56 protein-coding genes are annotated in these 42,588 nt (G+C 33.9%); 52 read left to right on the forward strand and 4 right to left on the reverse strand.

The genetic code is table 11. The annotated features are described in order from the left end of the window. The 48 genes from K1X44_03470 to K1X44_03705 all read left to right on the forward strand — a co-directional run. On the forward strand, positions 1–523 hold a 523-nt coding region (locus tag K1X44_03470; GenBank protein MBX7146351.1), incomplete at its 5' end, for a branched-chain amino acid ABC transporter substrate-binding protein. A gap of 150 nt (positions 524–673) precedes the next feature. Further along, entirely contained in the window at positions 674–1,132 is a 459-nt protein-coding gene (gene rpiB, locus K1X44_03475; GenBank protein ID MBX7146352.1) for a ribose 5-phosphate isomerase B, read from the forward strand. Between the two features lie 84 nt (positions 1,133–1,216). Next, a complete protein-coding gene (locus K1X44_03480) occupies positions 1,217–2,482 on the forward strand; it encodes a serine hydroxymethyltransferase (protein ID MBX7146353.1) in 1,266 nt (421 codons plus the stop codon). 67 nt (positions 2,483–2,549) lie between these two features. Next, on the forward strand, positions 2,550–3,008 hold the full coding sequence (gene nrdR, locus K1X44_03485) for a transcriptional regulator NrdR (GenBank protein ID MBX7146354.1): 459 nt from the start codon (positions 2,550–2,552) through the stop codon (positions 3,006–3,008). Between the two features lie 35 nt (positions 3,009–3,043). Beyond that, positions 3,044–4,168 (forward strand): bifunctional diaminohydroxyphosphoribosylaminopyrimidine deaminase/5-amino-6-(5-phosphoribosylamino)uracil reductase RibD, encoded by a 1,125-nt coding sequence (gene ribD, locus K1X44_03490; protein MBX7146355.1) that lies wholly within the window; start codon positions 3,044–3,046, stop codon positions 4,166–4,168. A gap of 20 nt (positions 4,169–4,188) precedes the next feature. Further along, a complete protein-coding gene (locus tag K1X44_03495; GenBank protein ID MBX7146356.1) occupies positions 4,189–4,779 on the forward strand; it encodes a riboflavin synthase in 591 nt (196 codons plus the stop codon). Beyond that, positions 4,776–5,891: a 3,4-dihydroxy-2-butanone-4-phosphate synthase gene (gene ribB / locus K1X44_03500; GenBank protein MBX7146357.1), complete on the forward strand. Its 1,116-nt coding sequence runs from the start codon at positions 4,776–4,778 to the stop codon at positions 5,889–5,891. Before K1X44_03495 ends, ribB begins: the two co-directional genes overlap by 4 nt. A 38-nt stretch (positions 5,892–5,929) precedes the next feature. Next, entirely contained in the window at positions 5,930–6,382 is a 453-nt protein-coding gene (gene ribH, locus K1X44_03505) for a 6,7-dimethyl-8-ribityllumazine synthase (GenBank protein ID MBX7146358.1), read from the forward strand. A gap of 13 nt (positions 6,383–6,395) precedes the next feature. Beyond that, positions 6,396–6,890 carry a transcription antitermination factor NusB gene (nusB, locus tag K1X44_03510; protein ID MBX7146359.1) on the forward strand — a complete coding sequence of 165 codons (495 nt, stop codon included), beginning with the start codon at positions 6,396–6,398 and terminating at the stop codon, positions 6,888–6,890. 3 nt (positions 6,891–6,893) lie between these two features. Further along, positions 6,894–7,883 (forward strand): thiamine-phosphate kinase, encoded by a 990-nt coding sequence (gene thiL, locus K1X44_03515; GenBank protein MBX7146360.1) that lies wholly within the window; start codon positions 6,894–6,896, stop codon positions 7,881–7,883. 261 nt (positions 7,884–8,144) lie between these two features. Beyond that, the gene (gene rpsL / locus K1X44_03520) at positions 8,145–8,516 is read left to right on the forward strand and encodes a 30S ribosomal protein S12 (GenBank protein ID MBX7146361.1); all 372 of its coding nucleotides are present in this window, start codon (positions 8,145–8,147) and stop codon (positions 8,514–8,516) included. 14 nt (positions 8,517–8,530) lie between these two features. Beyond that, the gene (gene rpsG / locus K1X44_03525; GenBank protein ID MBX7146362.1) at positions 8,531–9,001 is read left to right on the forward strand and encodes a 30S ribosomal protein S7; all 471 of its coding nucleotides are present in this window, start codon (positions 8,531–8,533) and stop codon (positions 8,999–9,001) included. Positions 9,002–9,024: 23 nt separating this feature from the next. After that, positions 9,025–11,103 (forward strand): elongation factor G, encoded by a 2,079-nt coding sequence (fusA, locus tag K1X44_03530; GenBank protein ID MBX7146363.1) that lies wholly within the window; start codon positions 9,025–9,027, stop codon positions 11,101–11,103. 40 nt (positions 11,104–11,143) lie between these two features. After that, on the forward strand, positions 11,144–12,334 hold the full coding sequence (tuf, locus tag K1X44_03535; protein MBX7146364.1) for an elongation factor Tu: 1,191 nt from the start codon (positions 11,144–11,146) through the stop codon (positions 12,332–12,334). Positions 12,335–12,374: 40 nt separating this feature from the next. Further along, on the forward strand, positions 12,375–12,689 hold the full coding sequence (gene rpsJ / locus K1X44_03540; protein MBX7146365.1) for a 30S ribosomal protein S10: 315 nt from the start codon (positions 12,375–12,377) through the stop codon (positions 12,687–12,689). A gap of 22 nt (positions 12,690–12,711) precedes the next feature. Beyond that, positions 12,712–13,410, forward strand: a complete 699-nt coding sequence (gene rplC, locus K1X44_03545; GenBank protein MBX7146366.1) for a 50S ribosomal protein L3 — start codon at positions 12,712–12,714, stop codon at positions 13,408–13,410. A gap of 12 nt (positions 13,411–13,422) precedes the next feature. After that, positions 13,423–14,043, forward strand: coding sequence for a 50S ribosomal protein L4 (gene rplD, locus K1X44_03550; GenBank protein ID MBX7146367.1), 621 nt, complete (start codon positions 13,423–13,425; stop codon positions 14,041–14,043). Continuing rightward, complete coding sequence (locus K1X44_03555) at positions 14,040–14,387, forward strand: 50S ribosomal protein L23 (GenBank protein MBX7146368.1); 348 nt, start codon at positions 14,040–14,042, stop codon at positions 14,385–14,387. Before rplD ends, K1X44_03555 begins: the two co-directional genes overlap by 4 nt. Before the next feature lie 3 nt (positions 14,388–14,390). Further along, entirely contained in the window at positions 14,391–15,218 is an 828-nt protein-coding gene (gene rplB, locus K1X44_03560; GenBank protein ID MBX7146369.1) for a 50S ribosomal protein L2, read from the forward strand. A 37-nt stretch (positions 15,219–15,255) separates the two neighbouring features. Beyond that, positions 15,256–15,534 carry a 30S ribosomal protein S19 gene (rpsS, locus tag K1X44_03565; GenBank protein MBX7146370.1) on the forward strand — a complete coding sequence of 93 codons (279 nt, stop codon included), beginning with the start codon at positions 15,256–15,258 and terminating at the stop codon, positions 15,532–15,534. Between the two features lie 6 nt (positions 15,535–15,540). Further along, positions 15,541–15,924, forward strand: a complete 384-nt coding sequence (rplV, locus tag K1X44_03570; protein MBX7146371.1) for a 50S ribosomal protein L22 — start codon at positions 15,541–15,543, stop codon at positions 15,922–15,924. Further along, positions 15,924–16,604, forward strand: a complete 681-nt coding sequence (gene rpsC, locus K1X44_03575; protein ID MBX7146372.1) for a 30S ribosomal protein S3 — start codon at positions 15,924–15,926, stop codon at positions 16,602–16,604. The genes rplV and rpsC overlap by 1 nt, the downstream gene beginning before the upstream one ends. Before the next feature lie 26 nt (positions 16,605–16,630). Then, positions 16,631–17,050, forward strand: coding sequence for a 50S ribosomal protein L16 (rplP, locus tag K1X44_03580; GenBank protein ID MBX7146373.1), 420 nt, complete (start codon positions 16,631–16,633; stop codon positions 17,048–17,050). A 4-nt stretch (positions 17,051–17,054) separates the two neighbouring features. Next, complete coding sequence (gene rpmC / locus K1X44_03585; protein MBX7146374.1) at positions 17,055–17,243, forward strand: 50S ribosomal protein L29; 189 nt, start codon at positions 17,055–17,057, stop codon at positions 17,241–17,243. An 18-nt stretch (positions 17,244–17,261) separates the two neighbouring features. Next, positions 17,262–17,522: a 30S ribosomal protein S17 gene (gene rpsQ / locus K1X44_03590; GenBank protein ID MBX7146375.1), complete on the forward strand. Its 261-nt coding sequence runs from the start codon at positions 17,262–17,264 to the stop codon at positions 17,520–17,522. Beyond that, positions 17,519–17,887 (forward strand): 50S ribosomal protein L14, encoded by a 369-nt coding sequence (gene rplN / locus K1X44_03595; GenBank protein MBX7146376.1) that lies wholly within the window; start codon positions 17,519–17,521, stop codon positions 17,885–17,887. The genes rpsQ and rplN overlap by 4 nt, the downstream gene beginning before the upstream one ends. 15 nt (positions 17,888–17,902) lie before the next feature. Continuing rightward, positions 17,903–18,226, forward strand: a complete 324-nt coding sequence (rplX, locus tag K1X44_03600) for a 50S ribosomal protein L24 (GenBank protein ID MBX7146377.1) — start codon at positions 17,903–17,905, stop codon at positions 18,224–18,226. A 13-nt stretch (positions 18,227–18,239) separates the two neighbouring features. Then, the gene (rplE, locus tag K1X44_03605) at positions 18,240–18,779 is read left to right on the forward strand and encodes a 50S ribosomal protein L5 (protein ID MBX7146378.1); all 540 of its coding nucleotides are present in this window, start codon (positions 18,240–18,242) and stop codon (positions 18,777–18,779) included. A gap of 52 nt (positions 18,780–18,831) precedes the next feature. Continuing rightward, positions 18,832–19,137, forward strand: a complete 306-nt coding sequence (gene rpsN / locus K1X44_03610; GenBank protein MBX7146379.1) for a 30S ribosomal protein S14 — start codon at positions 18,832–18,834, stop codon at positions 19,135–19,137. 16 nt (positions 19,138–19,153) lie between these two features. Then, positions 19,154–19,552 (forward strand): 30S ribosomal protein S8, encoded by a 399-nt coding sequence (rpsH, locus tag K1X44_03615; protein MBX7146380.1) that lies wholly within the window; start codon positions 19,154–19,156, stop codon positions 19,550–19,552. A 23-nt stretch (positions 19,553–19,575) separates the two neighbouring features. Beyond that, the gene (gene rplF / locus K1X44_03620) at positions 19,576–20,109 is read left to right on the forward strand and encodes a 50S ribosomal protein L6 (protein ID MBX7146381.1); all 534 of its coding nucleotides are present in this window, start codon (positions 19,576–19,578) and stop codon (positions 20,107–20,109) included. Positions 20,110–20,120: 11 nt separating this feature from the next. Then, entirely contained in the window at positions 20,121–20,483 is a 363-nt protein-coding gene (gene rplR / locus K1X44_03625; GenBank protein MBX7146382.1) for a 50S ribosomal protein L18, read from the forward strand. 32 nt (positions 20,484–20,515) lie between these two features. After that, positions 20,516–21,082: a 30S ribosomal protein S5 gene (gene rpsE / locus K1X44_03630; GenBank protein MBX7146383.1), complete on the forward strand. Its 567-nt coding sequence runs from the start codon at positions 20,516–20,518 to the stop codon at positions 21,080–21,082. Positions 21,083–21,092: 10 nt separating this feature from the next. Continuing rightward, complete coding sequence (gene rpmD, locus K1X44_03635; protein ID MBX7146384.1) at positions 21,093–21,305, forward strand: 50S ribosomal protein L30; 213 nt, start codon at positions 21,093–21,095, stop codon at positions 21,303–21,305. 22 nt (positions 21,306–21,327) lie between these two features. After that, positions 21,328–21,798, forward strand: a complete 471-nt coding sequence (gene rplO / locus K1X44_03640) for a 50S ribosomal protein L15 (GenBank protein MBX7146385.1) — start codon at positions 21,328–21,330, stop codon at positions 21,796–21,798. A 39-nt stretch (positions 21,799–21,837) separates the two neighbouring features. Continuing rightward, positions 21,838–23,202 carry a preprotein translocase subunit SecY gene (gene secY, locus K1X44_03645; GenBank protein MBX7146386.1) on the forward strand — a complete coding sequence of 455 codons (1,365 nt, stop codon included), beginning with the start codon at positions 21,838–21,840 and terminating at the stop codon, positions 23,200–23,202. Further along, positions 23,199–23,882, forward strand: a complete 684-nt coding sequence (locus K1X44_03650; GenBank protein MBX7146387.1) for an adenylate kinase — start codon at positions 23,199–23,201, stop codon at positions 23,880–23,882. The genes secY and K1X44_03650 overlap by 4 nt, the downstream gene beginning before the upstream one ends. Positions 23,883–23,987: 105 nt before the next feature. Continuing rightward, entirely contained in the window at positions 23,988–24,362 is a 375-nt protein-coding gene (gene rpsM, locus K1X44_03655) for a 30S ribosomal protein S13 (GenBank protein MBX7146388.1), read from the forward strand. Between the two features lie 38 nt (positions 24,363–24,400). Beyond that, positions 24,401–24,796 (forward strand): 30S ribosomal protein S11, encoded by a 396-nt coding sequence (gene rpsK / locus K1X44_03660; GenBank protein MBX7146389.1) that lies wholly within the window; start codon positions 24,401–24,403, stop codon positions 24,794–24,796. Between the two features lie 60 nt (positions 24,797–24,856). After that, positions 24,857–25,888, forward strand: coding sequence for a DNA-directed RNA polymerase subunit alpha (locus K1X44_03665; protein MBX7146390.1), 1,032 nt, complete (start codon positions 24,857–24,859; stop codon positions 25,886–25,888). A 22-nt stretch (positions 25,889–25,910) separates the two neighbouring features. Next, positions 25,911–26,339, forward strand: coding sequence for a 50S ribosomal protein L17 (gene rplQ / locus K1X44_03670; GenBank protein ID MBX7146391.1), 429 nt, complete (start codon positions 25,911–25,913; stop codon positions 26,337–26,339). 147 nt (positions 26,340–26,486) lie between these two features. Beyond that, a complete protein-coding gene (locus K1X44_03675; protein ID MBX7146392.1) occupies positions 26,487–27,884 on the forward strand; it encodes a Do family serine endopeptidase in 1,398 nt (465 codons plus the stop codon). An 11-nt stretch (positions 27,885–27,895) separates the two neighbouring features. Continuing rightward, positions 27,896–29,191 carry a replication-associated recombination protein A gene (locus tag K1X44_03680; protein MBX7146393.1) on the forward strand — a complete coding sequence of 432 codons (1,296 nt, stop codon included), beginning with the start codon at positions 27,896–27,898 and terminating at the stop codon, positions 29,189–29,191. Between the two features lies 1 nt (position 29,192). Beyond that, positions 29,193–29,570, forward strand: a complete 378-nt coding sequence (gene crcB, locus K1X44_03685) for a fluoride efflux transporter CrcB (protein MBX7146394.1) — start codon at positions 29,193–29,195, stop codon at positions 29,568–29,570. A gap of 3 nt (positions 29,571–29,573) precedes the next feature. Then, positions 29,574–30,548 carry an RluA family pseudouridine synthase gene (locus K1X44_03690; protein MBX7146395.1) on the forward strand — a complete coding sequence of 325 codons (975 nt, stop codon included), beginning with the start codon at positions 29,574–29,576 and terminating at the stop codon, positions 30,546–30,548. Between the two features lie 95 nt (positions 30,549–30,643). Then, complete coding sequence (locus K1X44_03695; GenBank protein MBX7146396.1) at positions 30,644–32,704, forward strand: AsmA family protein; 2,061 nt, start codon at positions 30,644–30,646, stop codon at positions 32,702–32,704. Continuing rightward, entirely contained in the window at positions 32,701–33,399 is a 699-nt protein-coding gene (locus K1X44_03700; GenBank protein ID MBX7146397.1) for a hypothetical protein, read from the forward strand. Before K1X44_03695 ends, K1X44_03700 begins: the two co-directional genes overlap by 4 nt. A 139-nt stretch (positions 33,400–33,538) precedes the next feature. After that, a complete protein-coding gene (locus K1X44_03705; GenBank protein ID MBX7146398.1) occupies positions 33,539–35,524 on the forward strand; it encodes an AsmA family protein in 1,986 nt (661 codons plus the stop codon). A gap of 14 nt (positions 35,525–35,538) precedes the next feature. On the opposite strand, the gene K1X44_03710 is transcribed toward K1X44_03705, so the two are convergent. The 3 genes from K1X44_03710 to K1X44_03720 are packed head-to-tail and all read right to left on the reverse strand — an operon-like array spanning position 35,539 to position 38,080. Next, the gene (locus tag K1X44_03710; protein ID MBX7146399.1) at positions 35,539–37,209 is read right to left on the reverse strand and encodes a thiamine pyrophosphate-binding protein; all 1,671 of its coding nucleotides are present in this window, start codon (positions 37,207–37,209) and stop codon (positions 35,539–35,541) included. A 29-nt stretch (positions 37,210–37,238) separates the two neighbouring features. After that, positions 37,239–37,583 carry a hypothetical protein gene (locus tag K1X44_03715; GenBank protein MBX7146400.1) on the reverse strand — a complete coding sequence of 115 codons (345 nt, stop codon included), beginning with the start codon at positions 37,581–37,583 and terminating at the stop codon, positions 37,239–37,241. A gap of 11 nt (positions 37,584–37,594) precedes the next feature. Beyond that, positions 37,595–38,080 carry a YajQ family cyclic di-GMP-binding protein gene (locus tag K1X44_03720; protein MBX7146401.1) on the reverse strand — a complete coding sequence of 162 codons (486 nt, stop codon included), beginning with the start codon at positions 38,078–38,080 and terminating at the stop codon, positions 37,595–37,597. Between the two features lie 125 nt (positions 38,081–38,205). On the opposite strand from K1X44_03720, the gene K1X44_03725 reads away from it, so the two are divergent. The 3 genes from K1X44_03725 to K1X44_03735 are packed head-to-tail and all read left to right on the forward strand — an operon-like array spanning position 38,206 to position 40,838. Then, the gene (locus K1X44_03725; GenBank protein MBX7146402.1) at positions 38,206–39,213 is read left to right on the forward strand and encodes a DUF1611 domain-containing protein; all 1,008 of its coding nucleotides are present in this window, start codon (positions 38,206–38,208) and stop codon (positions 39,211–39,213) included. Continuing rightward, the gene (locus K1X44_03730) at positions 39,210–40,202 is read left to right on the forward strand and encodes a dipeptide epimerase (GenBank protein ID MBX7146403.1); all 993 of its coding nucleotides are present in this window, start codon (positions 39,210–39,212) and stop codon (positions 40,200–40,202) included. The genes K1X44_03725 and K1X44_03730 overlap by 4 nt, the downstream gene beginning before the upstream one ends. 33 nt (positions 40,203–40,235) lie before the next feature. Then, on the forward strand, positions 40,236–40,838 hold the full coding sequence (locus tag K1X44_03735) for a hypothetical protein (protein ID MBX7146404.1): 603 nt from the start codon (positions 40,236–40,238) through the stop codon (positions 40,836–40,838). Positions 40,839–40,879: 41 nt separating this feature from the next. Here the strand turns inward: K1X44_03735 and K1X44_03740 are convergent, their stop codons facing one another. Next, positions 40,880–41,224: a nuclear transport factor 2 family protein gene (locus tag K1X44_03740; protein MBX7146405.1), complete on the reverse strand. Its 345-nt coding sequence runs from the start codon at positions 41,222–41,224 to the stop codon at positions 40,880–40,882. 661 nt (positions 41,225–41,885) lie between these two features. On the opposite strand from K1X44_03740, the gene K1X44_03745 reads away from it, so the two are divergent. Beyond that, positions 41,886–42,419, forward strand: coding sequence for a hypothetical protein (locus K1X44_03745; protein MBX7146406.1), 534 nt, complete (start codon positions 41,886–41,888; stop codon positions 42,417–42,419). The last annotated feature ends 169 nt before the right edge of the window (positions 42,420–42,588 follow it).

A 42,588-nucleotide genomic window follows, 5' to 3' on the forward strand; every position in this document is an offset into this window, starting at 1 on the left:
TGAAGCGTACACATCTGGCGAAAAAGATTTTTCTGCTCTTATTAGTAAACTTAAAGAAGCTAAAATTGATGTTATTTATTTAGGTGGATATCATAATGATGCGGGCCTTATTGTACGTCAATCACGTGAACAAGGACTTCAAGCCAATTTAGTTGGGGGTGATGCCCTAAATTCTGGAGAATTTTGGACAATTAGCGGACCTGCTGGTGAAAATACACGTTTTAGTGATGCATCATCTGCTGTTAATCTCCCTGCAGCTAAAGAGGTTGTTGAAAAATTCCGTAGCCAACAATATGAACCAGAAGGGTACACTTTATCAAGCTATGCCGCAGTTCAAGCATGGGCAGCGGCTGTTACAGCTCTTAATGATACAGATGACCATAAGGTTGCAGATTATTTTCGTAGCCATTCAATTGAAACAGTTATGGGTAATCTTTCTTGGGATGAAAAAGGTGATATTAAAAACCCAAGTTATGCATGGTATATTTGGTCAAATGGTAAATTTAGCCAAGAAACCAAATAACATTACGTAATATATTTTTTTGCAAAGGCCGCTTTTTCAAAAAGTGGCCTTTGTAATTTTTACTTTTTATCCGTAAAAAACTTTGCAATCTTTGATGAAGATTGGTAGATTATTCTTATTCTATAACATTAGGATCCTTTGAGGATAAAAATGAATAATAAAAATAATTATTTTATTATCCTGGGTTCAGATCATGCTGGCTATGATTTAAAGGAAATATTAAAATCTTATTTAATAAGCATGAATTATGAAGTTCAAGATATAGGTGTTCATAATAAAGATTCGGTAGATTATCCTGATATTGCTGAATCTGTTGTACAATTAATTAATCATAATCCTAAAAATTTAGGGATTTTAATTTGTGGTAGTGGGATAGGTATGTCTATTGCAGCTAATCGTCATAATTTTATAAGAGCAGCACTTTGTTTTGATCCTTTGTCTGCACAATTATCTAAATTCCATAATAATGCTAATGTTTTATGTTTAGGCTCAAGAATAATAGGTGAAAGTTTAGCTAAAGCTTGTGTTGACTCGTTCTTAAATACAGAATTTGAAGGGGGAGATAGACATATAAGACGTCTTAAAAAATTAGAAAAGCATAATAATTAAGATAAAATTATATTTAATGAAGAAATATTGATATTTGATATAGGACAAATAATAGTGAATTTTTCAACACCTCCTTATAAAACAATTTTTAATACACCATTAGAAAAATGTGATCCTGAGATTGATCAAGCTATCAAGAAAGAGCTTGATAGACAGCAAAACCAATTGGAATTAATTGCGTCAGAAAATATTGTATCTTTGGCCGTTTTAGAAGCCCAAGGTTCTGTGTTAACCAATAAATATGCAGAAGGCTATATTGGTAAACGCTATTATGGGGGATGTGAATTTATTGATCAGGTAGAAATGTTGGCTATTGAAAGAGCAAAAAAAATATTTAATTGTTCTTTTGCTAATGTCCAACCCCATTCTGGAGCACAAGCTAACCAGACAGTTATGCTTGCTTTACTACAACCAGGAGATTGCATTATGGGAATGGCTTTATCTGCTGGTGGACATTTAACCCATGGGGCGGCACCAAATTTATCTGGAAAATGGTTCAAAGCTATTTCATATGGTGTGACGCAGCAAGACAACATAATTGATTATGAAGAAATTGAAAAACTTGCAATGGAATATAAACCCAAATTAATTATTGCAGGTGGGTCTGCTTATCCTAGAATTATTGATTTTAAACGTTTTAAAGATATTGCTCATAAAGTAGGTGCATATTTAATGGTGGATATGGCCCATTTTGCTGGATTGGTAGCTGGTGGTGTCTACCCTAATCCATTACCCTATGCTGATATCGTGACAACAACGACCCATAAAACACTACGTGGTCCACGAGGTGGCATGGTTTTAACAAATAACGAAGAACTGGCAAAAAAAATTAATTCTGCCCTTTTTCCTGGATTACAAGGTGGTCCGCTTATGCATGTTATTGCAGCAAAAGCGGTTGCTTTTTATGAAGTTTTACAGCCTTCTTTTAAAGAATATGCAAAATCTGTGGTTAATAATGCGCAAATTTTAGCTAGTAATCTTAAGAAAAATGGTTTTGATATGGTTTCTGGGGGTACAGATAGTCATTTGATTTTGGTTGATTTAAGATCAAAAAAAATTACCGGCAAACAAGCGGAACATGCTTTAGAGCAAGCAAATATAACGTGTAATAAAAATGCTATTCCATTTGATCCTGAAAAACCAACAATTATATCTGGTATTAGATTAGGTACACCAGTTTTAACAACTAGGGGTTTTGGTCCAGAAGAATTTAAAATAACAGCTGATTTTATATCAGAAATAGTAGATAGTTTAAATGAGAGTAGTGAAATACAAATGGAAAAAAGAAAACAAATTAGATTACATGTTCAAGATTTATGTAAAAAATTTCCTATCTATCAAACTATTTAACTGTAAATTAATGTTATTTTTTCATAAAATCATAGAATCATAAGCTAATAAAACACGTGGGGGAAAAGTGCGCTGTCCATTTTGCGGTAATGACGATACACAAGTAAAAGATTCTCGTCCAACTGATGATAATGTGGCGATTAGACGTCGTCGTCAGTGTCCAGGTTGTGGGGCGCGTTTCACAACATTTGAAAGAGTACAACTTCGTGAATTGACGGTTGTAAAGGGGAATGGAGATAGAGAAAATTTTGACAGAGACAAAATATTACGTTCTATGCAAATAGCTTTGCGTAAAAGACCAATTGATGCAGACCGTCTAGAGCGTGTTGTCAGTAGTATTGTAAGAAGATTGGAAAGCGCTGGTGAACCCGAAGTACCAAGTAAATCTATTGGAAGTTTAGTAATGGATGCCTTATATAATTTGGATCAAGTAGCTTATGTTCGTTTTGCTTCTGTGTACAGAAATTTTAGAGAAACGAAAGATTTTGAAGATTTTATTGGCAAGTTAGTTGTAGACCAAGAGTAATTGGTTTTATATATTTTTATCGTTGGTTTAAATTTTTGATACAAACCTTTTTAGATAATTCATATATGAATATGGCTTTGTCCCTAGCTGAACGAAGGTTAGGAAGGACATGGCCCAATCCATCTGTTGCTTGTGTTTTAATTAAAAAAAATATTAAAAATAATTATTATGTTATAGGCCGGGGATGGACACAATTAGGTGGCAGACCACATGCAGAAATTGAAGCATTAAAAAATGCTCATACTTCAGTTAAAAATGCTACAGCCTATGTTACACTTGAGCCTTGTGCCCATGTTGGTGAAACCCCTTCTTGTGCAGATGCATTAATTGACGCAGGGATTCGTCGTGTTGTTATTGCCATGTCTGATCCTGATCCACGTACAAACGGCCAAGGTATCCATAAACTAAAAGCAGCTGGTTTGGAAGTTGTTGAAAATATAGGTTATGAAAAAGCTTTAGAAATTAATGCAGGTTTTGTTAATAGATTTTTATATCATCGTCCTTTGGTAACGCTAAAAATTGCGTCTACTCTTGATGCAAAAATAGCAAATCAAGATGGGCAAAGCCAATGGATTACAAATGAAAAAGCACGTCATTATGGTCATCTTTTACGTTCCCAAAATGATGGAATTTTAATAGGTGCTAAAACAGTACTGCGTGATAATCCATATTTGACTTGCAGATTACCAGGTCTTTTGAAATTTTCACCAGTACGATTTGTTCTTGATCCAAAGCTTAATATTTCTTTAGAATCTCATATTGTTCAAGAGGCACAGAAATATCCAACCTATTTTTTTACTTTACCAAATGTTGATGAAAAGAAAAAACAAGATTTAATTTTACTAGGGGTAAAAATTATTGAAGGTATAGAAGAATCTGCCACTCAGAATTTATGTCTTAAAGACGTATTAGAAAAAATTATGAAAATAGGTATTACAAGAATTTTAGTGGAAGGTGGTAATAAATTAAATACTAATTTAGTTAAGCAAAATTTGGTTGATAGAATTGTTTGGTTTCGGGCGCATTCTATTATGGGATCTGATGGATTATCTGCACTTGGATCTTTACCAAATGTGAAGCTTGATCAATTACCAAAATTGGTATTTCAATCAAAACTATTGATTGAAGATTGTAGTATTGAATTTTATAAAAGTAATTAAATATAATAAAGGAATAATATTTGTTTACTGGTATAATAACAGATCTAGGACATATTCAGTCTATACAAAGACGAGATATTATGTATTTAGAGATTAGAACAAATTATGATATAAAAACTATAGCTATGGGTGCTTCGATAGCGTGTCATGGTGTTTGTCTTACTGTTATTAAAAAAGACCATAATTGGTTTGCAGTTGAAGCTTCAAATGAAACCCAATCTTGTACGACCGTAGGGGATTGGTATATAAATATGCCTGTTAATTTAGAACGACCACTTAAACTTGGGGATGAATTAGGTGGTCATTTAGTTTTAGGGCATGTAGATGGTATAGGTGTTGTCCAAGATATAAAAGAAGATGGTGGTAATATAAGACTTGCAATTAATATATTAAAAGATGGCTTATTAAAATTTATTGCGCCAAAAGGTTCGATTGTTGTTGATGGAATTTCTCTTACAATTAATCAAGTAAAAAATAATATTTTTGACGTCAACATAATTCCTGCAACACAAAAGGCAACAAATCTACAATTTATAAAAGTTGGGCAAAAAGTAAATTTAGAGATAGATTTAATAGCAAGATATCTTGCAAATCTTATTAAAAAGGAATGATTATGACTTTTAGTGAGATAATTTCTGAAACAGAAGAAATTATTAATGAAGCCAAAAATGGTAAAATGTTTATTTTGGTGGATGATGAAGAACGCGAAAATGAAGGTGATTTGGTTCTTCCAGCTCAAATGGTAACACCACAAGCAATCAATTTTATGGCTAAGAATGGCCGTGGTTTAATATGTCTTGCTCTTACTAAAGAGCGGGTTGATTATTTAAAAATTCCTTTAATGTCTACTCAAAATGGAACAAGACATCAAACAGCTTTTACCGTTTCCATTGAAGCAAGAGAAGGTGTAACTACGGGAATTTCAGCTGCAGATCGCACACATACTATTCAAGTAGCTATTGATCCGATGAAAGGTGCCCATGATATAACAAGCCCGGGCCATATTTTTCCACTTGTTGCTCGTGAGGGAGGTGTATTAGTCAGAACAGGTCATACAGAAGCTGCTGTTGATATTGCAAGATTAGCTGGTCTTAATCCTTCAGGTGTAATTTGTGAAATTATGAATGATGATGGAAGTATGGCGCGCCGTAATGACCTTATTCAATTTGCAGAGCTTCATGGATTAAAAATTGGTACAATTGCAGATTTAATTGCCTATAGAAGACGTTATGATCGAATTATAGAACGATCGTTAGAAACAACAATTCATACGCGCTATGGTGATGAATTTAAGATGTTTGTTTATGTTAATCGTGTCGCTTATGCTGAACATATTGCTTTGATTAAAGGGGATATTACAACATCCGATCCCGTTTTGGTTCGTATGCATGCTTTGAATATACTTGATGATGTGTTAGGAGATAAATTTAATAATAAAGATCACGAATTACAGAATGCGATGCAATTGCTTGCCAAAGAAAAAAGGGGTGTTCTTGTTTTAATTAGGGAGCCATTACCAACAAGTTTAAGTGATCATGTACGTTCGAGGATTGAAAAAAATACAAAATTGCCTAATGAATTAAGAGATTATGGAATAGGTGCCCAAATATTATTAGATTTGGGTATTAAAAATATGATTTTATTATCAAATAATGATCGTACATTAATTGGATTAGAAGGGTATGGATTAAAAATTGTTGAACGTCGTGCAATAATTATTTAACGAATTACCTATATTATAGTTATATTAGGAGGAATTTAATGGTTAATTTAAATGACGTTAAACCGCATATTATGATTGTACAGGCAAAATTTTATCCTGATATTGCTGATGAATTATTGTTGGGTGCGACAACTTTTTTAACACAAACTAAATCAACTTGGAAAATTTATGATGTGCCGGGTGTTTTTGAAATAGCAGCAGCTATGAGTATGGCCATTAAAAGTAATCGACGTTTTGATGGTTTTTTAGCATTAGGTTGTGTTATAAGGGGGGAGACTACCCATTATGATCAAATTGTGACAGAAAGTGCTCGTGCCTTACAAAATCTTGCTGTACAACATGGAATTGCTTTGGGATATGGAATTCTTACCGTGGAAAATTCTGAGCAAGCATGGGCAAGGGCAAAAACTACAGAAAAAAACAAAGGACGTGAAGCAGCCCAAGCTTGTGTTATGATGGCGGGACTTAGAAAAAAATTAGGGTTTTTATAATAATATTAATTTGATGATTGAAAAAATAGATTTTGACAAAAAAAAAATTATAGGCCGACGGAGCGCACGTTTGGCCATAGTACAAGCTTTATATCAAATGAACTTTACAGGTAAAAATGCTGCTTATGTTATTAATGAATTTAAAAACTACCGTTTTGTTAAATCTGATCAAGAAGATTTTTATAGCCAAATAGATTTTGATTTTTTTTCTTTTATTTTAAAGGGTAATGAAATATCAAAAAAAGAAATAGATAGCCATATCGCAAATATTTTGGATAAAGATTGGAATTTAAAGAGAATTAATCAAATATCTTATGCAATTTTGCGGGCAGGGGCGTTTGAATTTTTGGAATGCCCCGATATTCCTACTAAGGTTATTATTTCAGAATATGTAGATATAGCTCATGATTTTTTTGATGATAAAGAAATAGGATTTGTAAATGGTGTTTTAGATAATCTAGCACAGATGCTTCGATCCAAGGATACGTCAAAAAAGAAAATTCATTGATTTATGAAAAAGCTTAATGAATTTGAAATAATAAATAAATATTTTGCACCGCTTACTTATAAAGAACAGGGTGCTTATAATTTGAAAGACGATGTTGCTGTTTTACCTATTTTTGAAAAAGGTAACTGGGTTATTACAACCGATTCTCTGGTAGCAGATGTTCATTTTTTTCAAAATGATCCAGCTGATTTAATTGCACGTAAAATGTTAAGGGTTAATCTTTCTGATTTAGCATCAAAAGGTGCACAGCCTTTATATTATTTAATGACATTAGCTTTACCTCATTCAATTCAAGAATCTTGGATAGCTGATTTTGCGGAAGGGCTTGCCCAGGATCAAGAACAATATAATGTTTCTTTAATTGGGGGTGACACGGTAGCAACGCATGGTCCAATTACACTTTCTGTAACAGCGTTGGGTTTGCACAATGGTTATATGATACCAAGAAGAGATAAGGCCAAAATTGATGATTTGATTGTGGTTTCAGGTACAGTTGGAGATTCAGCTTTAGGATTAATGATTTTGAAAAAGAAACTAATTTATTCGTTAGATAAACAAGATAAAGATTATTTAGTTAATAAATATAAATTACCGCAACCTCAGATTGAGCTAGGTTTAATAATGTCTGCCGATAATTTATGTTCATCTTGTTTAGATATTTCGGATGGTTTTATTGCTGATCTGAATCATTTATGTCAACAATCAAATGTTGGCGCTGTTATTTATGAAAAATTATTACCTGTAAGTCAGGCTGCACAGTTTGTCTTAAAGGAAAATCCATCCTTATTGATGACTATGTTAAGTGGTGGAGATGATTATGAGCTTTTATTTACAATTTCAAAAGAAAAATATGATTTATTTTTAAAACAAATAAAGAACAAAAATATATCTTTAACGATTGTAGGTAAGATTACAAATGATAGAACTATTTCAATTATAGATCAAAATGGAAAAATGCTACCTTATCACAAAATGGGATATCAGCATTTCTAAAAATTTAAAATCTGAATAAAACAAAAAAATATCATTTTTCTATTACGAACACTTGACGAAACCATCTAAGGCTTTTATTATCCCCAGAACTTGGAGAGAGTCGGCTGTAGATTTGAAATCTAAACGCGGTTCTTATAATGATGCATGATAATATAATTTAGCGTCTATTGCTGTTTCTATGTTATGATGTTTTAGTAAGACCGCTCGAAGGATACTTCGTAGCGGTTATTTAATATTAGAATAAGGAAATAAAGTTTAAGAATGCCAACGATTAATCAATTAATCCGTAAACCGCGTGAAGCCCAAAAAGCACGTAATAAAGTTCCAGCTTTACAAGCTTGTCCGCAAAAACGTGGTGTTTGTACGCGTGTTTATACGACAACTCCAAAAAAACCTAATTCTGCTTTACGTAAAGTCGCACGTATACGACTAACAAATGGGCTGGAGGTTACAAGTTATATTCCTGGTGAAGGTCATAATCTTCAAGAACACTCTGTTGTTATGATAAGAGGTGGGCGTGTTAAAGACTTACCAGGTATTCGTTATCATATTATTCGTGGAACACTTGATACGCAAGGTGTGAAAGACCGACGTCAAAGACGTTCTAAATATGGCGCGAAAAGGCCTAAATAAGGAAAGGAATTATAATGTCACGCCGTAGAGCCGCACAGAAGAGAGAAGTTTTACCCGATGCCAAATTTGGCGATTTTGTGGTTGCAAAATTTATTAATGTTTTAATGTATGATGGTAAAAGATCTACTGCAGAAACTATTACGTATTCTGCTTTTGATCAAATTCAAAAGAAATCGAGCCAAGATCCTTTACAGACTTTTCATGATGCATTAAGTAATGTTTCCCCTAATTTAGAAGTAAGATCTAGACGTGTAGGCGGTGCAACTTATCAAGTACCTGTGGAAGTTAGACATGATCGTGCGCAAGCTTTGGCAATTCGTTGGATTATTTCCGGGGCACGCGGTCGTTCTGAAACAACAATGGTTGATAGGGTTGCTGGTGAAATTCTTGATGCTGCAAATAATAGAGGATCTGCTGTTAAAAAGCGTGAAGATACACACAAAATGGCTGAAGCAAATAAAGCGTTTTCACATTATCGTTGGTGATTTTTTAAAGAGTTAATAATATTATGTCACGTACTACACCACTTGATCGTTATCGTAATATTGGGATTATGGCCCATATTGATGCAGGTAAAACTACGACTACAGAACGTATTCTTTATTATACAGGTCGTTCCTATAAAATAGGTGAAGTCCATGAAGGTACCGCCACCATGGATTGGATGGAACAAGAGCAGGAACGCGGTATTACTATTACATCTGCAGCAACAACATGTTTTTGGCGTGATCATCGTATTAATATTATTGATACACCTGGTCACGTCGACTTTACTATTGAAGTAGAGAGATCATTACGTGTTCTTGACGGTGCTGTTACTGTTTTTGACAGTGTTGCTGGCGTTGAGCCCCAATCAGAAACTGTTTGGCGTCAGGCTGATAAATATCATGTTCCACGTATTTGTTTTGTAAATAAAATGGATCGTATTGGTGCAAATTTTTATCGCTGCGTTGATATGATTGTTGATCGTTTGGGTGCAAAACCTCTGGTTTGTTTGTTACCAATAGGATCAGAAAGCGAATTTGTTGGTGTTGTTGATCTTGTTCAAATGAAAGGAATTATTTGGAAAGATGAATCTTTGGGGGCAGAATTTGTTATAGGTGATATTCCCCAAGATATGAAATCCAAAGCCCAAGAATATCATGATAAACTTGTTGAAATGGCTGTTGAAGTAGATGATGCAGCTATGGAAGCGTATTTAAATGGTACACATCCTGATGTGGAAACCTTAAAAAAGCTGATTAGAAAAGGTACTATTTCAAGTACTTTTGTACCAGTTCTCTGTGGTAGTGCTTTCAAAAATAAGGGTGTCCAACCTATGTTGGATGCTGTTATTGATTATCTTCCTTCTCCTTTGGATATTCCTGCTACTAAAGGGACATCACCTGATAATAATGAACAAGAATTAACACGTAAATGTTCAGATGATGAACCATTTAGTGGTTTAGCCTTTAAAATTATGACTGACCCTTTTGTTGGTTCTTTGACTTTCGTTAGGGTTTATTCCGGGGTGCTTCAATCAGGAACCCAAGTCGTTAATACGATTAAAGATAATAAAGAGCGTGTTGGTCGTATGTTACAAATGCATGCTAATCACCGAGAAGATATTAAAGAGGCGCGCGCTGGTGATATTGTTGCATTGGCGGGTTTGAAAAATACAACTACGGGTGATACGCTTTGTGATCCAGCCAACCCAATTATTTTAGAAAGAATGGAATTCCCAGAACCTGTTATTGAGGTTGCTGTTGAACCCAAGAGCAAAGCTGATCAGGAAAAAATGGGTATGGCTCTTAATAGATTGGCCCAAGAAGATCCGTCATTCCGTGTCAGTACAGATATAGAAAGCGGTCAGACGATTATTAAAGGTATGGGTGAACTTCATCTGGAAATTATCGTTGATCGTATGAAGCGTGAATTTAAAGTTGAAGCGAATGTAGGTGCACCCCAAGTTGCGTATCGTGAAACAATTACAAAATCGATTGAGCATGAATATACCCATAAAAAACAATCAGGTGGTGCAGGTCAATTTGCAAAAGTCAAAATCAGATTTGAACCATCAGAACCCGGTGCTGGTTTTAACTTTGAAAGTGCTATTATTGGTGGGGCTGTCCCCAAAGAATATGTTCCAGGTGTAGAAAAAGGATTGAAAGCTGCCAAAGAAACTGGGGTTATTGCTGGGTTCCCAGTTATTGATTTGAAAACGACTTTGATTGATGGGGCTTATCATGATGTTGATTCTAATGTATTGACATTTGATATTGCAGCGCGTGCTTGTTTTAGAGAGGCTATTGCAAAAGCGGGTCCTAAATTACTTGAACCTATGATGCGTGTTGAAGTAGTGACACCTGAAGATTATATGGGTGATGTTATCGGTGATTTGAATAGCAGACGGGGGCAAATCAGCGGCATGGATAGTCGTGGAAATGCAAGGGTTATAACGGCAATGGTCCCATTGGCAAGTATGTTTGGTTATGTTAATACATTAAGATCAATGAGCCAAGGAAGAGCCCAATATACGATGCATTTTGATCATTATGAACAGGTGCCTCAAGCGGTGGCGGATGAAGTAAAAGCCAAAATGGCATAATTTTTAAACAAAAACTTTATATTTATGGAGTGATTAGGAAATGTCTAAAGCTAAATTTGAACGTGTAAAACCACATTGTAACGTTGGTACAATTGGTCACGTTGATCATGGAAAAACAACGTTAACAGCTGCAATTACCAAAGTATTAAGTGAAGCAGGTGGCGCACAATTTATGGCTTATGATCAAATTGATAAAGCTCCTGAAGAAAAAGCTCGTGGTATTACAATTTCTACAGCCCACGTTGAATATGAAACAGCAAATCGTCACTATGCACACGTTGACTGTCCAGGTCACGCTGACTATGTAAAAAATATGATCACAGGTGCGGCGCAAATGGATGGTGCCATATTGGTTGTTTCTGCAGCAGATGGTCCTATGCCCCAAACACGTGAACATATTCTTTTAGCAAGACAAGTTGGGGTGCCAGCTCTTGTTGTTTTCTTGAATAAGGTTGATATGGTTGATGATCCAGAACTTTTAGATCTTGTTGAATTAGAAGTGAGAGAATTATTATCATCTTATAATTTTCCAGGCGATAAAATTCCTATTGTTCGTGGTTCTGCTCTTTGTGCGTTAGAGGGACGTGAACCCCAATTAGGTAAAGATGCTATTATGTCATTAATGAAATCAGTTGATGAATATATTCCTCAACCTGATCGTCCAAAAGATCGTCCATTTTTGATGCCAATTGAAGACGTATTTTCAATTTCTGGTCGTGGTACTGTTGTAACAGGACGTGTAGAAAGAGGTATTGTAAAGGTTGGTGAAGAAATTGAAATTATTGGATTGCGTCCAACACAAAAAACAACTGTTACTGGTGTTGAAATGTTCCGTAAATTGTTAGATAGTGGTGAAGCTGGTGATAATATTGGTGCATTGTTACGCGGTACAAAACGTGAGGAAGTTGAACGTGGACAAGTTTTAGCAAAACCAGGTTCAATTACACCACATACAAAATTCAAAGCAGAAGCTTACATTCTCACTAAAGAGGAAGGTGGCCGTCATACCCCATTTTTTGCTAATTATCGTCCACAGTTTTATTTTAGAACAACAGATGTGACTGGTGTTGTAAATCTACCTGCCGGAACAGAAATGGTTATGCCAGGCGATAATATTGCCATGGAAATTCAATTAATTGCGCCAATTGCTATGGATGAAGGATTACGTTTTGCTATTCGTGAAGGTGGTCGTACAGTAGGTGCAGGAGTTGTTGCTTCTATTATCGAATAATTGGAAGTGTATTTTTAAGATTAAGGTAAAGGTATAGTTAATGGAAAATCAAAATATTCGTATAAGGTTGAAAGCTTTTGATCACAGATTGCTTGATCAATCAACAAACGAAATTGTTCATACAGCAAAGCGTACAGGTGCACGTATTTGTGGGCCTATACCTTTACCTAATCGTGTAGAAAAATTTACGGTTTTACGCTCACCCCATGTTGATAAAAAAAGTCGTGAGCAATTTGAAATTAGAACACACAAAAGGCTTCTTGATATTATTGACCCAACGCCACAAACAGTAGATGCATTAATGAAATTAGATCTTGCTGCTGGCGTTGATGTTGAAATTAAATTAAAGAATTAGTGAAGTAAAAAGGAAAAAATAAATGCGTTCTGGATTGATTGCAAGAAAGTTAGGTATGACACGCATTTTAGATGCAGAAGGATTACAAGTGCCTGTTACTGTTCTTGTGCTTGAACAATGTCAAGTTGTCAATGTGCTTGCTAAAGAAAAAAATGGGTATGATGCCATACAATTAGGTGTTGGAAAAAGCAAAGTAAAAAACGTTTCCAAAGCCATGCGTGGACATTTTGCCAAGGCTAAAGTTGAACCTAAAAGAAAACTATTAGAATTTAGAATTGATCCTAAACATGTTATACCAGTTGGAGCAGAATTAACTGCTGGGCATTTTGTTGTTGGCCAATATGTTGATGTATCTGGATATACGATTGGTAAGGGTTTTGCTGGTGCTATGAAAAGACATAATTTTGGTGGGTTACGTGCATCACACGGTGTGTCGGTATCTCATCGTAGTCATGGATCAACAGGTAATAGACAAGACCCTGGTAAAACTTTCGCTGGAAAAAAGATGGCAGGTCATCTTGGTGATGAAAAAGTTACTATTCAAAATTTATATGTTGCTGCAACGGATAGTGAGCGTGGAATTATTATGTTAAAGGGTGCGGTCCCTGGGGCTAAAGGATCGTATGTTATTGTTAAAGATGCTGTTAAGCGTCCTTTGCCAAAGGAAGTACCTTTGCCTGCAGCATTAAAAGATAGTTCTGTAACAAACAATGCAGCTTGATAAGGTGTAATGATGAAGTGTCCGGTTATTTCTCTTGATAATAAATCAGTTGGTGAAATTGAACTTTCTGATGAAATTTTTATGGTACCAGTTCGTAAAGACATTTTGGCTAGAATGGTTAATTGGCAATTAGCGAAAAGACGTGCGGGTACACATAAAGCCAAGCAAATTGGTGATATCAGTGGTACAACAAAAAAACCATATAATCAAAAGGGTACGGGTCGTGCGCGTCAAGGCAGTTTGCGCTCCCCTCAATTTCGTGGTGGGGCCGTAATTTTTGGACCTGTTGTTCGTAGTCATGCCCATGATTTACCTAAGAAAGTTCGACGTTTGGCACTTAAAACCGCACTTTCAGCAAAAAAAGCAGAAGGTAAATTAATTGTGCTTGATGATGCTAAAATGACAACTAACAAAACCAAGGATTTTTTACAAAAAATTAAGAAACTTGGATGGGATTCTGCCTTAATGATAGGTGGTGCAGAATTAGATAATAATTTACGTTTTGCTGCGTCAAATGTCCCAAATTTTGATTTATTACCTCAACAAGGTATTAATGTGTATGATATTTTACGCAGAAATTTTTTGGTTTTAACACGTGACGCAATTCAGCATTTGGAAGCTAATTTAAAATGAAAAAATCTACGAAAGAAAAAGAAGTTAAAACAACTTCAACTCCATCTGAGCTCAGTGAAATTTCTATGTATGATTTAATTCGCCACCCTGTTGTGACAGAGAAAGTTACATTGTGCTCCCAATACAATCAAATTGTTTTTCGTGTACCTTTGGATGCCAACAAAACTCAAATTAAACAAGCTGTTGAAAAAATATTTAGTGTTAAAGTTAAAGCTGTGAACACATTACGCCAACAAGGAAAACGTAAAATGTTTCGGGGTAGACCAGGGGTCAGACCAAGTTATAAAAAAGCTATGATTACCTTGGTCGAAGGCCATTCAATTGATATAGCAACGGGAGTATAATTTATGGCGCTTAAAACATATAAACCCATTACTCCAAGTTTACGTCAATTAGCAATTGTTGACCGATCAGATTTGTATAAAGGTCGCCCATTAAAATCTTTAACTGTAGGGTTGAAAAAAACCGGTGGGCGTAACAATCACGGCCATATTACAACACGTCATATTGGGGGTGGGCATAAACGTCGTTATAGATTGATTGATTTTAAAAGACAAAAAAATGATGTTTTTGCTACTGTTGAACGTATTGAATATGATCCTAATCGTACAGCTTTCATTGCACTTATCCGTTATGAAGATGGTGAATATAGCTATATCTTGGCACCTCAAAGATTAAATGTTGGTGATAAAGTTGTATCTGGTGAAAAAGCTGATATTAAACCAGGCAATGCTATGCTCTTAAAAAATATCCCTGTGGGTACTGTGGTTCATAATGTTGAATTAAAACCAAGATCTGGTGGTCAATTAGCACGTGCAGCAGGTTCTTATGTACAAATTGTTGGTAGAGATGGGGAGCATATTATTTTAAGAATTAGCTCAGGCGAAATTCGTAAAGTTAGTTCGGAATGTTTTGCGTCAATTGGTGCTGTATCAAATCCAGATCAACAAAATATAAATATTGGCAAAGCAGGACGTAAACGCTGGCTTGGTGTAAGACCAACAGTACGTGGTGTTGCTATGAATCCGATTGATCATCCACATGGTGGTGGTGAAGGTCGTACATCTGGTGGTAGACATCCAGTTACCCCATGGGGTAAGGGAACTAAAGGTAATAAAACCAGACATAATAAAAGAACTGATAACATGATCATGCGTAGGCGTGTTCGTAAATAAATAAAGAGATATTAGGTTTTAAGGAGTAATTTAATTCATGGTACGTTCAGTTTGGAAAGGTCCTTTTGTTGATGGATACTTATTAAAAAAAGCAGAAATTAGTCGTGCTTCGGGACGTAATGAAATTATTAAAACATGGTCAAGAAGATCAACTATTCTTCCTCAGTTTGTGGGATTAACTTTTGGTGTTCACAATGGCCATAAATTTTTACCAGTTTTGGTGACAGAAAATATGATTGGTCACAAATTTGGTGAATTTGCACCAACCAGGACTTTTCATGGTCATGCTGGTGATAAAAAAGTAAAAAGGGCATAAGAAATTATGAGTAAAGAATCTTCATCCAAAAATAAAAAAGCGGATAAGCAAGTTAAAGCGGTTGCCAAAAATTTACGAGTTGCACCTCGCAAATTAAATCTAGTTGCTCAAGCTATTCGTGGGTTGGCAGCACAAGCAGCTTTGGCCCAATTGACTTTTTCACGCCGTCGTATTGCTAAAGATGTTAAAAAAGTTGTCCAGTCGGCAATTGCTAATGCAGAGAACAATCACCAATTGGATGTCGATCGTCTTTATATTGAAGAAGCATCGGTTGGACGTGGTTTAGTTATGAAAAGAATGCATGCCAGGGCTAAAGGACGCGGTGTTCGGGTTGAAAAATTTTTAAGTCACTTAACCGTTGTTGTAAGTGAAAGAGAAGGAAGAGCATAATGGGACAAAAAATTAATCCAATTGGTCTTAGAGTTGGTGTCAATCGTACTTGGGATTCCCGCTGGTTTGCAGATAAAGATTATGCAAAATTATTACATGATGATTTTCTTCTTAAAGATTATTTGAATAAAAAATTACAACAAGGATCAATTAGTAAAGTTGTTATTGAACGTCCTGCTAAAAAAGCGAGAGTTACAATTTATACATCAAAGCCTGGAGTAATTATTGGTAAAAAAGGAAGCGATATAGAAAAATTACGCTCTGATTTAGCTAAAATTACAAAAACAGAAGTAAGTTTAAATATTGTTGAAATACGCAAACCAGAAATTGATGCAAAATTAATTGCTGAAGGTGTCGCCCAACAATTGGAACGCCGTGTGGCGTTTCGTCGTGCCATGAAAAGAGCGGTGCAATCTGCGATGCGTTTGGGCGCCCAAGGTATTAGAATTAATTGCAGTGGCAGATTAGGTGGGGCAGAAATTGCCCGTATGGAATGGTATCGTGAAGGACGCGTACCACTTCATACCTTAAGAGCTGATATTGATTTTGGTGAAGGTATTGCCAAAACAACTTATGGAATTTGTGGTGTAAAGGTTTGGGTTTATAAAGGTGAAATTATGGATCATGATCCTATGGCCCAAGATAAACGTTTGCATGATCATGTTATGGCACGTCAATAATTAATTAGGAATGTTAAGGTTATATTATGCTTTCTCCAAAACGTACAAAATATCGTAAAGCGCATAAAGGGCGTATACATGGTAAAGCCAAAGGTGGTACAGCACTTAATTTTGGTGCATATGGCTTAAAAGCTACAGACCCAGGTAGAATTACGGCACGCCAAATTGAAGCGGCACGAAGAGCTATCACAAGGCATTTAAAACGATTGGGGCGTATTTGGATACGTATTTTTCCAGATGTACCTGTGTCAACAAAGCCTGCAGAAGTAAGAATGGGAAGTGGTAAGGGTAACCCAGAATTCTGGGTAGCTAGAGTGCACCCAGGAAGAATTATGTTTGAAATTGATGGGGTGTCTATGGATATTGCCAAACAAGCTTTTCAGCTTGCTTCAGCAAAATTACCTATAGGGACTAAATTTGTTTCTCGTCTTGGTGAGGGAGGGTAAATTTATGAAATTAAAAGATTTGAAAGTGAAAACACCAGATCAATTAAAAACTGAACTGTTATCTTTTAAAAAGGAAGCTTTTAATCTTCGTTTTCAAAAAACGAGTGGGCAACTCGAAAATACAGCACGTGTCAAACACGTACGCCGTAATATTGCACGTATTTATACTTTATTAAAACAAAATCCGAATTAATCGCAGGGAAGTTTTAAAATGCCAAAACGAATTCTTCAAGGAATAGTGGTAAGTAATAAAATGAACAAGACAATTGTCGTTAAAGTTGAGCGTCGCGTAAGACACCCAGTTTATGGCAAATTTATTAGTCGTTCAAAAAAATATTCTGCACATGATGAAAACAACAATCATCAAATAGGTGATAATGTGACCATTCGTGAATGTAGACCATTATCAAAAACAAAACATTGGGAAGTTATTGCTGATGTTAATATTTCAGCAGGGGCGCCAAAATCATGATTCAAATGCAAACAAATTTAGATGTGGCTGATAATTCTGGCGCACGTCGTGTTCAATGCATAAAAGTTTTGGGTGGATCGAAACGTAAATATGCTTCTATTGGTGATATTATTGTTGTTTCCGTTAAAGAAGCAATTCCTCGTGGCCGTGTTAAAAAAGGGGATGTTCATCAAGCGGTTATTGTAAGAACCTCAAAGGATATTCGCCGGCCAGATGGAAGTGTTATTCGTTTTGATAAAAATGCTGCAGTATTAATTAACAAACAAGGTGAACCAATTGGTACACGGATTTTTGGCCCTGTTACACGTGAATTACGTGCGAAGAAATTTATGAAAGTTATTTCTTTGGCACCAGAAGTTTTATAAAAATTAGAGGCAAACATGTTAGCTAAGACTAAAATAAAAAAAGGTGACCAAGTTATTCTTTTAAGCGGTAAAGATAAAGGCCGTAAGGGAGAAGTATTAAAAGTATTGCGTGAAGAAAGCCGTGTAATTGTTCAAGGTATTAATATGGTGAAACGTCATACAAAACAATCTGCCCGCTCTACAGGTGGAATTCTTGAAAAAGAATCTTCGGTGCATATATCGAATGTTGCTCATATTGATCCAAGTAGCAATAAACCAACACGTGTAGGATACAAAACTCTTTCAGATGGTCGCAAAGTAAGATTTGCTAAAAAATCTGGTGAAACAATAGATCGTTAATAGGTTAAATATTATGACACGTTTATATGAACATTATCATGAAGTTATTCATCCAAGTTTGATGAAAGAATTTAATTATAATAATAAATTTGAAGTCCCATATTTGGAAAAAATTATTATTAATATGGGTGTGGGTAAAGCCACCCAAGATGCAAAACATCTAACGGCGGCATTTAATGATTTAATTGCCATTGCAGGACAAAAACCTGTGATGACAAAATCACGTAAATCTATCGCAACTTATAAATTACGTGTTGGTATGGATATTGGATGTAAGGTTACCTTAAGACGGACACGTATGTATGAATTTTTGGATCGATTGGTTACCATTGCTTTGCCACGTGTACGTGATTTTCGGGGTGTTTCTAGTAAAAGTTTTGATGGACGCGGTAATTATGCGCTTGGATTAAAAGAACAAATTGTTTTTCCAGAAATTAATTATGATAAAATTGATCAGGTTAGAGGTATGGATATTGTTATTGTAACAAGTGCAAAAACAGATAAAGAGGCCAAAGCTCTTTTACGTGGCTTTGATATGCCTTTTATGAATTAAATTTTGAAAGTGTGATCATCATGTTAAGTAATTTATATTTTAGAGGTATTTAATGGCAAAAAAAAGTTCAATTGAGCGTAATAAAAAGCGTGAGAAGTTGGCGGCTAAATATTCTATGCGTAGAAAAAAACTTAAAACTTTAGCAGCAGATCCTAATTGTTCAATGGAAGAACGTTTTTCAGCGCAACTTAAATTGGCTGAATTGCCAAGAAATTCTTCTAAAGTACGTATCCGTTTAAGATGCGCACTTACTGGAAGATCTCGTAGTGTTTATCGCAAATTTAAATTATCTCGTATCATGCTTCGTGAATTGGCCTCAAGAGGACAAATCCCTGGTATGGTTAAATCAAGTTGGTAAAGGAGGCATTTGTCTAATGTCGATGACAGATCCATTGGGTGATATGCTCACTCGTATTCGTAACGGTCAAAAAGCTAAACAGCAAATGGTTTTAAGCCCCGTTTCTAGATTGAGAGCACGTGTACTTGAAGTATTAAAACGTGAAGGTTATATTCGTGACTTTGCGGAAATTAATGAAGAAGGCCATAGAAATAATTTTCGGATTGAATTAAAATATCATGAAGGAAAGCCCGTTATTCAAGAAATTACCCGTATTTCAAAACCTGGTAGAAGAATTTATACTAAAATCAATGAATTGCAAAAATTCTATAATGGTCTTGGTATATCTATTCTATCGACACCCCAAGGTGTAATGTCTGATAATGAAGCTCGCGCTGCTAATGTTGGTGGTGAAGTTCTTTGTCGTGTATTTTAATTATTTTGTAAAAGGGCATAATAATGTCTCGTGTTGGTAAAAATCCTGTATCTATACCCAGTGGTGTAACTGTTAAAGTTGCCAATGATAGTATAACAGCCAAAGGTAAATTAGGTGAGATAACATTCAATATCGATGATTTGGTTAACGTATCTGTTGAAGATAATAATATTTTTGTAAAGCCAACAGCCGAAACAAAAGAATCCAGGATTATGTGGGGTACATCAAGAAATTTGATACGTAATATGGTTACAGGTGTTTCTGTTGGATATAACAAAGTATTAGAAATTGAAGGCGTTGGATATCGTGCTGCTGTACAAGGAAAAAATTTACAATTGCAGTTGGGGTTTAGCCATGATGTGATTTACCCAATTCCTGAAAATATTACAATTAAATGTGAAAAACCTACAACGATTGTTATATCAGGTTCTAGCAAACAAAAAGTAGGTCAAGTTGCAGCTGAAATTCGTTCTTTCCGCCCACCTGAACCTTATAAAGGTAAGGGTATACGTTATAGTAGTGAATTTATCCGCCGCAAAGAAGGCAAGAAAAAATAAGGTATAGAAAAATGTCTCATATACAACATTCCAGAATACGTCGTAAACTACGTGTACGTACCCAGATACGTAATAAATCTGCAGGTCGTCTTCGGTTAACGGTTTTTAGATCTAATAAACATATTTATGTTCAAATTGTTGATGATGTTAAAGGTGTAACCATGGTTTCTGCATCAACAATAGAAGCAGAGACAAAGAAAAACATTAAAAAAACTTCGTCTGTAGATGCTGCAAAAACTGTTGGCAATTTAATTGCTAAAAAAGCGGTAAGTGCTGGGATTAAAGAAGTTGTTTTTGATCGTGGAAGTTATTTATATCATGGGCGTATTAAAGCATTGGCAGATGCAGCTCGTGAAGGTGGCCTTTCTTTTTAATTAGAGTAAATTTATTACTAAAGGATTTTATTATGGCACGTGGAGAAAAAGCAGAAAAAACCGAACGCAAGGGACGAGAAGAAAGTGAGTTTGTTGAAAAACTCGTGAGTATAAATCGTGTCGCGAAAGTTGTAAAAGGTGGTAGACGATTTGGTTTTGCAGCTTTAGTTGTTGTAGGTGATGGCAAGGGACGCGTAGGTCATGGATCTGGTAAAGCCAAAGAGGTCCCGGAAGCAATTAGAAAAGCAACTGATCAAGCAAAAAAAGCAATGGTACGTGTGCCATTACGCGAAGGAAGAACCATACATCATGACACAATCGGTATATATGGCGCAGGGCAAGTGGTTTTACGGACAGCAAAATCTGGTACAGGTATTATTGCAGGTGGTCCTTTGCGTGCGGTATTCGAAGCTTTGGGTGTTCAAGATGTTGTAGCAAAATCTATAGGTTCATCAAATCCACATAATATGACAAGAGCAGCTTTTGTGGCGTTGTTAGCAAGTAATTCTCCTCGCCATGTGGCTAATAGACGTGGTAAAAAAGTAGCAGAAATTCTTGGTAAAAACCGTTCTTTAGAAGCGAAAGCAGTGAATAATTAGGAGAAAGTAAATGGCTAAAGGACAAAAAAACCAAGCACAATTTATAAAAATTACGCAAATTGGAAGCCCTATAGGTAGGCAAACCTATCAAAGGGATACATTAAAAGGTTTAAAACTAAATAAACTTCATCGTGTAAGTATTTTAGCTGATACCCCAGCTATTCGTGGTATGATTAACAAAGTTCAACATTTAGTAAAAACAGAACAAGTCGATACTAAATAATTATATAAATTAGGAATAGATTATGAAACTTAATCAATTATCAGATAACGCTGGATCAAGAAAAAGTATCATGCGTGTTGGCCGTGGTATTGGATCAGGTAAAGGTAAAACAGCAGGTCGTGGGGGTAAGGGGCAAACGGCAAGAACGGGTGTTGCTATTAATGGATTTGAGGGTGGTCAAATGCCCATCTATATGAGAATGCCTAAACGTGGATTTAATAATATTTTTTCTAAAAACCTTTCTGTTGTAAAATTAGGTAGAATTCAACAAGCGCTTGATAATGGTAAGCTTGATGCATCTAAAGTTATTACTGAGCAATCATTGAAAGAAGCAGGAATTATAAAAAAAATTAGAGATGGTGTAAAAATTCTCTTAGGAGGGGATTTTAAAACAAAAAACATTAATTTTTCTGTTTATGAAGCTTCTGCTTCTGCTCTTAAGCATATTGAAAAACTAGGTGGAAAAATTGATATTGTATCCAAAAAAAGCTAACAACGTATTTTATTTTCATTTTAATAATTAGGTTTTTCTATGTCCTCAGCAGCAGAACAACTTGCCGCAAATATAAATTTTGGTGCTTTTGCTAAAGCTACAGAACTTAAAAAAAGGCTTTGGTTTACACTTATTGCTTTAATTGTTTATCGTTTAGGTACCTATATACCTTTGCCTGGAATTAATACAGTTGTTTTGGTTATTTTATTTAAAACTAATGCAGGTGGTATATTAGGTATATTTGATATGTTTAGCGGTGGGGCACTTGGACGTATGACCATTTTTGCTCTTAATATTATGCCTTATATTTCATCTTCTATTATTATGCAGCTTGTTGTTAGTTTATCACCACAACTTGAAGCTTTGAAAAAAGAAGGGGAAGCAGGCCGTAAAAAAATTAATCAATATACCCGTTTAGGTACGGTATTATTAGCAGCTGTTCAAGCTTATGGTATTGCTGTGGGATTAGAAGGATTAGGTAATGGGGGGGCAAGTGCTGTCCTTGAACCTGGGTTATTTTTTAGATTTAGTGTGGTTGTGACCTTGGTTGGTGGCACATTATTTTTAATGTGGCTAGGGGAACAAATAACAGCGCGAGGTATTGGGAATGGTATTTCTTTAATTATTTTTTCTGGTATTGTTGCCCAACTTCCTCATGCGCTTGCAACTTTGCTTGAAATGGCAAGGGTTGGCTCAATCTCATTATTAGGAAGCCCATTTCTTGCTGTTATTGGTGTCGTCGTTTTAATAGGGTCTGTTATTATTGGTATCGTTTATTTTGAAAGAGCACAGCGGCGTCTTATAGTTCAATATCCTAAAAGACAAGTTGGGAATAAAGTATTTGGTGGTGATAGTAGCCATTTACCTTTAAAATTAAATAGCGCGGGTGTTATACCACCTATTTTTGCCAGCTCCCTTTTATTATTACCTCTTACTTTTGTAGGATTTCAAAGTAACCAAGGAAATACAAGTGAATGGTTACAGTGGATTGCCCAGCATTTAGGACATGGGAAACCGCTTTATATATTGTTATACGTTTTATTAATTGCATTTTTTGCATTTTTTTATACGGCAATTGTTTTTAACCCTGTTGAAACAGCTGATAATTTGAAAAAAAATAATGGATTTATCCCAGGATTAAGGCCAGGAAAAGCAACATCAGATTATCTAGATTATGTTTTAACACGTCTTACGGTTATTGGTGCTGCTTATTTAGCTGTTATATGCGTTTTTCCTGAATTATTAATGTCTGGAACATCCTTGCCATTTTACTTTGGTGGTACCAGTTTATTAATTGTTGTTTCTGTAACCATGGATACGGTTGCCCAAGTTCATTCGCATCTTTTGGCCCACCAATATGAAGGGTTAATTAAAAAAGCAAAACTTAAAGGTCGTAAAGGATGATTGTTATTCTTTTAGGTCCCCCTGGTTCTGGTAAAGGGACCCAGGCTAAAAGATTAGAAGAAAAATACCATCTGAAACAACTTTCGACAGGTGAAATTTTGAGAGCTGAAGTTGCAGCTTCTAGCGAAATTGGAAAAAAAGCTAAAAGTATCATGGATGCAGGACAATTTGTACCTGATGATATTTTGATTAATATTATAGACAGTAAGGTCCAAAAGGGAAATGCCGGATATATACTTGATGGATTTCCAAGAACATTAAATCAAGCAGAAGCATTAGATCATATGCTTCATGTAAAAAATATGGCTGTTGATGTGGTCATTAATATGGTTGTTGATGAAAATATTTTAATAGAAAGAATAACTGGGCGTTTTAGTTGTGTGCATTGTGGGGCCGTATATCATGAAAAGTTCAAATTACCTTTAAAAAAGGGTATTTGTGATATTTGCCACCATAAAGAATTTACAAAAAGAAAAGATGATTCTCTTGATGTTATTCAGGAAAGATTAAAAATATATCATCATCAAACATCACCTATTTTGCCCTATTATCAAAAAAAGAATTTAGTTAAGGATGTTGATGCTATGGAAAAAGTTGAAAATGTTACGAATAAAATTGACCATATAATAAAAAATTGCTTTAAAACAGATAATAGTGAAGGTTTTTATATGGTTAATTAATATACGTGTTGACTTTAATTGGGCATTTTTTATAATGCGTTATTTTAAGTCAAGCGATTTTTCGTAAGCTTTTTGTTCATTATTTATATTTTAAGGAGAAACTAAGTGGCGCGTATTGCTGGTGTCAATATTCCAACACAAAAAAGAGTATTGATTGCGTTAACTTATATATACGGAATTGGTCGTACAAAGGCACAAGAAATATGTGAGAAAGTTGGTATTTCTGCCGAAAAACGTGTCAATAAATTGACCGATGAAGAAATTGTTCGTATACGTGAAGTCATTGATAAAGATTATCATGTCGAAGGTGATTTAAGACGTGAAGTGTCCATGCATATTAAAAGATTAATGGATTTAGGTTGTTATCGTGGATTAAGACATCGTAAAGGGTTACCTGTACGTGGACAAAGAACGCGTACTAATTCTCGTACTCGTAAAGGACCTGTAAAAACTATAGCGAATAAAAAAGTAGCTAGTTAGTTTAAGTTTAAGATTATAAATATATAAAGGTTATAAGAATGGCAAAAGTAGAAGCAGCACCCAAATTAAGACGTCGTGAACGTAAAAATATTACCTCAGGTGTCGCTCATATTCATGCAAGTTTTAATAATACAACTGTTACAATTGCTGATGCCCAAGGTAATGCTATTGCTTGGTCTTCTTCCGGAAGTTTGGGTTTTAAAGGTTCACGTAAATCGACACCTTATGCTGCTCAAGTTGCAGCTGATGCCGCAGCAAAAAAAGCCATGGAACATGGCGTTAGTACTTTAGAGGTAAAAATAAAAGGCCCAGGTGGGGGAAGAGAATCTGCCTTGCGTGCTTTACAGGCCGCAGGTTTTACAATTACAGCAATTAAAGATGTTACATCAATTCCTCATAATGGGTGCCGTCCACCCAAAAGACGAAGAGTATAATCTAACGTTAATTCTAATTAATAAAAATTTATATAACAAACCCAGTGTTGTGAGTTCAATATGAAATCTCTTTCTTTAGTACAAAAAAATTTGATGCAATTAAAAAAACCAGATAAGCCTAATGTTATTATTGGTTCTGATCCATTACGCGATGCAATCATTGTTGTTGAGCCGTTAGAGCGTGGATTTGGTATGACATTGGGTAATGCCCTGCGACGTGTTCTTCTTTCTTCGTTGCAAGGTGCTGCTGTCACATCAATTCAAATTGCTGGTGTTTTACATGAATTTTCTTCAATTCCTGGTGTACGTGAAGATGTAACAGAAATTATTTTGAATATTAAACTTATTGCTCTTCGTCTCCATGGCGAAGGACCAAAGCGTATGCGTTTAAAAACAAGCAAAAAAGGTGAAATACGTGCGTCAGAAATTGAAACTGGCCATGATATTGAAATTATGAATCCAAATCTTGTCATTTGTACTCTTGATCAAGGGGCACAACTTGATATTGAATTTACAGTGGAAAAAGGCAAAGGATATGTTTCAGCTGCACAAAACAGGCCAGAAGATGCACCTGTAGGATTAATTCCAGTTGACGCAATTTTTAGCCCTGTCCGCAAGGTCACTTATAAAGTTGAAAATACACGTGTGGGTCAACAAACGGACTATGATAAATTAACTCTTGAAATTGAAACAAATGCATCTCTGACACCTGAAGACGCAGTTGCTCAAGCTGCATATATTTTAAAGGATCAATTACAACTTTTCATAAACTTTGATGAAATGATCCCATCTAGTGAAGCAAGCCAAGCAGCAGAACCACCATTTAATAAAAACCTTTTGAGAAAAGTTGATGAGCTTGAATTATCTGTAAGGTCAGCAAATTGTTTAAAAAATGATAATATTATTTATATTGGTGACTTAGTTCAGAAAACAGAAGCAGAAATGCTTCGTACCCCAAACTTTGGGCGTAAATCTCTTAATGAAATAAAAGAAGTTTTAAGTCAAATGGGTTTACATCTTGGTATGCATATCCCATCATGGCCACCAGAAAATATTGAAGAGTTAGCCCGTCGTCTTGATGAACCTTATTAATTTTATAAAAAGGATATAAATTATGCGTCACCAATTAAGAGGCCGCAAATTAAATCGTACCAGTAGCCATAGAAAAGCAATGTTTTCAAATATGGTTGCGGCACTTATTAAACATGAACAAATTGAAACTACTTTACCAAAGGCTAAAGATTTACGTTCCATTGTTGATAAGCTAATTACTTTAGGTAAAAAAGGTGGATTACATAACCAACGTCGCGCTCTATCTGTGTTACATAATAATACATCCTTAGTCAGCAAAATTTTTGGACCCTTAGCAGAACGTTATAGTCAAAGAGCAGGTGGTTATACCCGGGTTTTGAAATCTGGATTTCGTTATGGTGATGCAGCAGCAATGGCAACGATTGAATTAGTAGATAGAGACCCAGCAGCCAAGGGTTTAGATTCAGGTCCTGTTCACCAATCATCAACTGAAGCAGCAACACCAGAATAAGAATAAAATTAACAATTTCTTGTTAACTTTTACTTTATTAGTTTAAAATAGTTTTGCCAGCAAAATAATCAAATCGATCTATTATCGATAAGTGCTGTGATAGCTTTGTTGTCATACATTGGTTTAAACTGATATTGGTGTTTTTTTATGATTCAAAAGTACAATTTTTTATTTATTATTTTAGGGATACTCTTTGTACCAATTCACGGGGTTTTTTCCCAAGAGATCCCAAAAAATTATAATCAAATAAAACTTACTTTTGCCCCTTTGGTTAAGCAGGCGGCCCCAGCAGTTGTTAATATTTATACAAAAAAGAAAACTTATGAAAAATCACCAATTTTTTCAGACCCTTTTTTTAGACAATTTTTTGGTGATAGTTTTCTGCGTCCACAAAAGCCTGTCCAAAACTCTTTAGGTTCTGGGGTTCTAGTTTCAAAAGAAGGTCTTGTTGTAACTAATAATCACGTGGTTGAAGATAGCGATGAAATTATTGTTATTTTAGATGATGGACGCGAATTTTCAGCAAAACTAGTTAATGCCGATAATCAGGTTGATTTAGCTCTTTTACAAATTGATTTGCATGGAAAAAATTTACCTGCACTTGAATTTGGTGATTCAGATAATATAAATGTAGGTGATTTAGTTATGGCAATTGGTAATCCTTTTGGTGTGGGCCAAACTGTAACAAGTGGTATTGTTTCAGCTACTGCACGGACTAAAACAGGAATTAATGATTTTGATTTTTTTATCCAAACTGATGCGGCTATTAATCCTGGAAATTCAGGTGGTGCCCTTATTGATATGGATGGAAAATTGATTGGTATTAATACAGCAATTTTTTCACGTCAGGGTGGTGGATCCATTGGTATTAGTTTTGCTATTCCATCAAATATGGTTTTAACTTTTGTGAATGCAGCGCGCAAAGGTGAAAAGATTTATAAACCATGGATTGGAATTGCGGGACAAAAATTAACAGCCGAATTGGCAGAAAAGATGAATATAGAAAAGCCAGATGGTATATTAATTAGTAGTATTTATCCTGGTGGTCCAGCAGACAAAGCAGGTATAAAAATAAATGATATTATTGTAGCTGTGAATAACCATCCTATTAGTGATCCTGCTAGCCTACGTTTCAGATTGGCTTTATTATCGTCTGGTCATAAAGCGACTATAAAGATTTTACGTGCGCAGAAAGAATTATCCTTCGATATAATGCTGACAGTAGCACCCGAAAACCCAGTTGCAAACGAAATAAAAATTAGTGGTGTTAATCCATTAACAGGATCTATTATTGCTAACCTTTCACCAGCATTAGCAGAAAAAATTTCCCTAGAAGGAGAGTGGTATGGTGTTGTGATATCACAAATAAGCAAAGGAAGTATCGCATATCGTGTTGGGTTTGAACCTGGTGATATTCTTTTAAAAATTAATGATACAAATATTGATAAAGTAGATACAGTACAAGAAATATTAAAAAAAGATTATGAACAATGGTCTTTTGCAATAAAACGTAGTGGGGAAATAAAAACAATTGTCCTGAATTAAGTTGATATATAATGGAAAGTCTTTTTGAATCTATAAATAATAAACCATTAGCAGAAAGATTAAGACCAAAAAGTCTAACAGACATAGTTGGCCAGGACCATTTGCTTGCACAAAATGGACCTATTGGACAAATGATTAAAGCAAATAAAATTACATCGATGATTTTGTGGGGACCACCTGGTTCTGGTAAAACGACATTGGCAAGATTATTAGCCCAACAAACAAATTTATATTTTGAACCTATTTCGGCTGTTTTTTCTGGTGTTGCGGATCTTAGAAAAATATTTGATCAAGCTAGGCAAAGAAGAAAAGTGGGGGAGGGTACTATCCTTTTTATTGATGAAATACATCGTTTTAATCGTGCCCAACAAGATAGTTTACTTAACCATGTTGAAGATGGAACGGTTATATTAATTGGGGCCACGACAGAAAATCCATCTTTTGAAATTAATGCAGCTCTCTTATCGAGGGTTCAAGTGTTTATTTTAAATAGATTAAATGGTGATGCTTTAGAATTGATTTTAAAACATGTTGAACTGTATATAAAACGTACTCTTCCTTTAGATGAGCAAGCAAGATTTTGGTTAAAAGAAATATCTGATGGAGATGGACGATATTTGTTAAATTTAATAGAAACTTTATTAAATTTGCCAACACCATCGGAACCTTTTAATAGCGAGCAATTGAAAGATATTATTCAAAGACGATTACCTATTTATGATAAAGATCGTGAATCCCATTATAATCTTATTAGTGCGCTTCATAAATCTTTAAGGGGATCAGATCCAGATGCAGCTCTTTATTGGTTGGCACGTATGCTGGTTGGGGGTGAGGATCCGCATTATATAGCACGCAGGCTCGTCAGGTTTGCAACAGAAGATGTTGGTATGGCAGATCCTCATGCCTTGACTTTCACGCTTAATGCATGGCAAACCTATGAAAGATTAGGTTCACCCGAAGGTGAATTAGCTTTAGCGCAGGCAGTTGTTTATCTTGGTACGTCGCCAAAATCAAATTCTGTTTATACAGCATTAGCAGCGGCAAAAAAAAGTGCCAAGGAAACCGGATCACTAACACCACCAAAACATATTCTTAATGCTCCAACAAAGCTCATGAAAGATATAGGATATGGTACTAATTATCATTATGATCACAATGAAGAAGAAGCATTTTCTGGGCAAAATTATTTTCCAGATAACATGAAAAGAATAGAATTTTACCAACCATCTACTCGCGGCTTGGAAAAAGAAATAAATGATCGTTTAAACCATTGGAAAACATTAAGAAAAAAATTAAACCAGACATAATATGAATTTAAAAATATTTTTTATTTTGGCCCTAGGCGGCATTATGGGGACAATTTTTCGCTATGGGTTTATTTTTTATAGTGTAAAAATTTGGGGTACGCATTTTCCATGGGGGACATTAGGAATTAATGTTATAGGTAGTTTTTTGATGGGATGTTTTGTGGCTCTGTTTAATAAATTTATTGATCTTCCATTAGAATTAAAACTTTTTTTGACTACAGGTTTATTGGGTAGTTTTACAACATTTTCTGGTTTTTCTTTTGATTTTATGAATTTATGGCAACAAGGTATGATTTATCAAAGCTTTTTTTATATTTTATTATCCGTATTTTTATCTCTGGGTGCAGTTTTTCTAGGTTATTCTATAGGCAGACTATAATTCATGACCGAAATTTATTATTACACTGTGCTTGAAAAAGAAAAAGATTGGCGATTAGATCGTTGGTTTAAACGACAATACCCTTCAATTCAACATTCTTATCTTGAAAAATTATTTCGCACAGGACAAATACGGGTTGAAGGTAAAAGAATTAGGGGGAATTATAAACTTATACCAGGTCAAAAAATTCGTATTCCTCCTTTCATTAAAGATATGAATAATGGACCAAAAAAAAATTCTGAAACACGTGTTTATCCAAAAGAATTATTAAAAACAATAAAAGAGAATGTTCTTTATTGTGATGATGATATACTTGTACTTAATAAACCAAGTGGTATAGCTGTTCAAGGCGGGTCAAAATTATCTTATCATATTGATATGATGCTTGATGAATTAAAGTTTGGACTCCATGAAAAACCCAAATTAGTCCATCGACTAGATAAAGATACAAGTGGTGTTCTTGTTCTTGCTAGAAATATTCAAGTTGCATCTTATTTAGGAAATCTTTTCCAAACACATACTATAACAAAAAATTATTGGGCTTTTATTCATGGGGTACCTAATCAATTAAAAGGTAATTTATCTTGGTCTTTAACGAAAAAATTTGTTGATCAAATAAAAGAAAAAGTTACCGTTGATATAGAAGGTGATTATGCGGATACTTATTATGAAGTTATTGAAAATATAGGTAAAAAATTCTCGTGGATTATTTTGAAACCTTTGACAGGACGCACGCACCAGCTTCGTGTTCATTGTGCGGCGATGGGACATCCGATTATTGGTGATAACAAATATGGCCATGATAAATTCATGCTATCAGAACCTTTTGTAAAAAAACTTTATTTACATGCACGATCAATAAGTTTTATTCATCCTATATCTAAAAAAGAAATAAAAATACAAGCGCCATTACCAGATTATATGGTGCAATTATGGAATTTTTTTGGTTTAAATGATCAATTGGACTACGAAATATAAATAATTATTAATGGAATAATTATATTATTTGAATAATAATAATTTTATAGATTATGCTATAATAAAACATGTTCTATTTGGTTAGGGAGAAAAGAATGCGTTTAAAATATATTCTATCTACGATTTTTATTATTGTGATTGTTATAATAGGTGGTGCATTTTTTTTATTAAATAATATTAATGTAGAACCAGTTCGTGTTTTTATCCAGGATGAAGTTAAAAAACAAACTGGACGCGATCTTATTATTCAAGGTGATATAGAATGGGCGTTTTCACTTTCCCCGACAATTGTAGTTCATAATGTAAGTTTATCTAATCCTGCTGGTTTTAGTCAAAAAGAAATGGCCATTATAGAACTTTTTGAACTTAACCTTGATTTGTTACCCCTTTTACATAAAGAAATAGTGATTAATAGTTTTACGTTAGATAAAGTAAATATATTTTTAGAAAAAAATACACAAGGTCAAGGAAATTGGTCTTTTGCAACTTCTGAATCTAAACCTAATAATGGAGTAACACCAGAAATTACCTTGAAAGAGGATGCACCTATTCGTGTTCCAACGATTGAAAAGGTTGATATCCAAAATTTAAGTTTTGTTTATAAAGATGCTGTTGCCAAGAAAGAACAAAATGTATTTATCAAAAAACTTACGGCTAAAGCTCAGAATAATCTTTCACCTGTCGAGCTTAGCTTAGAATCTAATATTAATGATATACCAGTCGTATTAAATGGTAAAGTTGGATCAATTAATTCAATCATTGAGGCAAAGCCAATTGAAATCAATTTAGATGGTGCTATTAATAACACCAAAGTTATTGTTGATGGAAAGATTGCCAACCTTAAATTGTTTCAAGGTATTAATGCTAATGTAGAAATTAGTGGTGATAATTTGAATGATCTTGCGTCATTAGCATCAATTAAAAATATCCAAAATGTACCTTTTGACATTAAAACCACTTTTTCTGATCCAAGTGGGACCTATAATTTTGACCCATTAAAAATTCGCCTGGATGATATGGATGTCACAGGTAAATTAATGTTTTTAAAAGAAGAAATAAGATCAAAAATTAAGGGTGGGCTACAAATATCAAAATTGGATTTAGATAAAGTTCTTTCTAAAAGCAATGCATCAAGTGATATTTCTGCTAAATCATCTGAATCAAAAGGTAATGTTATTCCTAATGATCCAATTGATTTTAGCGCTCTCTCATCTATTGATGCAGAATTGCAATTAGCTATTGGCCAATTTATTTATTCTTCCCAGGAATTTAAAAATATATCTGCAGGTGTTAATTTAAATAATGGCAGGCTTGTTCTTAATCCTTTTAAAACAAATGCTGGAAATGGGACGATTGATGCCAATTTAGTTTTGGAGAGCAAAAACCAACCAAATCTCTCTCTTGTTCTAAATACAAGTAATATTGATAGCCATTTTTTCTCTGAGCTTATTCATTCACCTGGTTTGCTTAAAGATGGAAAAATTACTATTAAGTCAAATCTTAAAGGGCAGGGTAATTCTGTAAAAAATATACTGGCTTCATCAAATGGTTATTTAAATTTTTATATTGATAAAGGATCTATGAATAACAATTTTTTAAGAATAATATTGGCAGATTTGATTAAACTAATTTCATCGGGTAATTCAGAAAGCTCTACATTAAATTGCGCAGCAAGCCATATTGATTTTACCCAAGGTATTGCCGAGACAAAGGCAGCTGTTATTGATACACCAAGTGCGATTATTGTAGCAAATGGTCAAGTTAATTTAGCAACAGAAAAATTATCTATGCATGTTGAATCATCACCCAAAACTGCAACATTAGCAGCATTGGCAGTACCTATGAATATAACAGGTACGTTATCTAGCCCTACAGTTTTACCTGATCCTTTGCGCACAGCAACTGATGTAGCTGGAAAAGTGATCAAAGGTGTAACAGGTGGTGTGGGTGGGGCTTTATCTATTCTTGGGTTTAATCCAAATGCTGCGGCTAATCTTAATCAAAATCCTAATGCCGTTTGTAATCAAGCTTTGGCTATGACAAAAAATTCGCAACCTCAACCAAATAGTTCAATTAATCCTGTAGATAATATTATTGATAATACAGGTAAAACACTTGAAGACATTGGTGAGGGTATAAAAGGCCTTTTTCAATGAAACGTTTTTATCAAACTATTGCCTATATTCGAACAGACAATGGTTTTGTTATTCAAGCTGATCATAAAAACTTAAAAAGCCCTAAAAATAATATTGTATGTGTTCCATCGTTAAATATGGGTGAAGTTTTGGTTCAAGAATGGACGAAGCAAAAAGATACAATAAATTTTATCTCTATGCCCATCACGCAATTTGTTTATACTGTACTTGATTATGGTGATTTAAAAAGAAATGAATACATAAATGATATCATTTCTTATGCTAGAACAGATTTGCTTTGTTACCGGGTTTTAAAGCCTAAAGATCTTGCCCTAAAACAAAATCAGTTGTGGCAACCTGTTTTAAATTGGGTTGAAGAAAGTTTTGAAGTAAAATTTAATATTGTATACGATATTATGCCAGTTTCATTTTCAAAGGAAAATGAAACAATTATAAAAAAATATTTGGAACAGTATAATAATTATCAATTAATTGCTTTTTTATTGATGGTTAGAAATTGTGGTTCTGTTATTTTATCGTTAGCTTTATGTAAAAAATTTATAACACCAGAACAAGCATTTGATTTGGCTTTATTAGATGAAAACTATCAACAAGAAAAATGGGGTGCTGATTTTGAATTTGCAAAATCAATAGAAAATAAAAAAAATGATTTTAATCATGCGGTTTATTTTTTTAACCTATCGCAAGCTAAGTAAATTTTTATATTTTTATTAATTTTTTATTTTATTTATGAAATTGTAAGTTTGTTTTTAATCTAAAATATAAAAACAAAAATAGTATCTTTATATTGCCTACACTAATCTAGTAATAAATAGATTATATAGGCAATATGGTATGCGTTTTAAGTGGGTTTTGTTGATTTTCTTTATCATCATAATAATGATGGTTGGTGGGGTATTTGTTTTTTTATATAGCATCAATATGGAACAAGTTCGCACTTTTGTTCAAGATGAGATAAAAAAACAAACAGGACGAGATCTTATTATTGAGGGAGAAATTGAATGGGTTTTGTCTTTATCACCTACGATTGAAATACATAATGTAAAATTATTAAATCCATCAGATTTTAGCTCAAGTGAAATGGCTTCAATAAATTTATTTAGATTAAAATTAAATCTATTGCCTTTAATTCACAAACAGATCGTAATTAATAGTCTTATTTTGAATAAGTCAAATGTTCTTTTTGAAAAAAATTCTAAAGGTCAAAAAAACTGGGATTTTGATTTTAAAAAAGAAGATATATCAAATGCCCCGGAAAATGAAAAATCAAATTTTACTTTTGCTATCGAAAAAATAGATATTCAAGATTTGAAACTTACCTATAAAGATAATGTAAATAAAAAAGAAGAAAGTATATATGTTAAAAAAATTATAGGATATTCACCTAATACGACATCACCAGTTAACTTGGATTTAGAATTAAATATTAATAAAATTCCAATTACAATTATCGGTACCATTGGACCTCTTAGTTCCTTTGTAGAAAATAAGTTAGTTGAAATTGATATAAAAAGTTTTATTAATAAAACAGAAATTAAAATTAATGGAACCATTAATAATCCCCAGTTATTTAATGGTGTGGATATAAATCTATCTGTACATGCCAATAATCTAAATGATCTTTTATCCTTAGCATCTATTGAAAATATGCAACCGATGCCTATTGATATAAAGGTAAAGCTTTCTGACTCTAACGGGGTTCTTAATTTGAACCCGTTTGAAATTCATTTAGATGATATGAATTTGCTAGGGAAAATAGCTATACTTAATCAAGATACAAAACCAAAAATTGAAGGTGAAATTAAAGTTACAAAAATTGATTTAAATAAAATTATAGCTAAAAAATCAAAAGAAAATAAACTACAACCTGTTACTTCACTCCAAGAAATCATTCCTGATGACCCCATAAATTTTAGCTTTTTGACAACTATAGATACAAAAATTCAACTTTTTATCAACCAAATTTTATACTCATCTCAAAAATTTAAAGATGTTGAAGCCATTATTAATCTTTCTAATGGTCATTTACGGGTTCATCCCTTAAAAATTTATGCAGATAAAGGTCATATAGATATGAATTTATCTTTAGAAGAAAAGAGATCTAAAGCATTTTTAACCTATGGTTTGGATGTTGAGAATATTAATACCAGTTTCTTGTCAGAACTTATTCAAACTCCAGATTTGCTTAGAAATGGGTGGTTAAATATTAAAGCAAATCTTAAAGGTGAAGGTAATACAGCAAAATCAATTTTATCTGCACTTGATGGTAATATAAATTTGTATATTGATAAAGGTGATATTCAAAATGCTTTTTTAAAAATACTGCTTGAAGATTTAATTAAATTAGCTGTAACAGGTGAATCTGAAACATCACCTATCAATTGTATAGCAGGTCATTTTGATGTTACGAAGGGGCTTATTCAAACAAAAGCAATAGCTTTTGATACAGATACGATTATTATAATAGCAAATGGCCATATTAATTTACCTAAAGAGCAAATTAATATGCATATAGAATCTTCGTCAAAAAAAGCCATATTAATGAATGTCGCAATTCCTATGAATGTTGCGGGTCCCCTTTCTAAACCTGAGATATTTCCCGATCCTGTCAGAACACCAATTGATTTAGCTGGAAAGGTGGTTAAAGGTGCAGCCCTTGGTATGGAAGGTATTTTAGCCACACTTGGTATTCAATCAGGAGAATTAAAATCTTTGGAAGCAACACCGCCGCAAATTTGCCAAAAAGCATTAAATTTATCCAAAGAATCTAATGAACCTACACCTAAAATAAATCCAATTGAAAATAATGATAATCAATAAGTATAAAATTATATTTAATTTGTTTTTTGTGCTTGTTGACGTATCTGGCTTAAACTGGATATAGGGGTTAAAGCTTCTGGATCTATTTTTAATTCAAAAAGAACAGGGGTTTTGGGTTGTGAATTTTGTTCAAATATTTGAATAAATTCTTCAGCTGTATGAATAGTGAACCCTTTTGCTCCATATGCATTGGCAAGTTCTGCAAAGTTTGGATTTATAAGGTCTGTACCACTTACCCTTGATGGATATTCACGTTCTTGGTGCATACGGATAGTTCCATACATACCATTGTTAATAACAATAATAATAATATTGGCTTTATATCTTACGGCTGTCGAAAGTTCTTGACCATTCATAAGAAAACAACCATCACCATTAAATGAAATAACTTGTTTGTTAGGATAAATAATTTTTGCTGCAACAGCAGCAGGTAGGCTATATCCCATAGATCCGTTGGTTGGACCTAATTGCGTACGAAAACTTTTATATTGATAATAACGATTGGGCCACGCTGTATAATTGCCAGCACCATTAGTGATAATGGCATCATCATATAAATGATTACGTAAATATTCCATAATTTTTGGCATTTGCAAAGAACCAGGAATAGTAAAAGGTTGAAATATTTTCTTGTAATTATTATTTATTGTGCTTGTCCACTCTGTCCATTTTATTGATGGTAAAGAAGGTAATTTTAAAATTGCTTCTGTAAATTCTAACATGCCTGAATTAATAGAAAGATCTGTTTGGTAAACGCGACCTAATTCTTGGCTATCAAGATGAATGTGGATTAATTTTTGTTTGGGACATGGTATATTGATAAGACTATAACCACTGGTGGCCATTTCGCCTAAGCGCGCCCCAATAACTAAAAGTAAATCACTGTTTTGAATTGTTTCTTTAAGTTTTGGGTTAATACCAATACCAACATCACCTGCATAATAAAGAAGACGATTATCATATAAATCTTGCCTTCTAAAAGAAGCACCAATAGGTAATTTAAATTTTTCAATAAAAGTTTGAAGATTAAAAACAGATTGTTTATTCCAACCACTGCCACCCACAATAACAAAAGGCTTTTCTGCCTTACCAAGCATCATATGTAAAGTCATCAAATCTTTTTCAGCAGGTGCAATTTGTACAAGCCTGTAGGAGTTACTATCTGAAACAGTTACTTCCTCTGCTAACATGTCTTCTGGTAAAACAACAACAACAGGTCCTGGTCTACCATTAACGGCACGATGAAAGGCTTGGCTAATCAATTCTGGTATTCTAGATGTTTGATCTATTTGAACAACCCATTTAGCTATAGGCGCAAACATTCGTTTAAAATCAATTTCTTGAAAAGCTTCACGATCAATTTGATTGCGCGCAACTTGACCTATAAATAAAATCATGGGTGTTGAATCTTGAAAGGCTGTATGAACCCCAACTGACGCGTTTGTTGCACCAGGGCCTCGGGTCACAAAACATATACCTGGTTTGCCAGTTAATTTACCATAAGATTCTGCCATATAGGCAGCGCCACCTTCTTGGCGGCATACAATCAATTTTATTGAATCTTGGTTATCGTAAAAAGCATCTAATGCTGCTAAATAGCTTTCACCAGGTACACAAAATACATGATCAACGCCATGTATTTTTAAATGATCAACTAAAATCTGACCGCCTGACCTTTTTTTCATATATACCAATATAAATAATGCTAATAATGTTAATGGTGGGAATGATGTAGAATTTGTTGGCGTATACCTGTATCGTAGTCTAGAGCTAATGGTGATAATATAGCTGCCTCAGGAAACATAGATTGAATAAAACCTTTTCTTTCTAGCGCAACCCAAACAGAAATATTGGATAAACCAGATGCGTCCTGGCTTGATACAACAAATTCACCAATATGGAAATGATCGCCATGGGGATGGGGAATATTGTGGATTAAAATATTTTGGCTATCATCAGTTTTTTGATAATGACCTTCAGTGCCAGCCAAAATTTGAAATAAAGCAAGTGTTTTAAGCTGCAAAGGGTTCAAACGTAATGGATTTTTTTGTGGAGGCATAAAACTTATTCCTAGTCGCGGAAATTAACATATTGGAGAGGTAATTTTATATCAAGCTGTTTGATAAGAGCAATCACAAGTTGGAGATCATCTCGTTTTTTCCCGGTGACCCGCAATTCATCACCTTGCAGGCTAACCTGTACTTTCATTTTGCTATCTTTAATAGATTTGATGATTTCTTTACCAATTGCGTGATCAATACCTTGTTTAATTGTAACTGTTTGGCGCAGGGTATTACCAGATGCTTTTTCGGGTGTTTGAAAATCAAGCGCCAGGATATCAAGCTTTCTTCTTGTTATGTATGTTTTTAACAATTCATGCATTTGCTTTAATTTAAGATCATCATCAGCAATAATTGTCAGACTATTATCATTTCTTTCAATTGAGCAATGGCTACCTTTAAAATCAAAACGTGTGCTAATTTCTCGTTCTATGCCTTGAATAGCATTATCAACTTCTGTTACATTGGTTTTAGAAACAATATCAAATGAAGGCATTTTAATGTCCGAATCTATATACTAAAATATTAATTTTATGATTATTATTACTACCCGTGTATTTTTGACATATCAAACAATTATTTTTATAGTCATTTAAATTTAAATTATAAAGAGAAATAATAATGGAAAAGAAAATTCAACATCCTTATCTTATGTTTTTAGGTGATGTTGCTGATCAATTATCAGCCAAAACTGCCCAAGGTATTGTTGATTGGCGGCCAGAATGGTGTCTTGGTAAACTTCGCCTACCACATTGTAAAGCCGATCTTCCTTTGCCGGAAATGACATTAGACCAAGCCTTAGATGCAGGAGTGAAAACTGTCATTATTGGGGTGGCTAATAGGGGAGGGGTATTTTCACCCCATTGGATACCTGTTCTTTTGCAAGCTTTGGAAAAAGGTTTTGATTTAGCCAGTGGGTTACATCAAAAATTAACAGATTATCCTGAATTGAAATTGGCCTCAGAAAGATATGGGAGGAAACTTTTTGATGTACGTCACCCTAACCAAGATTTTAATGTTGGGACGGGCAAAAAGCGTACAGGTAAAAGACTATTAACTGTAGGTAGCGATTGTTCAATTGGAAAAATGTATACAGCTTTGGCATGCGAAAAAGAAATGAAATTAAGAGGTATACATGTGGATTTTCGTGCGACGGGTCAAACGGGTATTTTTATTGCAGGTTCAGGTGTTTCAATTGATGCCGTTGTTGCAGATTTTATTTCTGGTGCTGTTGAACATATTACACCTGATAATAATCCGAACCATTGGGATATTATCGAAGGACAAGGATCACTATTTCATCCTTCTTATGCGGGGGTAAGTTTGGGATTACTTCACGGTGCCCAGGCAGATATGTTGGTAATGTGTCATGATCCAAGCAGACCGCATATGCGGGGATTGCCTCATTACTCTTTGCCTGATTTAGATCGCTGTATAGAAGCTAATTTGAATGCTGGCTCTTTAACAAATTCATCTGTTCGTTGTGTTGGACTTAGCTTAAATACGTCTACTTATTCTGTAGATGAAGCACAAAATGTCATTGCCGAATATAAAAATCGCTATAAACTTCCTGTGGTAGATCCGGTACGTACAGGTGTAAGTGTTTTAGTTGATGCAATTTTAGCATGAAAAGACAACTAGTTATTAAACATGAATCTTGGCCGATTTCTGGAAAATTTTCAATTTCTAGAGGAAGTAAAACTTCAGCAGAAATTGTGTTAGTAGAAATTAATGTAGAAGATAAAAAAGGTAGAGGTGAATGTGTACCCTATCCACGTTATCAAGAGACCGTTGAAAGTGTTATTGCCCAAATTGAAACAACAAGATATTTTATTGAACATGGAATAACCCGCCAAGACTTACAGTCATTATTACCCGCAGGCGCAGCAAGAAATGCCCTAGATTGTGCATTATGGGATTTGGAAGCCAAGCAAAATAATACAAGTGTAGGTCAAAAATTAGGATGTGAGCCGTTGCATCCCATAACATCAACTTACACCATAAGTTTAGGCACACCAGAAGAAATGGGCAAAGCTGCATCCCTTCATGCAGATAAACCATTGTTAAAAATTAAACTATCTGGTCAGCAAGATATTGAACGATTATTGGAAATTAGAAAAAATGCTCCGAATGCGCGTTTAATTATAGACCCTAATGAATCATGGACTTTCGATCAGCTACAATCTTATATGCCTGCTCTTATTAAGATTGGTATTGAATTAATAGAACAACCATTACCGGCAAAACAAGACCAACAAATTTCAAATTATAATTTTCCAATTATTTTATGTGCTGATGAAAGTTGTCATGATAGATCTTATTTGCCGTCTTTAAAAAATAAATATCAGGCAGTTAATATTAAATTAGATAAAACAGGTGGATTAACAGAAGCTTTATCCATGTTAAATGAATCCAGAACACGAGGGTTTAAAATTATGGTAGGTTGTATGGTGGGAACATCTCTTGCCATGGCGCCAGCAATGTTTTTGGCCCAAAATGCAGATTGGGTTGACCTTGATGGTCCACTTTTGCTAGCTTATGATCGTGACCCTGGTTTAATTTTAAAAAACAATCAACTTTATTATCCTGATATTGGATTATGGGGCTCATTGTCTTAATAATTATTAAAGAATATTTAGTTATTATTTTTTATGAAGATATTAAAAGCAAAAGAAAGAAAATTTTTGATGTATTATAAAATTAAAAATAACTATCAATTTTTATTTATTGGCATAAGTCTGATTTTAGGATCTTGTTCAAGTGATTTTTTTAATTTCTCTACATCGTCACATAAACCTGTTTGTCAAAAAGATTTAACTTACTTGCGTAATAATCTTATTACCCCCCCGGACGTAGCACGTAATGTATTAGGTGAAGGTGAGCCTGAAAAAACATTAACCACCCCAATTGATTTAATGATTGAACGAGATGGCTTAGAAAAATTACTTGAAGTAACAAAAAACAATATTGATGAATATAATCAAACTTTACTAGACAAAGACCAAATAGCTGATCTTTATAATGAATCCGGTAAAAGCAAAGCAGAATATGAAGCTTATATTCAAACGCTTCAAGATGGTATTACAATTAACCAAGGTATTGTAGATCAAGTTAATTGCCGGGTCAGTTTGAATTCTCCTTCAACTCAAGCCCCACAATCTACAATTAAACAAACAATCCCATCTCAATCTAAAAAGAAGGTGGAAGAACCTCTTAAAACAGAGGTACCTGTGAGTAGTGGAAATTATAAATAACCTAAAATTCAAATAATAAGGTTTTTTATTTTAAAAAAGGTTTAATTTTTAATGAACCATACTTTTTGAATTAATCCGTGTTTTATCTGATATGTAGCTATCGTATGAACAAGTTTTTTATCAACTAAACCAGAAATTTGTTCTTCATCTATAACATAATCACCACAAATCATACGTTGCGTTAAACGGCAATAAAGCAAAGGATGTTCTTTAAATATTTTTTTGTAAATTTCATGAAGCTCTGCTATACCTTTACAAAATATAACGTTGGTAGAAAGATAGATAAGTTCAATAGTATCCGCATAGCATTCTATAAAGGCATTTAAGTCACGTCTGTTATAAGCTTCTAGTTGAGCTTGGATCAGGCGTTCTGTTTCACGGATCATTCTTTTATTATATCCTTATTCTACATGATAAATTCTACCCCTGTTGCTTATATGATATTTAAAATCTTGAAAATATATTTATATATATCATTCGTTCAATGAATATATTAGGTGGATACATGTTAAAAATAATTAGATTTTAAAAAATGCGATAAAAACATATTTTTATATTATTAAAAACTACTTTTTAATATATAAATGATTTGTTTAATTTAAAATTTCCAAAAACAATATATTTGAATAATTTAAACTTTAAAAAATTAATGGATATTTTATTTTTTTATAAAAAATAATAATTAAATATTTATTAAATATAAATTAAAAAACAAAATTAATTTTTATAAATATTTGGAAATTTGGTATGAACGGTAGATACAAAGTAATTTTTAAACGTATTGGAAATTATTATAAATCAATATTTATTGCTATTTTATTATTATTTATTTTATGGGCAATTCTTGTGCTTATTTAAATTTAATTCTATTTTATATACTTTAATATGAATAAAGGAAGGATAATTACACAAATTGAATTATATTTAGATATTTAAAACTTTTTACTCTGTTTAACAATTTTGAGATATATTATTAATAATAAATTAATCATTTAAGTTTATTTAATAACAACTTCCAATAAATAAATTAATTGAAATGGTATAGGGATGAGACATAGAAATAATAATTTATCAACTATTATATGTTCCGAAGGTGCATGTTTCTCTGCTGGGACATTAGTAACATTGAATGATGGAAATCGAAAATCAATAGAACAGCTTGCCGTTGGTGATCTTGTTTCAGCTTTCCGTGGTATTGCTGACCGTACAGTAAGTCGCAAGATTAATGAAATTGTTATTAGAGAAGGGCAAACTGTTTACGAATTACGAACCGAAGATAACCGGGTTGTTTGGGGCACAGGAAATCATCCCTTTCTTGTAGGACCTAATAAAACAGATCCTATGATGGAAGATTTACCTGTGCGTTATAAGGCACTAAAAGATTTGACACCAACAGATCGGCTTGTCGGGCAAGCTGGATCGATTATTAGAATTAGCTCTGTCCAAATGATGGAAGGTGAGCATACGGTTTATAACCTTATTGTTGATGGTCTACGCAGCTATGTTGTTAATGGCATACGTGTGCATGGTTGCCGTTGTGATCCTAATCACCGTGCAAGTTATGAAGATGATTGGTTTTAACAATTAAATAGCAAGTTTCTTCTTTTATATATTGATGGGTTTTATGTCAGATTATTGGATATAAAACCCATTTTATTTTGTACCAGGCTTATATAAATCAAGGAAATTATTAAACTTAACCGTCCTTAATGGTAACGTCTTAACTGATTCAATTGCTAAATTTCATGAT

It is taken from the genome of Alphaproteobacteria bacterium, from assembly GCA_019695395.1.
In the GTDB taxonomy this organism is placed as follows: domain Bacteria; phylum Pseudomonadota; class Alphaproteobacteria; order JAEUKQ01; family JAIBAD01; genus JAIBAD01.

Bases quoted from the DNA above. Each gene is read 5' to 3' on its own strand.
- rpiB (MBX7146352.1), top strand. From the start codon at position 674: ATGAATAATAAAAATAATTATTTTATTATCCTGGGTTCAGATCATGCT.
- ribB (MBX7146357.1), top strand. From the start codon at position 4,776: ATGATTATGACTTTTAGTGAGATAATTTCTGAAACAGAAGAAATTATT.
- ribH (MBX7146358.1), top strand. From the start codon at position 5,930: ATGGTTAATTTAAATGACGTTAAACCGCATATTATGATTGTACAGGCA.
- nusB (MBX7146359.1), top strand. From the start codon at position 6,396: ATGATTGAAAAAATAGATTTTGACAAAAAAAAAATTATAGGCCGACGG.
- thiL (MBX7146360.1), top strand. From the start codon at position 6,894: ATGAAAAAGCTTAATGAATTTGAAATAATAAATAAATATTTTGCACCG.
- rpsL (MBX7146361.1), top strand. From the start codon at position 8,145: ATGCCAACGATTAATCAATTAATCCGTAAACCGCGTGAAGCCCAAAAA.
- rpsG (MBX7146362.1), top strand. From the start codon at position 8,531: ATGTCACGCCGTAGAGCCGCACAGAAGAGAGAAGTTTTACCCGATGCC.
- fusA (MBX7146363.1), top strand. From the start codon at position 9,025: ATGTCACGTACTACACCACTTGATCGTTATCGTAATATTGGGATTATG.
- tuf (MBX7146364.1), top strand. From the start codon at position 11,144: ATGTCTAAAGCTAAATTTGAACGTGTAAAACCACATTGTAACGTTGGT.
- rpsJ (MBX7146365.1), top strand. From the start codon at position 12,375: ATGGAAAATCAAAATATTCGTATAAGGTTGAAAGCTTTTGATCACAGA.
- rplC (MBX7146366.1), top strand. From the start codon at position 12,712: ATGCGTTCTGGATTGATTGCAAGAAAGTTAGGTATGACACGCATTTTA.
- rplD (MBX7146367.1), top strand. From the start codon at position 13,423: ATGAAGTGTCCGGTTATTTCTCTTGATAATAAATCAGTTGGTGAAATT.
- K1X44_03555 (MBX7146368.1), top strand. From the start codon at position 14,040: ATGAAAAAATCTACGAAAGAAAAAGAAGTTAAAACAACTTCAACTCCA.
- rplB (MBX7146369.1), top strand. From the start codon at position 14,391: ATGGCGCTTAAAACATATAAACCCATTACTCCAAGTTTACGTCAATTA.
- rpsS (MBX7146370.1), top strand. From the start codon at position 15,256: ATGGTACGTTCAGTTTGGAAAGGTCCTTTTGTTGATGGATACTTATTA.
- rplV (MBX7146371.1), top strand. From the start codon at position 15,541: ATGAGTAAAGAATCTTCATCCAAAAATAAAAAAGCGGATAAGCAAGTT.
- rpsC (MBX7146372.1), top strand. From the start codon at position 15,924: ATGGGACAAAAAATTAATCCAATTGGTCTTAGAGTTGGTGTCAATCGT.
- rplP (MBX7146373.1), top strand. From the start codon at position 16,631: ATGCTTTCTCCAAAACGTACAAAATATCGTAAAGCGCATAAAGGGCGT.
- rpmC (MBX7146374.1), top strand. From the start codon at position 17,055: ATGAAATTAAAAGATTTGAAAGTGAAAACACCAGATCAATTAAAAACT.
- rpsQ (MBX7146375.1), top strand. From the start codon at position 17,262: ATGCCAAAACGAATTCTTCAAGGAATAGTGGTAAGTAATAAAATGAAC.
- rplN (MBX7146376.1), top strand. From the start codon at position 17,519: ATGATTCAAATGCAAACAAATTTAGATGTGGCTGATAATTCTGGCGCA.
- rplX (MBX7146377.1), top strand. From the start codon at position 17,903: ATGTTAGCTAAGACTAAAATAAAAAAAGGTGACCAAGTTATTCTTTTA.
- rplE (MBX7146378.1), top strand. From the start codon at position 18,240: ATGACACGTTTATATGAACATTATCATGAAGTTATTCATCCAAGTTTG.
- rpsN (MBX7146379.1), top strand. From the start codon at position 18,832: ATGGCAAAAAAAAGTTCAATTGAGCGTAATAAAAAGCGTGAGAAGTTG.
- rpsH (MBX7146380.1), top strand. From the start codon at position 19,154: ATGTCGATGACAGATCCATTGGGTGATATGCTCACTCGTATTCGTAAC.
- rplF (MBX7146381.1), top strand. From the start codon at position 19,576: ATGTCTCGTGTTGGTAAAAATCCTGTATCTATACCCAGTGGTGTAACT.
- rplR (MBX7146382.1), top strand. From the start codon at position 20,121: ATGTCTCATATACAACATTCCAGAATACGTCGTAAACTACGTGTACGT.
- rpsE (MBX7146383.1), top strand. From the start codon at position 20,516: ATGGCACGTGGAGAAAAAGCAGAAAAAACCGAACGCAAGGGACGAGAA.
- rpmD (MBX7146384.1), top strand. From the start codon at position 21,093: ATGGCTAAAGGACAAAAAAACCAAGCACAATTTATAAAAATTACGCAA.
- rplO (MBX7146385.1), top strand. From the start codon at position 21,328: ATGAAACTTAATCAATTATCAGATAACGCTGGATCAAGAAAAAGTATC.
- secY (MBX7146386.1), top strand. From the start codon at position 21,838: ATGTCCTCAGCAGCAGAACAACTTGCCGCAAATATAAATTTTGGTGCT.
- K1X44_03650 (MBX7146387.1), top strand. From the start codon at position 23,199: ATGATTGTTATTCTTTTAGGTCCCCCTGGTTCTGGTAAAGGGACCCAG.
- rpsK (MBX7146389.1), top strand. From the start codon at position 24,401: ATGGCAAAAGTAGAAGCAGCACCCAAATTAAGACGTCGTGAACGTAAA.
- K1X44_03665 (MBX7146390.1), top strand. From the start codon at position 24,857: ATGAAATCTCTTTCTTTAGTACAAAAAAATTTGATGCAATTAAAAAAA.
- rplQ (MBX7146391.1), top strand. From the start codon at position 25,911: ATGCGTCACCAATTAAGAGGCCGCAAATTAAATCGTACCAGTAGCCAT.
- K1X44_03675 (MBX7146392.1), top strand. From the start codon at position 26,487: ATGATTCAAAAGTACAATTTTTTATTTATTATTTTAGGGATACTCTTT.
- K1X44_03680 (MBX7146393.1), top strand. From the start codon at position 27,896: ATGGAAAGTCTTTTTGAATCTATAAATAATAAACCATTAGCAGAAAGA.
- crcB (MBX7146394.1), top strand. From the start codon at position 29,193: ATGAATTTAAAAATATTTTTTATTTTGGCCCTAGGCGGCATTATGGGG.
- K1X44_03690 (MBX7146395.1), top strand. From the start codon at position 29,574: ATGACCGAAATTTATTATTACACTGTGCTTGAAAAAGAAAAAGATTGG.
- K1X44_03695 (MBX7146396.1), top strand. From the start codon at position 30,644: ATGCGTTTAAAATATATTCTATCTACGATTTTTATTATTGTGATTGTT.
- K1X44_03700 (MBX7146397.1), top strand. From the start codon at position 32,701: ATGAAACGTTTTTATCAAACTATTGCCTATATTCGAACAGACAATGGT.
- K1X44_03705 (MBX7146398.1), top strand. From the start codon at position 33,539: ATGCGTTTTAAGTGGGTTTTGTTGATTTTCTTTATCATCATAATAATG.
- K1X44_03710 (MBX7146399.1), bottom strand. From the start codon at position 37,209: ATGAAAAAAAGGTCAGGCGGTCAGATTTTAGTTGATCATTTAAAAATA.
- K1X44_03715 (MBX7146400.1), bottom strand. From the start codon at position 37,583: ATGCCTCCACAAAAAAATCCATTACGTTTGAACCCTTTGCAGCTTAAA.
- K1X44_03720 (MBX7146401.1), bottom strand. From the start codon at position 38,080: ATGCCTTCATTTGATATTGTTTCTAAAACCAATGTAACAGAAGTTGAT.
- K1X44_03725 (MBX7146402.1), top strand. From the start codon at position 38,206: ATGGAAAAGAAAATTCAACATCCTTATCTTATGTTTTTAGGTGATGTT.
- K1X44_03730 (MBX7146403.1), top strand. From the start codon at position 39,210: ATGAAAAGACAACTAGTTATTAAACATGAATCTTGGCCGATTTCTGGA.
- K1X44_03735 (MBX7146404.1), top strand. From the start codon at position 40,236: ATGAAGATATTAAAAGCAAAAGAAAGAAAATTTTTGATGTATTATAAA.
- K1X44_03740 (MBX7146405.1), bottom strand. From the start codon at position 41,224: ATGATCCGTGAAACAGAACGCCTGATCCAAGCTCAACTAGAAGCTTAT.
- K1X44_03745 (MBX7146406.1), top strand. From the start codon at position 41,886: ATGAGACATAGAAATAATAATTTATCAACTATTATATGTTCCGAAGGT.